41 protein-coding genes, 1 tRNA gene, 1 pseudogene and 1 other annotated feature are annotated in these 57,465 nt (G+C 43.1%); of the genes and pseudogenes, 27 read left to right on the forward strand and 16 right to left on the reverse strand.

Annotated elements, in window-relative coordinates:
• Nucleotides 1–113 precede the first annotated feature (113 nt).
• From H6G05_RS18950 to H6G05_RS19010, 13 genes and pseudogenes are all read left to right on the forward strand, one after another.
• Nucleotides 114–2,027, forward strand: coding sequence for a M16 family metallopeptidase (locus H6G05_RS18950; protein WP_322096399.1), 1,914 nt, complete (start codon nt 114–116; stop codon nt 2,025–2,027).
• A gap of 69 nt (nt 2,028–2,096) precedes the next feature.
• Nucleotides 2,097–2,948, forward strand: a complete 852-nt coding sequence (locus H6G05_RS18955) for a tRNA (5-methylaminomethyl-2-thiouridine)(34)-methyltransferase MnmD (protein ID WP_190580351.1) — start codon at nt 2,097–2,099, stop codon at nt 2,946–2,948.
• Nucleotides 2,949–3,142: 194 nt separating this feature from the next.
• A complete protein-coding gene (gene rplS, locus H6G05_RS18960; protein WP_094529846.1) occupies nt 3,143–3,505 on the forward strand; it encodes a 50S ribosomal protein L19 in 363 nt (120 codons plus the stop codon).
• 97 nt (nt 3,506–3,602) lie between these two features.
• A tRNA-Trp gene (locus H6G05_RS18965) sits at nt 3,603–3,675 on the forward strand.
• Between the two features lie 103 nt (nt 3,676–3,778).
• Nucleotides 3,779–4,030, forward strand: coding sequence for a preprotein translocase subunit SecE (gene secE / locus H6G05_RS18970; protein ID WP_190580353.1), 252 nt, complete (start codon nt 3,779–3,781; stop codon nt 4,028–4,030).
• The gene (gene nusG, locus H6G05_RS18975) at nt 4,030–4,674 is read left to right on the forward strand and encodes a transcription termination/antitermination protein NusG (RefSeq protein ID WP_094529774.1); all 645 of its coding nucleotides are present in this window, start codon (nt 4,030–4,032) and stop codon (nt 4,672–4,674) included. The genes secE and nusG overlap by 1 nt, the downstream gene beginning before the upstream one ends.
• A 44-nt stretch (nt 4,675–4,718) precedes the next feature.
• A complete protein-coding gene (rplK, locus tag H6G05_RS18980; RefSeq protein WP_094529776.1) occupies nt 4,719–5,144 on the forward strand; it encodes a 50S ribosomal protein L11 in 426 nt (141 codons plus the stop codon).
• 99 nt (nt 5,145–5,243) lie between these two features.
• Entirely contained in the window at nt 5,244–5,957 is a 714-nt protein-coding gene (gene rplA, locus H6G05_RS18985; protein WP_190580354.1) for a 50S ribosomal protein L1, read from the forward strand.
• Between the two features lie 112 nt (nt 5,958–6,069).
• Nucleotides 6,070–6,204: a sequence feature (ribosomal protein L10 leader region), on the forward strand.
• A gap of 76 nt (nt 6,205–6,280) precedes the next feature.
• The gene (rplJ, locus tag H6G05_RS18990; protein ID WP_190580356.1) at nt 6,281–6,808 is read left to right on the forward strand and encodes a 50S ribosomal protein L10; all 528 of its coding nucleotides are present in this window, start codon (nt 6,281–6,283) and stop codon (nt 6,806–6,808) included.
• Between the two features lie 90 nt (nt 6,809–6,898).
• Entirely contained in the window at nt 6,899–7,291 is a 393-nt protein-coding gene (rplL, locus tag H6G05_RS18995; RefSeq protein ID WP_190580358.1) for a 50S ribosomal protein L7/L12, read from the forward strand.
• Between the two features lie 133 nt (nt 7,292–7,424).
• Nucleotides 7,425–7,697 (forward strand): annotated as a pseudogene (gene hisE, locus H6G05_RS19000) (phosphoribosyl-ATP diphosphatase); the annotation flags it as partial.
• Between the two features lie 106 nt (nt 7,698–7,803).
• A complete protein-coding gene (locus tag H6G05_RS19005; RefSeq protein ID WP_190580362.1) occupies nt 7,804–9,735 on the forward strand; it encodes a transglycosylase domain-containing protein in 1,932 nt (643 codons plus the stop codon).
• A gap of 185 nt (nt 9,736–9,920) precedes the next feature.
• Nucleotides 9,921–10,115, forward strand: a complete 195-nt coding sequence (locus tag H6G05_RS19010) for a hypothetical protein (RefSeq protein WP_190580364.1) — start codon at nt 9,921–9,923, stop codon at nt 10,113–10,115.
• A 156-nt stretch (nt 10,116–10,271) separates the two neighbouring features.
• On the opposite strand, the gene H6G05_RS19015 is transcribed toward H6G05_RS19010, so the two are convergent.
• From H6G05_RS19015 to H6G05_RS19030, 4 genes are read right to left on the reverse strand one after another with little or no spacing between them, the layout of a single operon-like run.
• The gene (locus tag H6G05_RS19015; RefSeq protein ID WP_190580366.1) at nt 10,272–10,727 is read right to left on the reverse strand and encodes an ATP-binding protein; all 456 of its coding nucleotides are present in this window, start codon (nt 10,725–10,727) and stop codon (nt 10,272–10,274) included.
• 52 nt (nt 10,728–10,779) lie between these two features.
• Nucleotides 10,780–12,123 (reverse strand): gluconeogenesis factor YvcK family protein, encoded by a 1,344-nt coding sequence (locus H6G05_RS19020; protein ID WP_190580368.1) that lies wholly within the window; start codon nt 12,121–12,123, stop codon nt 10,780–10,782.
• Nucleotides 12,124–12,570: a secondary thiamine-phosphate synthase enzyme YjbQ gene (locus H6G05_RS19025; protein WP_242025647.1), complete on the reverse strand. Its 447-nt coding sequence runs from the start codon at nt 12,568–12,570 to the stop codon at nt 12,124–12,126.
• Nucleotides 12,567–13,343 carry an RsmE family RNA methyltransferase gene (locus H6G05_RS19030; protein ID WP_199310649.1) on the reverse strand — a complete coding sequence of 259 codons (777 nt, stop codon included), beginning with the start codon at nt 13,341–13,343 and terminating at the stop codon, nt 12,567–12,569. Before H6G05_RS19030 ends, H6G05_RS19025 begins: the two co-directional genes overlap by 4 nt.
• Nucleotides 13,344–13,543: 200 nt before the next feature.
• Here H6G05_RS19030 and H6G05_RS19035 point away from each other — a divergent pair, with 200 nt between their 5' ends.
• Nucleotides 13,544–15,034, forward strand: coding sequence for a phosphoglucomutase/phosphomannomutase family protein (locus H6G05_RS19035; RefSeq protein ID WP_190580370.1), 1,491 nt, complete (start codon nt 13,544–13,546; stop codon nt 15,032–15,034).
• 149 nt (nt 15,035–15,183) lie between these two features.
• Here H6G05_RS19035 and H6G05_RS19040 read toward each other — a convergent pair whose 3' ends face one another.
• Entirely contained in the window at nt 15,184–16,020 is an 837-nt protein-coding gene (locus tag H6G05_RS19040; protein ID WP_094529758.1) for a sigma-70 family RNA polymerase sigma factor, read from the reverse strand.
• A 461-nt stretch (nt 16,021–16,481) separates the two neighbouring features.
• On the opposite strand from H6G05_RS19040, the gene H6G05_RS19045 reads away from it, so the two are divergent.
• The 4 genes from H6G05_RS19045 to H6G05_RS19060 all read left to right on the forward strand — a co-directional run bounded on the left by H6G05_RS19045 (nt 16,482) and on the right by H6G05_RS19060 (nt 28,015).
• Entirely contained in the window at nt 16,482–19,943 is a 3,462-nt protein-coding gene (locus tag H6G05_RS19045; protein ID WP_190580372.1) for a PAS domain S-box protein, read from the forward strand.
• A 231-nt stretch (nt 19,944–20,174) separates the two neighbouring features.
• Nucleotides 20,175–23,210 (forward strand): response regulator, encoded by a 3,036-nt coding sequence (locus H6G05_RS19050; protein ID WP_190580374.1) that lies wholly within the window; start codon nt 20,175–20,177, stop codon nt 23,208–23,210.
• Nucleotides 23,211–23,903: 693 nt separating this feature from the next.
• Nucleotides 23,904–27,842, forward strand: coding sequence for a PAS domain S-box protein (locus tag H6G05_RS19055; RefSeq protein ID WP_190580375.1), 3,939 nt, complete (start codon nt 23,904–23,906; stop codon nt 27,840–27,842).
• Nucleotides 27,843–27,868: 26 nt separating this feature from the next.
• Entirely contained in the window at nt 27,869–28,015 is a 147-nt protein-coding gene (locus tag H6G05_RS19060; protein ID WP_190580377.1) for a hypothetical protein, read from the forward strand.
• Here the strand turns inward: H6G05_RS19060 and H6G05_RS19065 are convergent.
• Nucleotides 27,998–28,621 carry a cysteine hydrolase family protein gene (locus H6G05_RS19065; protein ID WP_190580379.1) on the reverse strand — a complete coding sequence of 208 codons (624 nt, stop codon included), beginning with the start codon at nt 28,619–28,621 and terminating at the stop codon, nt 27,998–28,000. The two genes, H6G05_RS19060 and H6G05_RS19065, sit on opposite strands and share 18 nt — an antisense overlap.
• Nucleotides 28,622–29,040: 419 nt before the next feature.
• Here H6G05_RS19065 and H6G05_RS19070 point away from each other — a divergent pair, with 419 nt between their 5' ends.
• Nucleotides 29,041–32,520 (forward strand): PAS domain S-box protein, encoded by a 3,480-nt coding sequence (locus tag H6G05_RS19070; protein WP_199310651.1) that lies wholly within the window; start codon nt 29,041–29,043, stop codon nt 32,518–32,520.
• Nucleotides 32,521–32,594: 74 nt separating this feature from the next.
• Here the strand turns inward: H6G05_RS19070 and H6G05_RS19075 are convergent, their stop codons facing one another.
• The 3 genes from H6G05_RS19075 to H6G05_RS19085 form a co-directional block, all read right to left on the reverse strand.
• Complete coding sequence (locus H6G05_RS19075; RefSeq protein ID WP_190580381.1) at nt 32,595–33,791, reverse strand: Coenzyme F420 hydrogenase/dehydrogenase, beta subunit C-terminal domain; 1,197 nt, start codon at nt 33,789–33,791, stop codon at nt 32,595–32,597.
• Between the two features lie 130 nt (nt 33,792–33,921).
• Nucleotides 33,922–35,004, reverse strand: a complete 1,083-nt coding sequence (locus H6G05_RS19080) for a hybrid sensor histidine kinase/response regulator (protein ID WP_190580383.1) — start codon at nt 35,002–35,004, stop codon at nt 33,922–33,924.
• 444 nt (nt 35,005–35,448) lie between these two features.
• Nucleotides 35,449–36,546 carry a hybrid sensor histidine kinase/response regulator gene (locus H6G05_RS19085; protein ID WP_190580385.1) on the reverse strand — a complete coding sequence of 366 codons (1,098 nt, stop codon included), beginning with the start codon at nt 36,544–36,546 and terminating at the stop codon, nt 35,449–35,451.
• Between the two features lie 400 nt (nt 36,547–36,946).
• On the opposite strand from H6G05_RS19085, the gene H6G05_RS19090 reads away from it, so the two are divergent.
• The gene (locus H6G05_RS19090) at nt 36,947–38,533 is read left to right on the forward strand and encodes a Ppx/GppA phosphatase family protein (protein WP_190580387.1); all 1,587 of its coding nucleotides are present in this window, start codon (nt 36,947–36,949) and stop codon (nt 38,531–38,533) included.
• A gap of 61 nt (nt 38,534–38,594) precedes the next feature.
• Entirely contained in the window at nt 38,595–40,580 is a 1,986-nt protein-coding gene (locus H6G05_RS19095; protein WP_190580389.1) for a cation:proton antiporter, read from the forward strand.
• Nucleotides 40,581–40,713: 133 nt separating this feature from the next.
• Here the strand turns inward: H6G05_RS19095 and H6G05_RS19100 are convergent, their stop codons facing one another.
• Genes H6G05_RS19100 through H6G05_RS19125 form a run of 6 tightly spaced genes read right to left on the reverse strand, consistent with a single transcriptional unit; the run spans nt 40,714 to nt 46,891 of the window.
• Nucleotides 40,714–41,157 carry a PIN-like domain-containing protein gene (locus tag H6G05_RS19100; protein ID WP_190580391.1) on the reverse strand — a complete coding sequence of 148 codons (444 nt, stop codon included), beginning with the start codon at nt 41,155–41,157 and terminating at the stop codon, nt 40,714–40,716.
• A complete protein-coding gene (locus H6G05_RS19105; protein WP_190580393.1) occupies nt 41,154–41,846 on the reverse strand; it encodes a DUF433 domain-containing protein in 693 nt (230 codons plus the stop codon). Before H6G05_RS19105 ends, H6G05_RS19100 begins: the two co-directional genes overlap by 4 nt.
• Before the next feature lie 7 nt (nt 41,847–41,853).
• Complete coding sequence (locus tag H6G05_RS19110; protein ID WP_190580395.1) at nt 41,854–42,168, reverse strand: HigA family addiction module antitoxin; 315 nt, start codon at nt 42,166–42,168, stop codon at nt 41,854–41,856.
• An 11-nt stretch (nt 42,169–42,179) separates the two neighbouring features.
• Nucleotides 42,180–42,512 (reverse strand): XisI protein, encoded by a 333-nt coding sequence (locus tag H6G05_RS19115; RefSeq protein WP_190580397.1) that lies wholly within the window; start codon nt 42,510–42,512, stop codon nt 42,180–42,182.
• Complete coding sequence (locus H6G05_RS19120) at nt 42,500–42,916, reverse strand: XisH family protein (protein ID WP_190580399.1); 417 nt, start codon at nt 42,914–42,916, stop codon at nt 42,500–42,502. The genes H6G05_RS19115 and H6G05_RS19120 overlap by 13 nt, the downstream gene beginning before the upstream one ends.
• Nucleotides 42,917–42,925: 9 nt before the next feature.
• A complete protein-coding gene (locus H6G05_RS19125) occupies nt 42,926–46,891 on the reverse strand; it encodes a HEAT repeat domain-containing protein (protein ID WP_190580401.1) in 3,966 nt (1,321 codons plus the stop codon).
• Nucleotides 46,892–47,043: 152 nt separating this feature from the next.
• Here H6G05_RS19125 and H6G05_RS19130 point away from each other — a divergent pair, with 152 nt between their 5' ends.
• The 4 genes from H6G05_RS19130 (at nt 47,044) to H6G05_RS19145 (ending at nt 51,504) form a co-directional block, all read left to right on the forward strand.
• Complete coding sequence (locus H6G05_RS19130) at nt 47,044–47,613, forward strand: hypothetical protein (protein WP_190580403.1); 570 nt, start codon at nt 47,044–47,046, stop codon at nt 47,611–47,613.
• A 311-nt stretch (nt 47,614–47,924) separates the two neighbouring features.
• Entirely contained in the window at nt 47,925–49,052 is a 1,128-nt protein-coding gene (locus tag H6G05_RS19135) for a geranylgeranyl reductase family protein (protein ID WP_190580405.1), read from the forward strand.
• 152 nt (nt 49,053–49,204) lie between these two features.
• Nucleotides 49,205–50,302, forward strand: coding sequence for a glycosyltransferase family 4 protein (locus tag H6G05_RS19140; RefSeq protein WP_190580408.1), 1,098 nt, complete (start codon nt 49,205–49,207; stop codon nt 50,300–50,302).
• A 257-nt stretch (nt 50,303–50,559) separates the two neighbouring features.
• Nucleotides 50,560–51,504, forward strand: a complete 945-nt coding sequence (locus tag H6G05_RS19145) for an aldo/keto reductase (protein ID WP_190580410.1) — start codon at nt 50,560–50,562, stop codon at nt 51,502–51,504.
• 189 nt (nt 51,505–51,693) lie between these two features.
• Here the strand turns inward: H6G05_RS19145 and H6G05_RS19150 are convergent, their stop codons facing one another.
• Nucleotides 51,694–52,293 (reverse strand): heme-binding protein, encoded by a 600-nt coding sequence (locus H6G05_RS19150; protein ID WP_190580412.1) that lies wholly within the window; start codon nt 52,291–52,293, stop codon nt 51,694–51,696.
• 222 nt (nt 52,294–52,515) lie between these two features.
• On the opposite strand from H6G05_RS19150, the gene H6G05_RS19155 reads away from it, so the two are divergent.
• Both H6G05_RS19155 and H6G05_RS19160 read left to right on the forward strand, forming a co-directional pair.
• Nucleotides 52,516–56,571, forward strand: coding sequence for a hydantoinase B/oxoprolinase family protein (locus H6G05_RS19155; RefSeq protein WP_190580414.1), 4,056 nt, complete (start codon nt 52,516–52,518; stop codon nt 56,569–56,571).
• A gap of 7 nt (nt 56,572–56,578) precedes the next feature.
• Nucleotides 56,579–57,424: an alpha/beta hydrolase gene (locus tag H6G05_RS19160; RefSeq protein ID WP_190580416.1), complete on the forward strand. Its 846-nt coding sequence runs from the start codon at nt 56,579–56,581 to the stop codon at nt 57,422–57,424.
• Nucleotides 57,425–57,465 lie beyond the last annotated feature (41 nt).

The following is a 57,465-nucleotide window of genomic DNA, read 5'->3' on the forward strand; positions in this document are numbered from 1 at the left end:
CATTTGTTGAACCAGGTAATTGATAAAAACGGCAAACCTATACCAGCATTTTTTATAGCCTATGCTTGGTATTTTCTCCCCAACAAATGTGAAACACTACCGAACCCGGTAGTGTGCCATTTTTGCAAGTGGTCTATCCGAACTTGCCTAAGGTTAATGAGCCTGATGTCGCGGCGATCGATGTGATGGACAGCATTTTGACATCGGGTAGAAGCTCTCGACTCTATCAAGCTTTGGTAGAGACAGGCTTGGCTAGTAGTGCCAGTGGTAGTGCTTCATCGATGATTGGCACAGGTTGGTATTTTATGAGTGCGACTCCGACCGCAGGTAAATCTCTCGAAGAACTCGATCGCCTGTTAATTGCCGAAGTTGAAAAATTGCAAACGCAGCCGATTACGTCCGAAGAACTAGAGCGGGCGAAAACCAGTATGCGAGCAAGCTACATTTTGGGTAATCGGGATGTTAATTCACAGGCTATTCAAATTGGGTATAACCAGACCGTAGCTAAGGATTATCGCTACAGCGATCGCTATTTGAGTGCAGTAGATAAGGTCACGAGTGCGGATGTCAAGCGTGTAGCCAAGCAATATTTACAACGCGATCGCCGAGTGGTTGGATATTTTGAGCCATCGGTGATTACGGCTGGGGCAGGGACTACGCCTAGCAATGCTCACTCTTCAAATGCATTTCAACCTAGTTCTCCCGTTGATCCTGCTGAAGTAGCTAAGTACTTACCAGAAAGCGCTTTAGTTGCTAAGCCTGCAATTCCCCCTGAGGTCAATCCTGATAAGTTCACCCTATCCAATGGGTTGAAAGTTCTGTTATTAAGCGATCGCAGTACGCCATCCGTAACTTTAGTGGGTGAAATCAATGCAGGAGCAGGTTTTGACTCAGTTGAGAAAGCTGGTCTAGCAGTCATCACGGCTCAAAATATCACCAATGGAACAGCGACTAAAGATGCCTTAACTCTTGCCTCACAGTTAGAAAATCGTGGAGCCAGTTTAGGATTTTCGGCTGGTCGCGAAAGTGTGGGTATCTCTGCCATATCACTGTCCAAGGATTTGCCAATTGTGATTGATCAATTAGCTGACTTGCTCCAAAATGCGACTTTTCCAGCTAAGGAATTTGAACTCAATCTTCAGCGCAATCTCCTCGCCTATAAGTCAGAAATGGATAATCCCAACTCTTTAGTGCGTCGGATTTTTCAATCAACGCTCTATCCTAAGGGACATCCATTTCAGGCGATGCGAACTGAAGAAACCCTCAAGTCTTTAACCCGTGAAGACTTAGCTAAGTTCTACAAGACCTACTATCGACCTGACAATACGATTCTCACGCTCATGGGTGACTTCGACCCTGCGGTGGTGAAAGCCTTACTCGAAGAAAAATTGGGTAAATGGCAAGCTACAGGTAAAGCGCCAAATTTCCAATACCCAAAAGTTTCAAATCTTGACCGTACTAATGAAAAGCAAGCAACTCTAGCAGGTAAAACTCAAGCGGTAACCATCATCGGTCATCCGAGTATTTCCCGCTTCGATCCTCAGTATTACCCTGCGCTCTTGCTGAATCAGGTTGTTGGTGGTGATACCTTAGCCAGTCGTCTTGGGACCGAAATTCGCGATCGCCTTGGTTTGACCTATGGCATTTACAGCTATTTCCAAGCGGGTAGACCACCACAGGGAGCATTTATGGTGCAGATGCAAACCAGTGGAAAGGATACAGAAAAGGCGATCGCAGCCACGGTGGCTTTGCTTAGATCTGTGCGCGACAAGGGTATAACTCAAGCTGAGTTTGATGTGGCAAAGAAAAGTTTGCTCAATGGCTTTAGTACTGAATTTGCTAATCCTGACAGCGTGGCAAGTTCTCTACTCAGTGATGAAATCTATGGCTTCCCAGTTGGCGATTTCTACAAGTTCCCCCAGCGCATCCAATCAGTAACTCTTGAACAAGTCAATCGTGCGGCTAAGGAATTATTACAACCCGATAATCTCTTGATTGTTTCGGTAGTTCCTAAAGCTGAAAAATAGTAATACCAATGGTCAAAAGGGGCAAGACCCTTTTGACCATTGGTATCAAATCCATGAATTACTTTCACAATGGACAAGCTTTCCCTTTTCCCAACTGAAGACGGATCAGTTACTTTTTGGTCAGACACTTTTCAAGAAACATTTCATAGCTCCCACGGCGCAAAACACGAAGCCGAAGCTAAATTTGTCATACCCGCCAAAATCGCAGAAAGAGCCAGAACCCAAACTCAACTCAACATCCTCGATGTTTGCTATGGCTTAGGTTACAACAGCGCGGCAGCGATCTCCTGTGTCTCCTCATTACCAGATCGCAGGGCTAATCTCCACATCATCGCTCTCGAAAACAACCTCGAAGTCCCCCAAAAAGCGATCGTCGCAGGATTAGTCGATATTTGGCAACCAGCGATCGCGCAAATCTTAAAAACTGCTGCTGAAGCTCAAACTGTAGTTACCGAAAATTTATCTTTACAACTACTCATTGGCGATGCCAGACAAACCATCAGCCAAGTCCCCACAAAATGGGCTGATGCAATTTTTCTTGATCCCTTCTCTCCGCCCCATTGCCCCCAACTCTGGACAGTCGAGTTTATCCAACTTTTAGCCAACTGCCTCAAACCAGATGGCTATCTGGTTACTTACTCCTCATCCGCCGCCGTTCGGGCTGCCATGCTGTTAGCAGGACTAAAAATAGGGGCGATCGCACCCATCGGACGCAAATCCCCCAGCACGATCGCCGCCTTTGCACCTACCCCACTACCACCAATATCTGACACCGAAGCTGCTTTTCTCCATACTCGCGCGGCTATTCCCTATCGCGATCGCACTTTATACAGCACAGCCGCCGAAATAATTTCTAGCCGTAAAGCAGAACAAAACAACAGCAACCTGCCTCCAAGTTCTAGCCTACGCAAAAAAATTTAGATATATCAAACCAAAACCCAAAAAGCGAGTGGCGGCGCTTCGCGCCGCCACTCGCTTTTTGGGTTTTATGTTCTAAGCAAAACTTGCTTTGCTATACAGAGCTTCAAGCTATATCTAAACTTTTTTGCAAAAATTATAGACATTAGATCATTCATGCTCTAACATAGATGATCGCGACTTTTTTGGCATTCCTCATGAACGCTTCTGAAATCATCCGCTCAATTGAAGCGGAATATATCAAAACGGATCTTCCCACAATTTATGTGGGTGATACTGTCAAGGTTGGAGTTAGGATTAAAGAGGGCGGCAAAGAACGTACTCAGCCATACGAAGGCGTAATCATTGCAAGACGTGGTTCTGGCATTAACTCTGTCATTACCGTTCGTCGTGTATTTCAAGGAATTGGAGTTGAGCGAGCCTTCTTGCTACATTCTCCCCAAATTGAAAGCATCAAAGTGATTCGTCGTGGTAAAGTACGTCGTGCTAAGCTCTACTACTTACGTGACCTCGTTGGTAAAGCAACTCGTCTTAAACAACGATTTGATCGCCCACTATAGAGACATCTATGGTTATACTAAGTATCAAACACTATTTTGTTATAGCAATTGATACAGATATAACTGGTTGCGTATCGAAATCGTGTTTTCATTACGTGCGTCCTTAGTTCAGTTGGTAGAACGCAGGTCTCCAAAACCTGATGTCGGGGGTTCGAGTCCCTCAGGGCGCGCTTCACCAATTTCACAAGATCGAAATTATTTAAGCTTGTTCAAGACTTTACTTAAACATATCGCATTTATCAAGATTGCAAAGGGATCGCAAGAGTTGCCGCTATGACGAAAAACGAACTAAAAGAGCAACCAAAAGAAGCACCGAAAGCTGGAGCAGATGTACAGTCTGAACCAACTGGAGTTGCCAAACTTTTTGTAGAATCCAAAGCCGAATTCGGTAAGATTGTTTGGCCCACCCGCCAACAACTGATTAGCGAATCTGCATCGGTTCTTTTGATGATCGTTGCAGTAGCAACCTTTGTTTATCTAATTGATGCTTTGTTTAGGGCGATCGCATTGCAGGTGTTTCAATAATGTTTACCGAGGACATCGACCACTCATCTAGTAGCCACGAAGATGAAGACGTACTGTTTAACTGGTACGCCGTCCAAATTGCTTCAGGCTGCGAAAAAAAGGTTAAGTCGAGCCTAGAGCAACGCATCAAAACTCTTGATGTCGAAGATAGGATCAAGCAAATTGAAATTCCGCAGACACCGACCGTCAAACTGAGAAAGGATGGCAGTCGAGCAACCTCTGAGGAAAAGATTTTCCCTGGATACGTTCTGATCCAAATCAAAACTGTCAGAAATGAGATCGGACAGCTAGAAGTTGATGATGATGCGTGGTTGGCTGTCAAAAGCACCCCCCATGTAATTAACTTCGTTGGTACAGAGCAAAAACGTCATTACGGTCGTGGTCGTGGACATGTTAAACCTCGTCCTTTAACCGAAAAAGAAGTCGAAAGAATCTTCCGTGTCACCGTCGAACAAGAGCCAGTTCTCAAAATCAATATGGCTCAAGGCGACAAAATCAAAGTGCTTAATGGACCCTTCAAAGACTTTGAAGGTGAAGTGGTGGAAGTTAGCCCAGAACGTAGCAAACTTAAAGCCCTTCTTTCCATCTTTGGTAGAGACACTCCTGTAGAACTAGAATTCAATCAGGTTCAAAAGCAAAACTAATTCACTCAAACGCAGGTTTGTAGATTTTTTAACGGCTAAAATCAATGGCTAAGAAAGTTACAGCAATTATCAAGTTAGCACTTAATGCTGGTAAAGCTAGTCCAACTCCACCAGTTGGTCCTGCTCTAGGTCAGCATGGTGTAAACATCATGATGTTTTGTAAGGAATATAATGCCCGTACTGCTGATCAAGCAGGCATGGTCATTCCTGTCGAAATATCTGTTTATGAAGACCGAAGCTTTACCTTCGTTCTCAAAACACCACCAGCATCAGTTTTAATTCAAAAAGCGGCTGGTATTTCCTCTGGTTCGGCAGAGCCTAACCGTAAAAAAGTTGGTTCGATCACCAAAGATCAACTTCGCCAAATCGCGGAAACCAAAATGCCTGATATCAATGCAAATGATATCGATGCAGCAATGAAGATCATTGAAGGCACGGCAAAGAATATGGGCGTTACGATTAGCGCTTAGTTCTTTAGCTTTGTAAACTTTTGAGATCAATAAGTTTCAATAAAAATTTTAGTTGGGGGAGGGAATTAAGTTTTCCGATCGCACCCCGTAGGAGTAATCATGGCAAAGAAAATCTCAAAGCGTCTTAAGGAAGCTCTCAGCAAGGTTGAGCCCCGTCCTTATGCACCAATTGATGCGTTAGAACTAGTTAAGGTAACAGCAACCGCTAAGTTTCCTGAATCTGTAGAAGCACACGTCAGACTAGGTATCGATCCGAAGTACGCCGATCAACAATTGCGGACAACGGTGACTTTACCTAAGGGAACAGGTCAAACAATTCGCGTGGCAGTTATTGCTCGTGGTGAAAAAGTTGCTGAAGCAACCGCCGCAGGTGCAGACATCGCTGGTTCTGAGGAACTAATTGATGAAATCAGCAAGGGAAGAATGGATTTTGATTTGCTGATTTCCACACCTGACATGATGCCCCAAGTGGCTAAGCTTGGTAAATTGCTTGGTCCAAGAGGATTGATGCCTTCGCCTAAAGGTGGTACGGTAACTACTGATTTAGGTGGTGCAATCAATGAGTTCAAAGCTGGTAAGCTAGAATTCCGTGCTGATCGTACTGGGATTGTGCATATTCAGTTTGGCAAGGCTGCCTTCCCTGCTGAAGACTTGCTAACTAACCTTAAAGCTTTGCAAGAAACGATTGATCGTAATCGTCCTTCTGGCGCAAAGGGTAGATACTGGAGATCACTCTATGTGTCCGCAACGATGGGACCAGCGATCGAAGTTGATGTTGCTGCATTACGCGACCTCAAACTTGCAGAAGCATAAACAAAGCCTTTTTAAAGTCATTATCCTTGAGATTACTTAGCCCCAAGCAGTAAGAATATCAAGGAAGTATTAAAAGCTCAGTCTAATTGTTGTAATAAGCCTAGAAAGAAATTTCGACAACTGAATATCTCCATAGACAGCAGGTGCTGATTGCTTAATTTCCTGCCGAGGTGTTTTAAAAAAGATTCTTGAGAGAATACTTTTTTAGCCTCGGTCTGCGAAAAGACGAGGCTTTTTTAATGACTTTTAAAGATACATACAGCCAATTTAATAGCGAGTTAAATCGTTGAAATTGGTTCCAAACACAAGGAGGTGAAAACCATATGGGTAAGACCCTAGACCAAAAGAAATTTTTAGTCGGAGAAATGACCAAAGAGTTTGAAGGAACTCAGATGGTCATGGTAATCGACTACTCAACTTTGTCAGTAGCTGAGATTACCAAGCTCCGCCGCTCACTCCGTCCTACGGGTACGGTGTGCAGAACCACCAAAAATACTTTGCTCAAGCAAGCAATCTCTGATGTACCCGAATGGAAGTCTCTCGAAGGCTTTTTAACTGGTCCTTCGGCATGTTTATTTGTCAAAGATGACATCGGTGGTGCTGTCAAGGCATACCAAGCTTTCCAAAAGGAATCTAAGAAAACCGAACTTCGTGGCGGTGTCTTAGAAGGTCGCGCTTTGACTGCAAAAGACTTGCAAGCGATCGCTGATCTACCTTCTAAAGAAGTACTTATCGCGCAAATTGCTGGCGCAATCAATGCGGTTACCGCCAAGATCGCGATTGGCATCAAAGAGGTTCCTCAATCTCTGGGCAGAGCTATCAAAGCTGTTTCCGAAAAGGAAGCTGCTTAGAACAATTGGTAATTACGAATTTTCAATTACGAATTACGAATTATCAGTTACGAATTATCAACCTAATCTAATTAATTAAAGAGAAAAACTATGTCTGCAAAAATCGACAGCATTATTGAAGAACTAAAGTCTTTGAGCCTTCTTGAAGCTTCTGAATTGGTCAAAGCGATCGAAGAAACCTTCGGCGTTTCGGCTGCTGCTCCTGTTGGTGGCATGATGATGGCTGCTCCTGGTGCTGCTGGCGCTGCTGCTGAAGAAGTTGAAGAAAAGACTGCTTTTGACTTGGTACTTGATGAAGTTCCTGCTGACAAGAAGATTGCTGTTCTGAAGATCGTACGCGAAATCACTGGACTAGGGCTAAAAGATGCTAAGGATTTAGTTGAGTCTGCTCCTAAGACAGTTAAGGAAGCTATGGCTAAGGCTGATGCTGAAGCTGCTAAGAAGCAAATCGAAGAAGCTGGTGGTAAGGTTTCCATCAAGTAGTTATTATTTAACGCAAAGCGTTAAATAATAAAACCCAAAGATTTAGAGGCGGCGCGAAGCGCCGCCTCTAAATCTTTGGGTTTTATTATTTATAGTTGGCTATATCTATAAAAATGGATTTTAGAACATGAACGATCCTTTATCAGAATTATTTGCGGTGATTATTGATCGCCGAGAGCATCCGCAAGAAAGTTCTTATACTTGTAAATTATTTGCAGGTGGCGACAACAAAATTTTAAAAAAAATTGGCGAAGAGTCTGCCGAAGTGGTGATGGCTTGTAAAGATGATGAACCCGATGCGATCGCCTCTGAAGTCGCGGATTTGTTTTATCACACGTTAGTGGCGATGGCCCACCACCATGTTGATCTGCAATTGGTATACGACAAACTTGCTCAACGACGCTAAAAGTTAAAAACTTAAGGTTGGGCTTTGCCCAACCTTAAGTTTTTAGTACGCAATACTTAATTAATGCAGTAAGATTACCTATGAATTGATCAAAGGGTAGATAGCTGTGGCATCGAATAGTGTAGAGCGTTCTCAGTCTCTGACAGGCAGTATTTTAAAAGGCACTCTTAAAGCTGTTGGTGGCACATTGCTAGGCATTATCATGATTGGTGGTGCAGCAGTGGCAGGCGGGCTAGTGGGATTGGCTCTCAGTTTTCGCGATTTGCCTGATGTGAGAGTCCTCAAAGGTTATGTCCCTGTTGAAACCACTTATATATATGACATCAACGGGGGACTAATTGCCCGTTTGCATGGTGATGTCAACCGTGAAGTTGTTACCCTTGATCGCATTTCGCCGCACCTCAAGCGATCGGTTTTGGCTATGGAAGATGCGTACTTCTATACTCACAAGGGTATTGATCCCAGCGGTATTGGACGCGCTATTTTAGCTAACTTTAATGCAGGTGGAACCGTTGAAGGTGGCTCAACCCTAACGCAGCAATTAGTTAAAAATTTATTTCTATCTAATGAACGTAGCCTGAATCGCAAAGTTGCTGAAGCAGTTTTAGCAATGCGGGTTGAGCAAGTATTTACCAAAGAGCAGATCCTTGAGATGTATCTTAACCAAGTATTTTGGGGGAAAAATACTAATGGTGCAGAAACAGCTTCTCAGAATTATTTTGGTAAATCTGCTGCTGACCTAACTTTAGGTGAAGCCGCCATATTAGCGGGTACGATTCAAGCGCCTTCGGTTTTCAATCCCGTGGATAACTATGCGGAAGCCAAAAAACGCCAAGGTTTGGTGCTTGATCGACTTCTAGAGCTAGGATGGGCTACTCCCGCTGAAGTCAAAGCCGCCAAAGCGCAAAAAATTACAATTCGCAAGCAAGGTATCTCCTATGAAGCCAGTCGCGTTCCTTATGTGTCCCAAGCGGTCACGGCTGAGCTAGAAGAAAAGTTTGGGCGTGATGTCGTTCTGCAAGGTGGATTGCGTGTGCAGACGACGATTGACTTAAAGTTACAACGCATTGCTGAAGAGGTGGCTGCTGAAGGACATCGAGATTTGATAGATCGCGGAGCTTATGCTGATCAATTGTCCTTGGTGGCTGTCGATCCTCGTACAGGATTTGTGAAGGCGCTAGTAGGTGGGGTTGGCGACTTTGACAAAAATCAGTTTAACCGCGCTGTATTGGCAAGAAGACAGTTGGGATCATCTTTCAAGCCTTTTGTTTATTATCTTGCTTTTGCTTCAGGTAACTATACCCCTGACTCAGTGATCGATGATAGCCCTATGACAATTCCTGACGGAGATGAGCCATATATTCCTCGGAATTATGACAATAAGTTCTCAGGATCAATGAGCATCCGTCAAGCGATCGCCGTTTCTCGAAATATTCCTGCGCTTAGGTTAGGAATAGAATTTGGCAATGAAAATGTAGTTGCCCTTTGTCGAAAATTGGGGATCAATAGTCCAATCCTGCCTGTTGTGTCTTTGCCTCTCGGTGCAGCCGATGTTACGCCAATGGAAGTGGCTGGAGCTTATGCCGTATTTGCTAGTGGTGGTTATAAATCAAAAACAACGTTAATCGCCCGTGTGACCGATCGCAATGGTAATTTGGTACTGGATAATACGCCGAAGCCTGAGTTAATTCTTGACCCAGTGGCGGTTTCTTACTTGACCGATGCCTTGCGTAGTGTTGTTACCAATGGCACAGCTACAGAAGCGCAAATGAGTGATGGGAGACCTGTCGCAGGCAAGACAGGTACGACTTCAGATTTTCGAGATGCTTGGTTTGTGGGCTATACTCCTCAGCTATCGGTTGCGATTTGGATTGGTAACGATGATTATTCACCGATGGCAAATGGAGTTACTGGTGGTGTGTTTGTAGTTCCGATTTGGCGCAAGTTTATGGAAAGGGCTTTAGCTGGTCAACCCATCGAGCAGTTTCCTGTTCCAAGCGAAATCCAAGAAAAAGAAGGTACTAAAAAGAAAAACTAGCAAAAAGTATTGCAAAGCAACAGTAATTCTCGTTATAAAAATCGGTTTTTTAAAAGCCCGCCGTTGGCGGGCTTTTAAAAACCGATTTTGTTATTTCCAGCGCCTTCGGCGCTGGAAATAACAAAATCGGTTTCATAATGAGAATTGCTGGCAAGGCAATACTTTTTGCTAAATCTTAGGAAATTATGTTGCAACAAATTTTATTTATTTTGCGCTTACTTGTTTACTCAGCGATCGCCTCGGCAGTAATTAAATATGTTGCGCCCACTTGGAGCTTACTGGCGAATAATTTAACAGTAGATGTGATGAATGAGATCGCGATATCTTTAATCACCTTACCCGTTGGTTTATTCGCCTTTGTTTTATGGCTTAAGCGCTAATGCTATAGCGTTTATCAGTCCAGTTTGTTTCCCTGCCTTTGGCAGGGAAACAAACCTTTGTATAGCTGTCGCCAATTGTATGAGGACATAAAGCCCAAGAATCAAGTGGCGGCGCTTCGCGCCGCCACTTGATTCTTGGGCTTTGGTTTGTACTACCTAAATAAGATTTGCAAAACTCTTAGTCATGACAAAGCAATTGCGACCGTCGGTCAAAGTATCGTATCTGATGTCGTCTGCAACTGTATTGGCAATCATCAGACCTCGCCCCCCTGTCGGAATATCATCGATACTTTCAAAATCTTGAGCCTTTTGGGCTTCTATAGCAGCCCTATCAATTTCAGCCTGTAGATCAAACGGTTCCCCAAAATCCCAAATTCGCATCTCTAAAAAATGTTCGAGTTTGTGGATTGTAATCTCAATATCGATTGGTGTTTCTTCAGGCAATCCCTCATGGGCATAGGACACTACATTGGTAAACACCTCAACCAACACGAGGTTACACTGCATCCAAGTTGGTTTTGGTAATAAATCTTGAAATTGCTGAAACCACTCTTGCAATTGAGCAAGAGCATAAATATCACTGTTAAACTGAATGTGGTAATGCTCTAACACTGATAACTTATCTGACTTTCTAAGAATCTAGTATTTTTAGGTTTAAGTTTAATTACTGGCGGTTGTACCAACGCATTAATACACCCGCAAGTCTTTCTGAGTCATGACATACAGTGCCATTGTCTTTTTCCCGCATGATGTTAGCCACTAAAATAGGGCATCCCATAGCATTAAGGCTATCACGATCTAGATATGTAAAATGTGAACCAGATGAAGCATAGTGTTGTAGCGATCGCTCTGAAGGTGGATGCTTTTGGGCTAAAACCACATCAAACAGTCGCACACCTGCTATCTCATCTAAAACTCGCACATAATCAGATACAGCATAACCGTCAGTTTCACCTACCTGACTCATGATATTACAAAGATAGATCGATGGCACATTGCGCTCAATTAATGCTTTTAGTATTTCAGGTACGAGTAGGTTAGGAATAATACTTGTATACAAGCTTCCAGGTCCTATCACAATTAGGTCTGCTTCATTAATATCCTCAATTGCTTGGGGCAAACCCTGAGGATTATTAGGCTTGCAGCCTATGTGTTTGATTTTTCCTTTGGCTTTAGGAATATTGGACTCCCCCTCAACATACCGTCCATCTTCAAATTCAGCCCATAGCACCATGTGATCAAGGGTTGCTGGCAATACGCGCCCCCGTACAGCTAATACCTGTGAGCTAGCAGCGATCGCTTTTTCGAGATCGCCTGTGACTTCACTCATGGCTGTGAGAAATAAATTGCCAAAGCTATGACCAGTTAAGCCTTCTCCAGTTTGAAAACGGTATTGAAAAAGTTCGGTGACTAGTTTCTCCTCATCGGCGAGGGCGGCGAGACAGTTACGAATATCCCCAGGAGGTAAGACTCCATACTCACGGCGCAAACGTCCAGAGGAGCCACCATCATCGGCTACGGTGACGATCGCCGTGATATTAGCGCTATATTGCTTCAGCCCACGCAATAAATTTGATAAGCCTGTACCACCACCCACAGTGACAATTTTGGGACCACGGTTGAGCTTGCGATGGGAGACTAGCAATTCTAATAGTTCTTTGTCTTGATTGGGCATCAAAACTTGGGTGATCGATCCAAGAGCGCGTTTTTGTCCTAGCCACAATAGCCCTAGCCCGAATAACAGGGCGAGAGGTCCACTCATGTTGCGGGGCAAGATCGCGACTAAGGTGTCGATCGCATTACCAATCAAGCGTGACAAATATAAGATCGGAGTTAGCCTTGCGGAGATGGCTATCCCTAACACGATTAACACAATACCGACGATGCTAACTAGTAGCCATCGCTTCACAAATAATCCTGGTAAAAACCACTGAAACCCTCTCAGCCACTTTCTTCTTTTTAGGGCTGGACGATATCGATTTGCTGGTGGCTTTTTTGAGGGCTTCATTTAGCATCCTGTAATATGTACCAGCACTTCGCGGGTATGACCCAAGTTGCGATGTTCCCAGACAAAGATTCCTTGCCAAGTGCCGAGGGCAAGTTTACCATTAGCGATCGGGATCGTTTCTGAGGTTTTGGTAAGGGTGCTGCGAATATGCGATGGCATATCATCAACTCCTTCAGAGATATGGCGATATTGGCTGGCATCTTCAGGAATCAGTTTTGTAAAAAATGTTTCTAAATCTGCCAATACATCAGGATCGGCGTTTTCTTGAATAATTAGGCTAGCGGATGTATGACGTAAAAACACGTTGCATAAACCCATCTTTATCCCTGATTGAGATAAGATTGCATCCACTTGGCGGGTGATATTGTGCAGCTTTTTGCCATTGGTACGCAAAGCGATCGTTTGCTGCACCATAGTTTGGACTGTATTTACTGTATTTGTGTTCATTGAGTATCTAGAAAAGTGCCAACTATGGATAATGCTACCACTGGTGCTGTGATGGCGGATAAAACCCGATCGCCTAACGATACAGGGATAAATCCTGCGGCGATTGCCATCTCTTCTTCTCTAGTAGTCCAACCACCCTCGCAACCTGTGGTAACGATGATCTCAGAATTTTCTTCCCCACTTGAGTTTTGCAGACTAGTTAGTAAATGTGGGGCATTAGGACTAGTTACACAAATGTATTTCCAAGTTGGTAATGCTGAGCTTGTCAGAGTATCTAGCCATGAAGTTAATGTTTGGGGGCTATGAATTTCAGGCACATAATTACGCATTGATAGTTCAGCGGATTCCTCGGCAATGCGTTGCCAGCGATCGCGTTTTTGGTTGCCAATTTCTGTACCTGATTTGATGATTGTGCGATCGCTAAATAACGGCACAATTTGACGCACTCCTAGCTCCGTAGTTTGACGAATTACCGACTCGATATTGCTACCTTTAGGCATAGCGATACCAAGAGTAATTTGGGCGGCTAACTCAGAATTATTTTCTAATTTGGCAATGACTTCGGCGACATCGGGATCACTGGATAGCTTGGCTAACCACCATCCACCTTGGCGATCGAGGGCAATAAATTCGGATTCAGTTTCTAATCGCAATACATTGCATAGGTAATGTCTTTGCTCGGTGGTAAGTGCGATCGGGCTATTTATTTGTAAAGCTGACAAGACTTGGTGCGCTTGTAAAGTTAATCTTTGCAGTCGGCGTTTTTTGATCACAGCTTAAACGAGTTATTGAAATTACAAGAACTTATAGCAATAAAGGGTTTGCTTAGGGCATAAAACCCCAAATAAAAGCGGCGGTGCTTCGCACCGCTGCTTTTATTTGGGGCAAAATGAAAACCTTCATAATGGCGAGTTTGCTTTACTAGAGGATAATTCACGATAAACTTTAACCTAAAAGAATTTTTAAAAGGCTTATGCACGGCAAATTCACATTGCATCCCCCCATACGCTTTGGAACTGACGGTTGGAGAGGCATCATTGCCGATGACTTTACCTTTGATCGCTTAGCCGCAGTTGCCCCGATCGCTGCTCATATTCTCCGTGAGACCTTTGGTGCGTCAGGTAGTAACACAATTATTGTGGGATACGATCGCCGCTTCATGTCTGATGCTTTTGCCAAACGTACTGCTGAATCCGTAGCCGCGATCGGTTTTGATGTCTTACTTGCCGATGACTTTGCCCCGACACCTGCGTTTAGCTGGGCTGCCTACGATCGCAAAGCTTTGGGAGCTTTGGTAATTACAGCTAGCCATAACCCTGCTAACTATTCGGGCTTAAAAATCAAAGGTGCATTCGGTGGCTCAGTATCCCCAGATGTGACCGTAAAAGTTGAGGAAATTTTAGAGCGTGGTGATTTTGTCTATGAAAGTCCTCATCTTGACAAAAGAGTAGGCAAAATCGAAACCTTTGACGCATGGGCAAGTTATTGTGAGGCTTTGCGGGGCAAGGTAAATATTGAAGCGATCAAGAATGCGATCGCAGTGGGAAAGTTGACCGTATTCGCAGACGTAATGCATGGAGCCGCCGCAGGTGGTTTAGCAAAAATTTTAGACTTGCCATCTGCAACCCAAGCCAATTTAATTGAAATCAACAGCGAGACTGATCCGCTCTTTGGTGGTGGAGCGCCTGAGCCTCTCCCTCGCTATATTGCTGAGCTATTCCGTCAAGTTAAAACCTATCACCACGATCATCCAGAAAAAACTTTAGTGGGATTTGTGTTTGATGGGGATGCCGATCGCATCGCTGCAACTGATAGCGAAGGCAATTTCTTAAGTTCGCAAATTCTCATTCCCATTCTATTGGAACATCTCGCCAAAAATCGTGGCTTTAAGGGTGAACTGATTAAAACCATTAGTGGTTCTGATTTAATGCCTAAAGTCGCGGCTCTCTTCGATTTGCCAGTTTATGAAACTCCTGTTGGATACAAGTACATTGCTGAAAGAATGCTTTCGGGAATTCCTTGCCTATTGGGAGGTGAAGAGTCGGGCGGTATCGGCTATGGCAATCATATTCCTGAACGTGATGCTTTATTGTCGGCTTTATATGTGCTAGAGGCGATCGCTGAATCTGGAAAAGATTTGAGCATTCTCTACAGTGATCTCCAAAAGCAGACTAATTTTGTTTCTCATTACGATCGCATTGATAAGAAGCTCTCAGGTATGGCGGCGCGTGAGAAATTAGTATCTACTCTTCAACAATTTTCATTGACTGAAATTGCTGGGCGCAAAGTAATAGATGCTAAGGCTCCCGATGGCTTTAAGTTCCGTTTAGCAGATGGAAGTTGGCTATTAATTCGTTTTAGTGGTACTGAACCTCTATTGCGTCTCTATTGTGAAGCTTCAACTCCTGAACTTGTGCATAAAACCCTCAACTGGATTTCTAACTGGGCTGAACAATTCAACTAAAAAGAAGGGGCGTTTTACGCCCCTTCTTTTTTGTATAGCTATAGCCACCTGTATCAGGACAAATCAAAACCCAAATAGTGTGAGGCGGCGCGAAGCGCCGCCTCACACTATTTGGGTTTTATGTCCTAACAAGAATGGCGACAGCTATATTAACAAGCTTCAGCTTCTAAGGCACAACGCAATGTTGATAGACCTTTTTTGAGTTGGCGCGAAATTGTGACTGCACTTACTCCTAACATTTTAGCAACTTCTCTTTGAGGAAGATCTTCAATAAAGACAAACTCAACGATTTCTCTAGTGCGTTGCTCTAAGAGAGACAGTGCTTGTTGCAAGCGGAACTTCTCATCCTGTTGTAGTTGCATATTACTTCTAGGATCTGCAACCAAATCACCGATAGAGGAAGAATCATCTTCTTCAGAACGGATCGGTGCATCAAGGCTTAGGGGAGCGCGATTTTGACAGGCGAGTTTTGCTTCTTGCCATTCGCTGAGGGTTATGCCAAGAGCATTAGCTACTTCCTTTGCCGAAGGTTCTCTTTGCAAGGTGTTACGCAATTTTTGCATTACTCGTACTGATTGCTGTTGCAAATCCATCCAACGGCGAGGGATGCGTACTGATGAGTTTTTGTCCCGTAGATAATGCTGGATTTCGCCGCGAATGTAGCGCACGGCAAAGGAGCTAAAGGCATAGCCGCGATTTAGTTCAAAGCGATCGACTGCACCGATTAGACCCAACGCGCCCACTTGTAGTAAATCATCATATAGTTCTGAATGCCGATCAGCCCAGAAATGCACTTCTTTTTTGACTAGACCAATATTTAAGCGCACGATGCGATCGCGTAGGTATGCCGATGGTGCTTTGCGATATTGCTTGAGTAATTCGAGGGTTGTAGTTTTGTCCGCCGCCGAAAACTCACGTACTTTATGGGTGGTGATGCTGGACTGAGTAGGAATATCAGATAAAAAAGTGAGTGTTGCGGTGGTCATAGTTTTTGCCCTGAACTAATCAAGCTGGTTCATTAAGTCATGAAGAACATTTACTTGTTTCAATGTACTTAGATTAGTGGCTTAAGGAGAGATCGTCACCTTGCAGGCTGTTAGGGATTTTTTGATTTTCCAAATACCTAACACCTAACAGGTTGTTAGGTGTTAGGTTTAGAAAGAGCTAGAATTATATTGAAGACTTTGATTTTATGCTCATTTAGTTTTATTTACTTGAGATGTTGTTATACCAATTCACGAAAGTGTGACAACACTTTTGTGAATTAAAAACCAAATCCAGTAAGGGTTTTAGAAACACAAAATGGCGTAGCCATTTTGTGTTTTGGTATTAGACATCTGGGGGCAGAAAGTTGGTCAAATTAGAGAATATTGATGGATTCATCAAAATTTAACGAATTGCTTAGGCTTCAAATTAACATTAGTTTCCAATTAGTGAGCTTCTAGCTATGGACAATTTACGACCTCAATCTATAACTGCGCCGCAGTTACTGGATTGTGCTGAAGTAACGACTGCGATCAATGTTTTAATTGTGGACGACTCGGAAAGCGATCGCGTTAGTTACTTGCGTTATTTGCAATCAGACTCAGAGCGCTCTTATCGGATTATCGAGGCAGAAACGTTAGAAGAAGGGCTGGAATTGTGGCGATCGCAGCACCCAGATGTTGTATTACTGGATATCAATCTGCCCGATGGCGACGGCTTGGAATTTTTAGAAGCTATTGGTAATGAGCAATTAATCAATAAATTGCCTGTGATCATGTTGACGGGATCGGGAGATGAGCGAATAGCTGTACGAGCGATGAAATTGGGCGCGGCGGACTATTTGGTAAAAGGGGATGTAACAGCGGTTTCGCTTTTAACCTGTATCGCTCAGGTGCAAGAAAATAGTTTACTCATCCAGCAACTTTTGCGATCGCAAAAGCAGCAAACGGTAATTGCCTCAATGGCGCTGCATATTCGGAGAGCGCACACATTTGAGGCTGTCTCCAATACGATTGTCCAAGAAATACGCAGCTTTTTAGTTGCCGATCGGGCGATCATTTACCGATTTAATCCCGATATGAGTGGAAAAATTGTTGCCGAGGCGGTTATTTCACCTTGGGAGTCATGCTTAAGTGCTCAAATTGAAGATACTTGCTTTCAGGAAAATCTTGGTGGGGAATATCAAAGGGGTAAAGTCTTTGCGGCGAATGATATTTATGAAGCTAACCTGACGGAATGCCATATTCAACTCCTTGAAAGATTTCAGGTAAGTGCCAATCTCGTCGCCCCCATCTTGCTTAATGGTATGAATACCCTGTGGGGCTTGCTGATTGTGCATCAATGTGATGCTCCCCGCCAATGGCAAGAAGAAGATATTCAGTTATTGCATCAGCTATCCATACATTTAGCGATCTCCTTATATCAAGCCGAACTCTATCAAAATCTGGAAAGCCTGAATTCCTCGCTGGAAGAGAAAGTACAGGAACGGACTAAAAAACTACAATTGCAATCCCAAGTTTTAGAAGAGATTCATGATGGTGTGGTGACAACCGATCTCAATGGCACAATTCTCAGTTGGAATCTTGGCGCAGAGAAACTCTATGGCTATACAGAGGCTGAGGTGTTAGGACGGAATGTAGCCTTTATGTATGAAGATGCTGAAGCTCTAGGAGCAGAGGTGATTGTGCCTCTGTTAGATAAGGGTAGCCATGCAACCGAAGTTGTTATCTTTTCTAAATCAGGAAAACGCATCTACATTAGCTTGCGACTTTCTGTGGTCAAAGATGAACAGGGCAACATTACCCATTTGATTGGTTGTGCTAATGACATTAGCGATCGCAAACGTGCCGAACAAGAACTTCAGCAACTCAATCAAGAGCTAGAAACCAAAGTCTTAGAACGCACCCAAGAACTAGCACAGGTTAACAGTCTCCAACTAGCTATCCTAGAAAGTGCTAATTACGCAATCATTTCCACCGACTTAGATGGCATCATTCAGACTTGTAATCATTCCGTTGAAAGGATGCTGGGTTATAGTGCCTCAGAACTGATTGGCATCACACCTGATATACTCCACGATCGCCAAGAGATAATTGACAAAGCCGCATCTCTCTCTGCTGAACTGGAGCAGGATATTCCTGCTGGGTTTGAAGTGTTTATTGCCAAATCCCGTCGAGGTATTGTTAGTGAACAAGAATGGACTTATATCCGCAAAGATGGTTCTCGCTTTCCTATATTGTTATCAGTCACGGCTCTTAAGAATGACAACCAACAAATTATAGGCTTCTTAGGTATTGCGAAAGATATTACTCAGCGAAAACAAGCAGAAGAAGCGCTAAGAGCAAGCGAACGGCGTTTTGTATCTTTGGCAGCAGCAGCTCCTGTAGGAATTTTCCGTATTGATCAAAACAATAACTGTACCTATGTCAATGAATTTTGGACTCAAATTACAGGACAAGAAGCCGATGTCGCTCTAGGCTATGGATGGCTGGAGACCATTCATCCCGATGATCAAGAGCAAATCCATCAGAAATGGACTCAAGTTCTCATTCAACAAGCACCTTATCAAGGTGAGGGAAGAGCCATCAGACCAGATGGAACAATTAGTTACTACTATTGCCAAGCCTTACCTGAAATTGATGAAGATGGTAATTTTATCGGCTACATTGGCACATTAACCGATATTAGCGATCGCAAACAAGCGGAAATCCAGCTAAAGCATATTAACGAGGAACTACTTCGCGCTACCAAGCTCAAGGATGAATTTCTTGCCAACATGAGCCACGAACTCCGCACCCCACTAAATTCGATCTTAGGGCTGTCTAACGTTCTGGGAGAGCAGGTTTTAGGCTCACTCAATGAAAAGCAATTAAAGGCGATCGGTACAGTCGAGTCAAGCGGCGAACATCTTCTCTCCCTAATTAATGACATTCTCGATCTATCAAAAATCTCATCAGGGATGATGGAACTAAATGTTGAATCAGTCTTAGTCAAAAATCTCTGTGATTCTAGTCTGGTCTTTGTCAAACAGCAAGCATTTCAAAAGCAAGTGCAAATTGCTAGCAACATTCCTAAAAATATAAACAAGATCAATGTCGAAGAGCGTCGCATCAGGCAGGTTTTAATCAATCTGCTCACCAATGCCGTCAAATTCACTCCCAGTGAAGGGCAAGTAAATCTTCTAGTTGCAGTTGGTAGAGGCGATACATGGCAAGGAGAGGCGACAATTCCCCAGCGCATCAAACTGATGAATTCACCGATGATCGTATTTCAAGTCGTAGATACTGGCATTGGTATTGCCGCCAACGATCTACAACGACTCTTTCAGCCCTTCGTGCAAGTTAGCAGCAGTCTCAATCGTCAGTACGAAGGCACTGGTTTAGGGCTAGCCCTAGTCAAGCAGATTGTCGAACTACATGGCGGTCAGGTCATGGCTGAGAGTGAAGTCGGCAAAGGTAGCTGTTTCTCAGTTGCCCTACCCTATGAAATGTCCCACTCTAGCGCTCCAGAATCCCCAACAGTTTCGACAACTTTACCGCCAGTGGTCATAGATCCTGATAATGCGCCGCTGATTTTACTCGCCGAAGATAACGAGGCAAATATCCAAACCTTCTCTTCTTATCTGACCGCAATCAACTACCGCATAGTGACTGCCAGAAATGGAGAAGAAGCCGTTGCTATGGCAAAAGCAGAAATCCCTGACATCATTCTCATGGATATTCAAATGCCAGACATGGATGGATTAGAAGCGATCGCTCTAATTCGTGCTGACGCATCAATTGCCGCAATTCCGATAATTGCCCTGACGGCTCTTGCGATGGAAGGCGATCGCGAAAGATGTCTAGCGGCGGGAGCCAATGAATATCTGTCTAAACCCATCAAGTTCCGTCAACTTAATTCCGCAATTCAGCGAATTTTGACATAGATTTAATCGCCCCCTAGCCCCCAATTCTGGGGGAACAAGAAAATAAAATTCTTTCAAAGTCCCCCCAGAATTGGGGGATTTAGGGGGCTAAACAACTAGATCTTTAAACGAAATCCTAAGTATTATTTGATTTTTAAATAGTTTCTTAAGCTTAAATTGAGATACAAAAATTTTTTGTGAGATAATTAAAGAAGATGCGTTAATAATTATGAAATAAATACAAGTCATCTTATGGCTGATCAACTCTTGCAATCAAATATAACCCTGTTGATAGTCGATGGCTCGGAAAGCGATCGCGTAATTTACTCACGTTATTTGCAATCAGACGTAGAGAAAAACTATCACATTATCGAAGCGGAAACGTTAGAAGCAGGGCTAGAAATATGCCGATCTCAGCCGCCTGATATTGTACTGCTCGATCTAAACTTGCCATATGGCGATGGCTTGGAATTTCTAGAAGCTATAAATATTGATCATGCAGGAAAGCGTTTTCCAGTGATTATGTTGACGGGGCAGGGAAATGAAGAAAAGGCGGTAAATGCCATGAAATTAGGGGCGGCTGACTACTTGGTGAAAGGGGATATCACGGCAAAACTGCTCACTATTACGGTTAATCATGTATTGCGAGAATCTGAGCTAAGTCGTCAACTTTCGCGATCGCAACAACAGCAAATATTAACCTCCGAAATCGCACTGCGGATTCGCGAATTTCTAAATTTAGAAGATATCTCAAGAGCCATTGTTAAAGAGGTGCGTCAATTTATTAAAGCCGATCGCGCTGCTATCTATAAATTCACCCCAGATATGAGTGGCAATATGGTTGCCGAAGATATCGTCGCCCCTTGGCAGTCTTGCTTAAATGTGCAAGTTAACGATTCTTGCTTTCTCGGAAATCTTGGTGATGCATATTGCGAGGGCAGAATTTTCGTTGCTAATGATATTTATGCGGCTAACTTGACAGCCTGTCATCTACAACTGCTCGAAAGATTTCAAGTCCGCGCCAATCTGGTAGTGCCGATCCTGTTGCCAAATGAGAACAAACGCATTTTATGGGGGCTGCTAATTTTGCATCAATGCTCGTCTCCAAGAATTTGGCTAGAGTCAGATGTTCAGCTAATTCAACAGCTAGCGGTGCAGCTATCGATTTCTATTAAACAAGCGATCGCCTATCAAAAAGTTGAAAATGAATTAGCAGATCGCAACCGCACCGAGCAAGAACTACTAAAACTCACTCAATCTCTAGAAGTAAAAGTCAGAGAACGCACCCAAGAACTATGGCAAGTTAATCAACTATTACAAACCGTCCTTGATGCTATCCCATTGTCTGTATTTTGGAAAGATCGCCAATCTATTCTTTTAGGATGCAATCAACTATTTGCCATAACTAGTGGAAAGAACTCGCCCTTGGAAGCAATTGGTAAAAGCGATTTTGATCTTGCCTGTACCGAAGACGAAGCTCTTGCTTATCTTGCTGACGATCGACAGGTGATGGAAACTGGCTTAGGGAAACTGAATATTGAAGAGCATATTACCTTGACATCTGGTGAGCAGCAATGGATACAGACTAATAAAGTTCCTCTACGAGATGCTTCGGGGAATGTGGTAGGAGTGGTGGGGACGTTTCAGGATATTAGCGATCGCAAACAAGCCGAATTGAAACTACAGATAATAAGCGATCGCCTAGCTTTGGCACTCAGTTCTGGAGCGATCGGCTATTGGGAATGGGATATTGAGCAGAACTCTCTTGCTTGGGATGCTCAGATGTATAAACTGTATGGAGGTGCAGAAGCAACTAATTCCCGTATGGCTTACGAGACTTGGGCAAACACAATCCATCCCGACGATCATAAAGCTACTGAAACTTTACTCCAAGAAGCAGTTTTAGGGCTTACCGATTATGACTGTGAGTTTCGAGTCATTCATCCCGATCACAGTATTCACTTCATCAAAGCCTATGGAAAGGTTGAAAAGAACGCGCAAGGTAAGGCTCAAAGTATGATTGGGGTTAACTTTGATATTAGCGATCGCAAACAATCAGAAAGTCAGTTAAAACTAGCTAATCAAGAACTTCTCCGTGCTACCAAGCTCAAGGACGAATTTCTCGCTACCATGAGCCACGAACTACGCACACCGCTAAATTCCATCTTGGGACTATCAGAATCTCTTAAAGGCGAGATTTTGGGTTCAATAAACGACAATCAATTAAAGGCGCTCTCTATAGTCGAGTCAAGTGGCGAACATCTGCTATCACTGATCAATGACATTCTCGACCTATCAAAAATCTCATCAGGCATGATGACCCTAGATATGGCATCAGTCCCAGTCCAAAATCTCTGTGATACCAGTCTGCTCTTCGTCAAACAGCAAGCATTTAACAAGAGAATCCAAATCCATAGCAATATTCCTGCTCATATAAACAACATCAATATCGATGAACGTCGCATCAAACAAGTATTGATTAATCTGCTCACAAATGCCGTCAAATTTACTCCCTGTGAAGGAAAAATCAATCTCTTTGTTGCGATCGGTAGCGGCGATACATGGCAGGGAGAAGCAACAATTCCCCAACGACTTCAAGACATGAATTCACCGATAATCCTATTTCAAGTAGTAGATACGGGCATTGGTATCTCTGCTAAGGATTTGCAAATGCTCTTTCAGCCCTTTGTACAGGTCGATAGCGCCCTTAATCGTCAGTACGAAGGCACTGGTTTAGGGCTAGCCCTAGTTAAGCAAATTGTGGAACTGCATGGCGGTCAGGTCATGGTTGAGAGCGAAGTTGGAAAAGGTAGTCGCTTTACCGTCGCCCTACCCTATGAAATGTCAGAATCTAATGCGATCGCCCCTGTCCTAACTTCGACCACTTCATCATCACTGGCAATAGCTCCAGACAATGCACCGCTTATTTTATTAGCAGAAGACAACGAAGCAAATATCCAAACCTTCAGTTGCTATCTGACAGCCATCAATTACCGCGTCATCATCGCTCGCAATGGTCTAGAAGCGATCGCCCAAGCCAAAGCCAACCTGCCCGATATCATCCTCATGGATATTCAAATGCCTATTATGGATGGGCTAGAAGCAACTAAGCAAATCCGTCTCGATCCTAACTTGGTTAACATTCCCATCATTGCGCTCACGGCTCTAGCAATGGAAGGCGATCGCGAAAGATGTCTAGCCGCAGGAGCCAATGAATATCTCGCTAAACCCATCAAGCTCCACCAACTTAATTCCGCAATTCAGCAAATTTTATCAAAACTTTTGTGACTTAAAACTGATGTTACGTGTAAGGAGGATTGCCCTCACCCCCCAGCCTCCTCTCCCAGAGCTACAGTGTACACACAAGTCTAGATTTTGTCTGCACACATCGAGAACGCCCTGCACTCAAGTGCGGGCTAAGAGCTAAAACCCGTTAAAACGGGTTGATTTTGTTCAGTCATTGTCAGTCATCTTTAGATGACTTTAGCTTTTAGCCAAGAACTTGAGTTCTTGGTGACTTGTGTGTACACGGTAGTCTCCCAGAGTGGAGAGGGGGAGCAAAATCCAGAAAATTCTTGTCCCCTAGCCCAAAGGGCGAGGGGCTAGGGGTGAGGGGCTTAGAAACTTCCACGTAACATCAGTTAAAAAACAAACCTAGCAAAATTTTGAGGCTTAAAAAATAGCTAAATAGCTAATTATAGCTGTCGCCAAGTGTATAAGAACATAAAACCCAAGAAGAGAATGGCGGCGCTTTGCGCCGCCATTCTCTTCTTGGGTTTTGCTTTTGTCCTAACACAATCGACGGCAGCTATATAATTAAAACCCAAACCCAGAATCCTCTCCCGCCCGCGCATCGGGCGGGAGAGGATTCTGGGTTTTAAGGTTACTTATGCCTAGTTACTTACTATTTTGTGAATTTGTAAAAAGTGTCGTAGCATAATTATATGATTGATAATAATGGAATAGGCATCGATGTAGTGAATGACTAATCAACTCTCGCAAACTGTTACCTTGTTGATTGTCGATGATTCGGAAAGCGATCGCGTCACTTATTTGCGTTATCTGCAATTAGACTCAGAAAATACTTACAACATTATCGAAACAGAAATGTTAGAAGAAGGGCTGGAAATGTGGCGATCGCAGCAGCCTGACATTGTTCTGATCGATCTGAATTTGCCCGATGGCGATGGCTTAGAATTTCTAGAAGCAATTAATGTAGATAACGCCAGAGATCGAGTTCCTGTGATTATGTTGACAGGACAGGGAAATGAAAAAATGGCTGTAAATGCCATGAAATTGGGGGCGGCTGACTATTTCGTTAAAGGGGACATTACAGCGAAATCGCTCACTACTACGGTTAAGCAAGTACTTCGCGAAACTTTGTTAAGTCAGCAATTACGGCGATCGCAACAACAGCAAATATTAATCTCCGAAATCGCACTGAGGATTCGCGAATCTCTGAACTTAGAAGATATCTCGAATGCAATTGTTAAAGAGGTGCGTCAATTTATAAATGCCGATCGCGCCACTATTTATAAATTCACCCCTGATATGAGTGGCACAATTGTTGCCGAAGATATTGTCTCCCCTTGGCTGCCCTGCTTAAATATGCAGGTCGAAGATACTTGCTTTCTTGAAAATCTTGGTGGCGCATATCGTGAGGGCATGTTTTTTGTTGCCAATGATATTTATGCTGCTAATTTGACAGATTGCCATATTAAACTGCTGGAAAGGTTTCAAGTACGCGCCAATCTGGTAGTACCGATCCTCTTACCAAGTGTAGAACAGCAAACTACTTTATGGGGTTTGCTAATTTTGCATCAATGCTCAGCTCCAAGGATTTGGCAAGAGTCAGATATCCAGCTACTTCAGCAGTTATCAGTGCAGTTGGCAATCGGCATTAAACAAGCGATCGCCTATCAACAAGTTCAAACCGAGTTGACAGAACGCAAACGAGTTGAGTTATCACTCTTAGAGCACCAAGCAGAGCTAGAAGAACGCAATAATTTGTTAGAGATAACAAGTGCGGACTTGGAATGTAGTGTGGAAGAATTGAGGGTCACTACGGAAGACTTGATCGCGCAGCATCGACAACTAGAATACGAACAGATCCGCTACCAAAACTTATTTAACTTTGCGCCTGATGGTTATCTGGTGACAGATATAACAGGTCGAATAGGAGAAGCAAATCAAGCAATCTTAGATCTGCTTGCCATTAGCCATGAGTCTATTTTAGGGAAACTCTTTTCTAGCTTTATTGACTCTGATCATGTGGAACTTTTCTATAACCAATTTACGGCTCTATTATCTCAAAACAAGTTAGAAGTAACTTGGGAACTTATCATTGCTCCTTGTCGGGGCAAACCTTTCCCTGCCGAAATTGTCGCAACTAAAAATATTAGTTCTGACTCGAATAATGTTCAACTGTTATGGATAGTTCGTGATATCAGCGATCGCAAACGCGCCGAGCAAACGCTACAACAACTTAATCAGTCCCTCGAAACAAAAGTCGCAGAACGAACCCAAGAACTAGGGCAAGTTAATCAACTATTACAAACTGTCCTTGACTCTTTCCCATTGGCTGTATTTTGGAAAGATCGCAAAGCAATTCTTTTAGGATGTAACCAACTATTTGCCACGATATATGGGGTGAATTCCCCCTCAGAGTTGATTGGTAAAAGTACTTTTGAGGTTTGCTGTAACCAAGATGAAGCTCTAAATTATATTGTTGACGATCAACTGGTTATGGAATCTGGCATAGCGAAACTAAATATTGAAGAACCGATTACTATGCCATCTGGCGAACAGCAATGGTTACAGACCAATAAAATCCCTTTGCGAAATGCAGATGGGAATGTAATCGGAGTGATGGGAACTTTTCAGGATATTAGCGATCGCAAACGAGCAGAAATTGCCTTGCAACGTAGTGAAGACCGTTTTCGGCGAATGTTTGATTCTAGCGTCGTTGGTATGCTCTTTGCTGATTTTCAAGGACATATTACCGATGCCAATGATCGTTTTTTAGAGATGCTTGGCTATACCAGAGAAGATTTCCAAACTGGGGCGATTGATTGGATGGCGATGACTCCTCCTGAATACCTAGAGAAAGACTATGCTTGTATGGAAGATTTGATCAAATATCGTCAAATTGATCCTTGGGAAAAGGAATATTATCGCAAAGATGGTAGTCGTATCCCTATCATCATTGGAGCAGCTTTATTGCATGGTACGGATAATGAAACCATCTGTGTGATTCTAGATATTAGCGATCGCAAAAATGCCGAAGCAGTCTTGAGAGCAAGTGATCAACGTTGGCAATTTGCCTTAGAAAGCGTTGGTGATGGCATTTGGGACTGGAATGCTCAAACCAATGAGGTCTTCTTCTCCCAGCAATGGAAAGCCTTGCTGGGATATGCGGATGATGAAATTGAGAATAGATTTGAGTCATGGGAAAATCTCGTCCACCCTGACGATATTGCTCAATCCTACGAGGATATCAATAAATGCCTCAATAGGGAAACTCTCTTTTACGAAAACGAGCATCGGCTACGATGTAAAGATGGTAGCTATAAATGGATCTTAGCCCGTGGCAGAGTGTTTGAGTGGGATGTCAATGGTCATGCATTGCGAATGATGGGTACACATACCGATCTAAGCGCTCGCAAACAAGCTGAAGCCCAACTAAAACATATTAACGAGGAACTTCTCCGCGCCACCAAACTCAAGGATGAATTTCTCGCTAATATGAGCCACGAACTCCGTACACCGCTAAATTCTATCTTAGGAATATCAGAATCTCTTCAAGAGGAGATTTTAGGCTCACTGAACGAAACACAATTAAAGGCGATCGCTACAGTCGAGTCAAGCGGCGAACATCTGCTATCCCTGATTAATGATGTTCTCGATCTATCAAAAATCTCAGCAGGGATGATCGAACTAGACATTGAATCAGTGTCAGTCATAAATCTCTGTAGTTCTAGTCTAGTCTTCATCAAGCAGCAAGCATTTAACAAGAGAATCCAAATCCATAGCTCTATTCCTCCACTTATAGATAACATCAACATCAATATTGATGAACGTCGTATCAAGCAAGTATTGATAAACCTGCTGACAAATGCTGTCAAATTTACTCCAAATGAAGGAAGGATCACTCTGCTCCTAGCCGTCGGTAGCGGTCATACATGGCAGGGAGAAGCGACAATTTCCCAACGACTTAGAGATATGAGTTCGCCGATGATTGTATTTCAAATTGTTGATACTGGCATTGGTATTACCCCCAACGATTTACAACGACTCTTCCAGCCATTTGTACAGATAGATAGCGCCCTCAACCGCCAGTACGAAGGCACGGGCTTAGGACTTGCCCTAGTCAAGCAAATTGTCGAACTGCATGGTGGTCAAGTCACGGCGGAGAGTGAAGTTGGCAAAGGTAGTTGCTTCACATTTGCGCTGCCCTATGTTCCGTCTCAGCCTATCGCTTCCAAATCTAAACCAATTTCCACAGATTTACAAGATTCGCTCCCACGGGACGTACAGCCTGAAAATGCGATCGCGCCACTTATTTTACTCGCCGAAGATAATGAAGCAAATATCCAAACCTTCATCTCTTATCTAAACGCCATTAATTACCGTGTCATCGTCGCCAAAAATGGAGAAGAAGCAGTTACCTTAGCGAAAGAAAATTCCCCAGATATCATTCTCATGGATGTGCAAATGCCAATTATGGATGGGCTGGAAGCAACCAAGCAAATTCGTCGCGATCCTAACTTAATTAATACTCCCATCATTGCCCTAACTGCTCTGGCGATGGAAGGCGATCGCGATCGATGTCTGGCAGCAGGAGCTAACGAATATCTCAGTAAACCGATCAAACTCAAGCAACTTGCAACTGTAATTCAACAACTTTTATCGTCGCTTTAACTTTGAATTTTGATTAGAGGAAGCATGTGGATACAGCCACAACCAAATCATCTAAATTATCTGAACTAAAGTCAGCAATTATTCGTGAGCCGTTGATCGTTAATGCTGGTGCAACTGTCGGAGAGCTTATTGGACAGGTTACACCCGATCATTTGTCATTTCATCAGGGTTAATCGGCTAAGTGCAAGCTGGCTCAAAAGCTCAGTGTGAGTGACGACATTAGCATACAGAGGAAAAATATTTTCGCAATAGAATGACTGCTCAAATGCAGTTCTTGCGGAGGTGCAATCGGAGAGAATTGTAACCTGATATCCTTGTTCATGCGCGGAACGTCCCGTGGAATCGATACAAACTGAGGTAACAGTTCCCGCCAAAACGATATTTTTGATCGCATGTTGTTGCAGGATTTCGTTTAGATTGGTATTAACAAAGGCGTTAAAACCACGTTTCCCTGGGACACGCAAAATCCGATGTTTAAATGGATTCAATTCTTCAATAGTTTTCGATCCTTCCGTTCCTTCTTGAAACGCCCCCACCTCTTTAATTGTTTTGAGAATACCAATTGGTTCAACTATTTCTTCATAACTAGACGTAAAGAAGATCGGTGTTTCTACAATCAATACTGAAGTGGGTTCCAAACAATCTAAGAGATGAATTGTATTAGATAATGCATTCGTAACTTTAGAAGACTCTTCAACTATGCCATGCAGAATTCCGTTAGGAGCAAAATAGTCATTTTGAAAACCGATCAGCAGTAAGGCTGTATTGTGCGTATCCATATATACTTCTAGACAAAAAATGTTGTATAGCAATGTAAGTTTTGCTTAGGACATAAAACCCAAAAGATGAGTGGCGGCGCGAAGCGCCGCCACTCATCTTTTGGGTTTTGATTTGTCCTAGCTATCTCTTGCATTGCTATATACAGACTTTAAGAAAGGTAGATTATCTTACCCAGTTTATGAAGTATATCAATCAGGATTTTATCTGAATTTGTCTAAATCACTATGTTTAGTTCTAAAATAAAAAACTGTATAGGTACTTCGGGGAATTCAACTTTGATAAACGGCTCAATGTATTTAATGATGGGTGTTTCAGAGATCAAAGTCCTCCGAGGCTAAAACCATTGAGCTTCAAGCATTTGCCCTAGAACACCTCCCCAAAACGCTTATTGAGCCAATATATTTATCTGCAAAAATTTGTGATTACATCAGCACTTACATTACTAGAGTTGCAATCAGCTATTATTCGTGAACCCTTAGTGGTGTCTGCCGATGCAACTGTCATGGAGGCGATCGCCTTAATGAGTAGTGGGCGATCGCAATGTGATGCGGAAAATCATAGCGACAATCATCTGCAACAATTTCAGCAAGAGGCAAGATCTAGCTGTGTCTTGGTATTAGAAGATGAAAAGTTGATCGGTGTAATAACTGAGCGCGATGTGGTACGCCTCAGCGCTCAACAGCAAAACCTCAATCGTCTATTAGTGCGTGAGGTGATGGCACATCCTGTGGTTACATTGCGCGAATCTGACCTTACAGATTTGTTTTTAGCAGTCAATCTACTCCAGCAATACCACATTCGCCATTTGCCACTTCTCGATGAGCAAGATCTCCTCGTGGGAATGGTAACTCACGAAAGTTTACGCCAAATTTCTCGCCCCATTGATCTGATGCGGCTGCGATTGGTGTCGGAGGTGATGACTCCTAATGTAGTGTGTGCTGCCTCTGATAGCTCGATGTTGGCGATCGCGCAAATGATGGCAGAGCAGAAAATTAGTTCGGTGATGATTGTTGAGACATGCATTACTGATACCTCCCTACAGATTCCTGTGGGCATAGTGACCGAGCGAGATGTTGTGCAGTTTCAAGCTCTAGGCTTAAACCTTGATACCTGTATCGCGTATACGGTGATGAGTACGCCGATTTTTGCGGTCAAGCCAGAGGATAACCTGTTGACGGTGCAGCAAATTATGGAGCAACGGTTGATTCGACGCTTGGCGGTGACAGGTGAATTTGGCGAGCTATTAGGAATCGTTACTCAGACCAGTTTGCTCCAAGCCTTAAATCCGACCGAAATCTATAATTTAGCCAAGATTTTAGAAGCAAAAGTAGAACAACTAGAATCAGAAAAAGTAACTCTGCTAAAACATCGCAATATTGAATTAGAACGTCAGGTTCATGAAAGAACCGTATTTTTAACGGAAGCAGAGAAAGCGCTACAAAAAATCAATCAATCATTAGAGTTAACAGTTCAAGAGAGAACTCAAGAGCTATGGCAAGTCAATAAACTGCAACGAGCAATTCTTGATGGTACGGATTACGCGATTATCTCCACTGACTTAAATGGCATTATTCAGACCTTTAATGCTGGTGCGGAAAAAATGTTGGGTTATAGCACAGAAGAAGTTATCGGTAAGATCACGCCCGAAATCTTCTTCGATCATCAAGAACTTATCAATAGGGCTTCTGATATTTCAACCGAAGGAGAAAAAAATACTTGGGGGTTTAGTTCATTCTTATCTATGGCGAATCAAGGGCTTCTTAGTGATGAATGGACGCATATTCGTAAAGATGGATCGCGCTTTTCTGTAGAGCTATCGGTGACACCCCTTAATGACGATAATGGGAAAACGATTGGCTTTTTAAGTGTCAGAAAAGATATTAGCGATCGCAAACAAGCTGAAAAAGCCTTAAAAGAAAGCGAACGTCTTTTCTCAATGTTGGTCTCTACTTCTCCTGTTGCCATTACTCGCTTCGATCTTAGCCCATTAGACTGTATCTACGTCAACGAACGTTGGAGCGAAATGACAGGAAGATCCGTCGCATCAGCAATGGGGAGAGGATGGCTCGACGCAGTGCATCCCGATGAGCGAGATATGATCAGAGGCTTGACAGAACATGAGTTCTTCTCGCCTTCATCTCGTCAATTTATGTTGACTGGGGAAGGCAGACATCTTCGCCCAGATGGCACTATTAACTGGTATTTTTCTCAACTTGTCAAAGAATTCAATGATAGCGGGGAAGTCACTGGCTACATCGGAACGTTAACTGATATTAGCGATCGCAAACAAGCCGAATTGGAACTACAGAAAGTAAGCGATCGCCTAGCCTTGGCACTTAATTCTGGAGCGATCGGCTGTTGGGAATGGGATATTCAACAGAACATTCTTGTTTGGGATGATCGGATGTATGAACTGTATGGATACTTAAAAGAAACTAACTCCCATATGCCTTATGAAGTCTGGGCAAACGCAGTACATCCCGATGATCTTCACACTACTGAGACTATACTCCAACAAGCCATATTAGGACAATTAGAATTCGATTATGAGTTTCGAGTCATTCATCCCGATCAAAGTATTCACTTCATTAAAGCCTATGGAAAGGTTAAACGAGATAGTCAAGGTAATGCTGAAAGTATGATTGGGGTTAACTTTGATGTTAGCGATCGCAAACAATCTGAAACAAAATTGCAGCTAGCTAACGAAGAACTGAAGCGTGCAACCAGACTCAAAGACGAATTTCTCGCCAATATGAGCCATGAACTGCGAACACCCCTCAATTCAATTTTGGGAATGAATGAGGGGCTACAGGAAGGAATATTTGGCCGTATTAATGAGCGCCAAATTCAAGTACTGCAAACCATTGAGATTAGCAGTACGCATCTTTTAACATTGATTAATGACATTCTCGATGTTGCCAAAATTGAGTCTGGACAAGTCACGCTAGAGCTAACAGCGACAGATATCAACAGCCTCTGCAATTCGAGCTTAGCATTTATCAAGCAGCAAGCATTAACCAAGCGAATTCAATTAATACCTAGAATTCCTAAGAATTTGCCAGAAATAATGCTAGATGAAAGGCGGATTCGACAAGTCTTAATCAATCTACTAAATAATGCCGTTAAATTCACTCTAGAAGGAGGGACTATCACGTTAGAAGTATCGCAAGTTCAACTTGAAAGTAGTACAACTAATCTAACGCCTCTAAATTACATAAAGATAGCCGTGATTGATACTGGAATAGGCATCTCGGCAGAGAACATCCAGAAACTGTTCCAACCCTTTATCCAAATCGATAGTGCTCTGAACCGTCAATATACTGGCACGGGATTGGGGTTGGCTTTAGTCAAAAGACTTGTAGAACTTCATGGAGGAACCATAGAACTGACAAGCGAGGTGGGAGTCGGTAGTTGCTTTGCGATTAATCTTCCCATTAATATCGGCGATCCAGCAATCGAAGAACAAACTGAGCATGACTTGTCAGGAGAGTCTCAGATCGGTCAAAGCCAAACTGAAGGACTAATTTCACCCTTAATTTTGCTTGCCGAAGATAACGAGGCTAATATTGCTACATTCTCCAGTTACCTCGAAGCTAAGGGCTACCGCATTTTATTGGCAACTGATGGACAACAGGCGATCAATTTTGCTAAAGCAGAGCAGCCCGATTTGATTTTGATGGATATCCAGATGCCAGTTATTGATGGATTAGAGGCAATTAAACAAATTCGTCTCGATCCCAATTTAGTTAATATTCCGATTATCGCCTTAACGGCTTTGGCAATGGAAGGCGATCGCGATCGATGTCTAGCCGCAGGAGCGAATGACTATCTCTCTAAACCCATCAAGCTCAAACAACTTAATCTCTTAATTCAGCAAGTTTTAGGCTCCGTGAAATAAGCGATTCCAAAATAGTGTAAGGCGGCGCGAAGCGCCGCCTTACACTATTTTGGTTTGTAGCTATAGCTATAAAATTACACTTTTGGTAATTGGTACTGAGCGATAATTCGTTTGGCAAATTCAGGGACGTGGGCTTCTAGTTTTTTGGGATAGTTGCGGCGCACGTAGAGGTAATTGCGGACAAAGTGGGAATCGATGGAAAAGCGCCCATATTCCAAACCTTTTGGCCCAATTTTATTCACTACAAAGCTAATGATCCAAGCTAGCCAAATTGGTAATGTTACCGCTTGATCGTATGCCGAAATACCCTGTTGAACAGCTGCACGGCGATCGCCTCCAGAGATCACAGGCTGAGTCTGCAATTGATCCTTGATTAACTCCAGCATCTCTTTGCCAGTCTCATTTCGTACTACGATCCATTGCCAGCCAAAGGTTGCACCCATATAGCCCACGACAATATCCGCGAGGGCATTGGTGTAGTCAAAGCAAGTCATGCAGGATGGCGCAAATACATCCTTGAGTTCCTTAGTATTTAAGCCAAAGAAAGGTACTAACTCCGTCGAACCGTCCGAATGCTTGAAATGTACATTAAAGTCCTGCATGAATTCGTAATGCACTACCGTTTCAGGCGATCGACTGGTGGTGTCCAGAAATTTCTGTAAGCCGTCTCTTGTGACATTATCTGTACAGGGTGTCCCCAATACATACAGCTTTTCTAAGCCCAGTTCTTTCTCGACAGTTCGCAGCGCTTGAATTTGGCAGCCGACACCGATCGCCAATAATCTTTTAATTCCCGACTGCTCAATCTGTTCTAATACTGAGAGATTGGGTGAAAGAGTCGGTTTATTAACCCGTGCGGCAAGAATTTCCTCACGATTTCGGGCAATTACAGGCTGTGGTTTAAAGCGATCGTCTTTGCTTGATTGCACACATACCACACCTTCGACTAGCCCTTTTTCGAGCATCTCGATCGCTAAAGTGGACACAATTCCTGTCCATTGCGCCCCCTCTATGGGTTCAGTTTTGCGGGCGGCGATCATTTCTTGATGCACACCGAAATAAAGTTCTTTTTCGTTATCGAGATCACGCGATCGACCGTGGGACTGAGTTTCGAGTTCATCGATATGCTGCGTGATAAATGCACAAGCATCTTTGACGTAATGAATGTAATAGGTATCACAGAGACCACACTCACTGCATAATTCTTTAGCAGGGCGACGCTGTGTATCCGCAAGAGCTTTGGCTTTGCGATGGGATGGGACAACCGACATTTTGCTATTTCTGACTATAAAGAGCTAGCTAGATCATAGCTTTTTTGGGTTGTTGAAGATATCTGAGAACGCAAAGCGTTCTTCTTAGCTTAGACAGAGGGGGCGCAAAGCGCCCCCCTCTGTCTAAGCTTTAAAAAGGAATTGAGATACAAAGATTTGTACCTACATTTTCTTGACTTTGTATGTCGATCTTTCCGCCATAAAACTCAACTAAAGTCTTGGCAAGAGACAAACCTAGCCCCATACCTTGCTGCTCATAAAATTGGCGCTCAAATTGGATAAATGCACCAATGTTGGCAATTTGCTGATCATTCATGCCCCGTCCATGATCTTGGATCGTAAATACCCATTCACTGTCAGTCATCTGACTGCTGATAACTATCTTGCTACCTTGTGGAGAATATTTGAAGGCATTATCGATTAACTCTTCACTGATTTTAGTTAAATCTTCTGACGAAACTGCAAGATTAATTGCGGCTAGATTTAGTTCTAGGTCATCTAGGCGATCGCATGATCTTGCCTTGAGATCGCCCAAATTGCTAATAATCATTTGGCTATCGCAGGGATAGGTCGAATTAAATCGGGTTTGACCTTGCGATCGCATTACCATTAATCGGCTATAAAGCAGATAGTTTTGGATCAGGCGATAGAGACGCTTCGCCGACTTATGAACGCCATCCGCATATTCATAAACTTCATAGGGAAGTAGCTCTTCACTTTGCATCATCATCAATTCTGACAGCCCCATAATCCCTGAGAGCGGAGTTTGCAACTCATGGGGCAGAGATAGGGTAATGCTAGTTCGCAATGCTTCCATTTTTTCCTCAATGCGTTGGTCGATTGCCTTTTGCTTACCTAGATGTACAGCGATCGCTTCTAGCAATTCATCCTTTGTACAGGGTTTCTCTAAATAGTCATCAGCGCCTAACGCCATACCTTTGCGAGTACTGCGTCGATCCATCATCGAGGTCAAAAAAAGAAAAGGGACTGTACTTAATGCTTTGTTTTGGCGCAATTGTTCGAGGACTTCATAACCGTTGAGGATTGGCATCATTACGTCACAAAGGATTAAGTCAGGATGCTTTTGGCTTGCCAGATTTACGCCTCTTTCACCATTTTCCGCAGTAATTACTTCAAATCCTTCTAATGAGAGAAGGTCTTCTAAAGATTCTCGAATTAAGTCTTCATCTTCGATGACTAATATACATGTCATGCTTTTGTGCGTTTTTATTCACATATTACCCATTTAGCGTTATAGCTGATCAACTAATTTCCGAGTAAACGAACCATAATAATTTTTATAAAAATTATTATGGTTTGGGATTGAGCGCAAAGGGTAGTAAGTTTGCTTAGGAATAAAAATTAATTAACTTGTGCAATTAAAACCAAAATTTGTTGTGGCGGGCGAAGCCCGCCACAACAAATTTTGGTTTTAATTAATTTTCATTCCTTAGGAAACTTAAACCTCAAAATTAAGGCGTTAATATACCTGACACACTAAAGTTTCAAGCCCTCACCCCTAGCCCCTCTCCCGCAGGAGAGGGGAACAAGAAATTTAATGTTTCTCCCCTTCTCCTGCGGGAGAAGGGGTTGGGGGATGAGGGGTGCGTTAAGTATATGAACCAAAAAACAAAACAGCGCCGCAAATCTTGCCACTCTATTTTGAATATCTGTCTAGCAAAATTGTAAAAATTGAGCCTTTAGGTTGATTATTGGTCACGGAGATCGCTCCTCGATGGGCTTCAATCATCATTTTGCAGAAAGAGAGTCCTAAGCCAATTTGAGAGACCCCCATCACAATGTTGCCAACTTCATACTTTTCAAAGATGATTTGTTTTTGTTCGGGGCTGATGCCAATGCCCCAGTCAATGACTTCAATCTTGATCAAATCTTGGCGATCAGGATTTTTGGGCAAACATTCGACTCTGAGAATAATAGAACTTTGATGGGGGGAAAACTTCAGGGCATTATCTACTAAATTGCCTAATACACGTCGAATTAAAGGGCTGTCGCCAGATATGTAAGCTGGCTCTGTGGGAAATTCACCCAAGATTTGAATTTGCTTATCATTGGAGATTGCTTCAAAATCCGCAATCACTAACTTTGCTACCTCGGTTATATCAAATTTACTGTGATTGAGAATGAGTTTATTCGCTTCGATCCTACCGATGGTCAAAATATCATCCACCAGCAAACGCATTTGCTCAATCGTTTGACCAATCTGGACTATTCTCTTTTTAGCGCGATCGGGTAGATCCAATACTTTGAGAGAGTCACACCCCAACAAAATGCCAATTAAAGGATTACGAAGGTCATGGACTATGGTTTGCATCATTTCTTCGCGTAGCATGATCGTCTCTTGGATGTGATCGTATTGCGACTTGATCCGCAACATCGATCGCACACGGGCGCGGAGTTCAGTGCTGTTAATTGGCTTACTAATAAAATCATCGGCTCCTGCATCAATGCAACGGGCGAGATCTTCTTTATCCGATAGGGCGGTAACGATAATAATCGGAATATGCTGCCAGTGGCGATCATTCTTAAGCCTCTGACAGACCTCGATGCCGTCCATATCTGGCATCATTACATCTAGCAAAACCAGATCAGGATTAATGCTCTCAAGAGAGGCGATCGCATCTGCTCCATTGTCCCGATGGTGCAGATCATATCCTTCTTTAAACAGCAAAATTTCAATTACATCAAAATTAGCTGGCTCATCATCTACAACTAAAATTACTTGTTTATTTCCCATAATGTTTTTATTTGGGTTGGGACAGCGCTAATAACTATCTACAGTACTTTGCGCTCAAACCCGAATCAAGAAATTTGTGAAAAGATTTGTTTTGTCGCACTTTCCAAAAATTTCTTGTGGTTCGTTTGATCAGAAATAGCTGTAAATTTGTGGACTAGGTTATACCAATTTACAAAAGTGTCGTCACACTTTTGTAAATTGAAAACTAAACCCAGCAAAGATTTTAAAAACACAAAATGTCGAAGCCACTTAGTGTTTTGGTATTAACTGACTATAGCTTCTATTCTGACAGGTTTTCATTTACCATGACTTAAGTACTTGTACAAAATAATTTCCCAAATTTAGTAAGGGTTTAACCATACTGTATTTGGGTTTGTAATTAATTTCGCGGAAACAGCTCATGACTTCAGATGTCAAAACCTTAGCGGCGATCGATGTTGGCACAAATTCCATTCATATGGTGATTGTGCAAATTCAGACTTCGATCCCTAGTTTTAGTGTGATTGAGTCAGAGAAGGCGACCGTGAGACTAGGGGAGCGCTGCGCTCAAACAGGAAACTTGACCGAAGATGCGATGAAGCGATCGCTAGAAGCTCTTAAGCGATGTCAAGAGATTTGTCGTACTTTTAAGGTTGAAGAAATCGTGGCTGTGGCGACGAGTGCGACAAGAGAGGCTCCTAATGGTCATGATTTTATCCGCCGCATTTATGAAGAAATAGGCTTGCATGTTGAAGTTATCTCAGGACAGGAGGAAGCTAGACGCATCTATTTAGGTGTTATTTCGGCGATGGAACTTAAGGATGAGCCACATCTTTTGATTGATATTGGGGGTGGTTCTACGGAGATGATCCTAGGAGATGGTCGCGATCCGATGCATCTTAGTAGCACTAAGATTGGCGCAGTTAGGTTAACGGATTTGTTTGTTAAAACTGATCCCATTTCTCAAACGGAATACGATCGCCTATTGGGTTATATTCTTGGCTCGATTGAGCGTCCTACTGATGATTTGAGATTTTTGCTTAAGGACAAACTTGACGGCAAAACGCTAAAGGCGATCGGTACATCTGGCACAATTGAGACGCTGATCTCTTTACATGCCAAGGAAAAGCTAGGGTTAGTTCCTAATCCTCTGCAAGGTTATGAGCTTCCCTTTACTGATTTAGAAAATATCGTCTGGCGGTTACGTCGAGCGAATTTAGAAGAACGCACAGTCATGGTTCGGCAAAAGAGAGCCGAGATTATCTTGGCGGGAGCCATAGTTCTCTTGGAAACCATGCGTCTCTTGGGAGTTCCCAAAATTATGCTCTGTCAACGAGCCTTACGTGAAGGCTTGGTGGTGGATTGGATGATTCGTCATGGATATATCGAGGATGGTTGGCGCTATCAAAGTACAGTTCGCGATCGCAGTATTCTCAAACTTGCTGATAAATATGGCATTGATACGAAATACGCCAAACATGTGGCGGAACATGCGCTGAGCTTATTCGATCAAACAAAGGGAATTTTCCATGAGTGGGGTGATGATGAGCGACATCTGCTCTGGGCAGCGGCGATGCTGCATAACGCAGGGCATCACGTCAGTCACGATGCTCACCACAAGCATTCCTATTATTTGATTCGTAATGGTGAGTTATTGGGATATACCGAGTCTGAGATTGAGGCGATCGCCAATCTCGCTCGTTATCACCGTAAGAGTGAACCCAAGAAAAAACATGACAATTTCCAGCGTTTAGATAATGAGCATTTAAAGCTATTTGTACGTCAAGCGAGTACGTTTTTGCGTTTAGCAACAGCCCTCGATCGTCGGCAAATTGGCGCGATCGCCGCGATTCGGGTAGTTTGTAATCCGCGTACTCGTGCTTGCTCGTTACAACTCACGCCTAGGCAGTCCCATGATCCCTGTACCCTAGAGCTTTGGAGTCTTGATTATAAGAAACAGCCGTTTGAGACTCAGTTTAACGTTACGCTATCAGTGTCCTTAGAGTAGAAAGGTTTGGCACTTGTGCTAAATCTCTCTAGTGCCGAATCTCTCTATTGAGATTTATATTATGGAAGGCTCCCTTTCTTTAATCATTATTATTGCGATCGCCGCAGGGATTTTTGCCCGTGTCATAGCGAATTTTTTTCGTGTGCCGAGCATTGTATTTCTGCTGATTTTTGGTGTGGCGCTGGGAGGAAATGGCTTAAATTTAGTACAGCCACGCTTATTGGGGGATGGCTTAGAGGCGATCGTTTCGATTTCTGTAGCTCTGATTTTGTTTGATGGGGGACTGAATCTCCAACTAAAGGAACTGGGCAAGGTTTCGGCAAGTTTACGCAATTTAATTACAATTGGAACTTTGATTACCCTAATTGGTGGTGGCATTGCTGCCTATTGGTTGAGTGAGTTTCCTTGGACGATCGCTTTTTTATATGCGGCTTTGGTGGTTGTGACAGGACCGACAGTAATCAATCCAATTATTGAAGAAGTGGGACTCGATCGCCGCCTTGCCACGATTCTCGAAGGGGAAGGAGTGTTAATTGATGCGATCGGGTCAGTGCTAGCTGTGGTCGTCCTTGATGTCGCCTTAAACCCAACTTCTAGTGCCTTTGCTGTGGTTAGCGATCTCGGCTTGCGGCTAGGGGTTGGTGGTGTGCTAGGGGCGATCGCAGGGTGGTTACTGGGTAAATTTTTGCAACGTGCGGCTTTTCTTGCCGAAGATACTAAAAGTGCGGTGGTCGTGGCGGCGGTTTTAGGACTATTCGGCATTGCTCAAGAAATCCAAAGTGAATCGGGACTAACAGCCGTTGTCTTGATGGGGCTTGTCTTACGGGCTTCCGAAATTCCCAATAGTCGTGACTTGCTTAAATTTAAGAGTCAACTTGTAGCTCTTATAGTTTCCGTTTTATTTATTTTACTGTCGGCAAATCTTTCCATTCCTAGTATCTTTGCCCTTGGTTGGGGTGGGGTGCAGACAGTTCTCTTTCTAATGTTTATTGTCCGTCCGATCAATGTGATTGTCAGTACATGGAATAGCAGCTTCACATGGCGACAAAAGGCTTTCTTGTCATGGTGTGCGCCGAGAGGGATTGTGGCGGCTTCGGTAGCTTCGCTCTTTTCGATTTTATTAACCGAACGCGGAGTCAATGGTGGTGAATCGATTAAGGCGTTAGTTTTCCTGACGATCGCGATGACGGTGTTTTTGCAAGGATTATCCGCCAAATTGGTGGCGAAACTTCTAGGACTCAATCAGCCTGATATTTCTGGATTGGTGGTTGTCGGCAGTAATCCCATTGGAATTTTGGTGGCGAGACTATTTCAAGCGAATGGACAGCGGGTGGCGATCATTGACACTAGTGCGGAACTTTGCAAACAAGCTGCTGAGTATGATATTCCCGCTTTTGTGAGCAATGGTTTAGATGCGAAGTCTCTAGCTGAAGCAGGGCTTGACTCAGTAGGAACCTTTGTGGCTCTGACGATTAATACCGATGTGAATATCGTGATTGCTCAACTTGCGGTCAAAGAGTTTAAACCACCCAGAGTTTTTGCTGTTTATGTCAAAGAGGCTGAGAGCGATCGCAATGGTGAGCCAGAAGTCCAGCAAGCTTTTAGCGCCCGTGTTCCGATTAAAACTTGGAATCAATACGTTTTACAAAGAGAAGTAAGAGTGGGTGAATTTTTGCTCACCGAAGAAGAACTACAAGAGCAGTTAAATCGTTTTAATACGATGTTTAATGCAGGAATATTGCTGCCATTGCTGTTTGAGCGCAAAGGTCAATTACAAATCGTATCCGCAGATATGACATGGGAAAAAGGCGATCGCATTTTATATTTGTTATATACTCCTAAAGCTTTACCCCCTGCTCAATCCGAAGTTCTACCACCCAAAACGTTAGACATCACACCAATGGTTCTTTCGGATCTAGACATAGCCCAAAAGACTAGTGATTCTAATGGAGCTGGTTCACGCAGCAATAAAAATAATGATAGTTCTACTAGTCCCGATTATTTCTTGAAGATGGCAAAGGATATTTTAAATAGGCGATCGCCTTAAATGTAAAGCAATTGATTAGCAATTTTATTGGTTGTTAAAGTACTCCAAAACCCAAGAATCGAGTGGCGGCGCGAAGCGCCGCCACTCGATTCTTGGGTTTTATGTCCTAATGCAGGTGACTATAGCTATATCCTTACAATTCATTAGATCGTTGTAGCATCTTCAAAAGTTTTGTGTGGTTTTGCCAAATTGTCACTCTGCTATTTTGATAAACTTTTGCGATGAAAGGAGCTTGATTCCCTTTGATAAATCTCTTGATGCTGTCTATAGCCTGAATAAAAGTTTGTGCCATTTCTTCACCACTTGCATCTCCAATCGCTAAAACAAAAACTCTGGCGTTAGAACTAGCGATCGCTATTTGCTCGGAGGGTGTACGTCCCAGATTAGCGTCTTTTGTCAGGACAATCCATCCTCGACGACTGACTTCGGGTAGCCATTCGACATCTGGAGAATTGGGGGCAAAATGATCGATATGCGCTTCGGCATTTGCGCCTGCGTTGCGTAGGATTTTGACTAAATTTTTGCCTAAGGCTCTATCTATAAAAAAGATAGGCTGATCAGTGTTTTTCTTATTCACGCGCTTTGAGGAGGGAGTTCGTAGCGGATTGCTTCTTCGATTTGGAGTCTTGTGCAGCCGTAGTCTTCAGCAAGTAAATCTATAGAATCTCCTGCTCGATAGCGTTCGGCAACGATGGATGTGGGAATGCCTGTATCAGCGATCGCTAACCGCCCAAAGGATACGGTGGGATCAAAAACAAGAAGTTTTGGGCTATCGGATTGATTTGGGCGCAGGTTGGGGAATAGGCGAATGGCAACTTGGCGATCGTATTCGATGCGTTTGAGAAGTTGGTTGAGGGTTTGGCGCATGGCTAACTGTCCATTTTCGGAGGCGTTAATCAGTTTTCCTACGGATTCGACAAAGAGGTTTACGCCATCGGTCTGGAAGTCGATGCTTGCGAGGGGATGTGGGGTGGCAAATTCACGTTCGATGTAGTCAAGGGCAGTGCGAACTTTGTCTAGACGGATATTATGATCTTGGCGAATCACTCGTAATACATGGGCTTCTACGAGGTTGATAAATGATAGTTGTGAAAACTCGGTGCTGGGACGCTGGATCAGCGGTGCGGAAAATTGTTGTCCGTCTTTAGTGTTGTAGGTACGCCCATGTAGCCAAGCTTGTAATGTACCCGATGGAATTCGCAGGTAACGAGCGGCATCGGCTACTGTATAGGCTGGAAGGTTTTGAAGTTTGGCTGCATTGGTCATTTTTGATTTAGCCGATCGCTAAGGTTGTTAATGGTTGAATAGTTTGTAATTCATCATTTTCCGTTTGTTGAGTGTGATATAGATCCCAACATTGTTGAAGATTCATCCAGAAGTCTGGTGATGTGGAAAAGAATTTAGCTAGGCGCAGGGCGGTGCTTGAGGTTATGCCTCGGCGGCGATTGATGATTTCATTTACTCTTTGATAGGGGACGTGAATGGAATTGGCTAGGTCTTGCTGTGTTAATCCCAACGGAATGAGAAATTCTTCTAGTAACATTTCCCCTGCGTGGGTTGGTGGGCGATGGGTTAGTATGCGTGTCATATTTAATACTTCTATGCCACTCCATAGCCTGTATAGGGTCTTTTATAGGGAGGTTGTAAACCTAGCACTATATCTTCTTTGGGAATACCGAACTCTAGTAACTCTTGTCCTACGTCAATATCAGTTGTATTTTGCTGTAGCCAGATTTTTCCGTCTTTGATATCAAAATGCAGAACAGTATGATAGACCCGCTTCAAGCCTTTCCAGCCAATACGCATCAGTTGATAGCGATCGCGATCGGTGTCAAAAATCAACTCACTCTGTACATCGTCTTGAGTTTTAAAATGACTATGCTTTTCCAGAAGATTTTGAATGTATAGACGGTAATTTTCTAGTTTATCCATTTGATTATCTCCTCAGCGATGGGTTCATAAACAATCAGCTTTAACTTATAGCGATCAATCGATACTTGGGCAAAGCGGCTTTGAAAGAATGTTTCATAGGCATCTAGGGGAATTGCTAAATAAAGTTGGCGATCGGGTTCATTAACTTCTAGCATAATTCTATAGTTTAGAAATTGCCCCAGTGCTGTGTGAAAGTCGCTAATAGCGGATGTGCTGATGAAGCTTTTAATTTCAACTGCAATTTTTTGTTGATCTCGTTCGGCGGCGATCAAGCGCTCGGCAGCTAGGTCAATTTTAACTTTAACTTCTTCCCATTCAAGTTCTAGTGGGTCGTCAGTTATTTGCCAATGGTCTTTTTCTAACCCTCGTCTAACTGCATCGTGAAAAAGATCTTTTGCTGACATTTTACTTTTTTACTCCTCATCGGCGCTAAATCCATCAAAAAAGGCGATTGTAACTTTCAAGATGACACTATTCTCGGCGTAGTGTTTAGTAGCTTCACTGAGAGCAGCTTTACCACCATTTAGCCAACGTTCTGGGTTGAGAATTTGTGTCCAGAGAATTTTCCATTTGTCAGGATGGTTTGTTTTAATCTCTTCAAATGTAGCTTTAACGATATCTTTTGCTTCTGCTTCAGTTGCAGAGGGATAGGTTTTAGCTAATTGATCGAGTAAGTCTTGAATTTCTTTAGCTGCATCAGCTAGATTTTGTTTTTGCTCAGGGGCAAAATTATTTTCGTTGTAAACTCCGATATTATCGATCAATTTACCGATTTTAGCTCCGCGAAGATCGTATTTAGGTGAGTCTTGTTTAGGTTCGTCTGGCATATTTTTAATAGCTTTAGTGAGTTCCTTTAAAGTGTTCTCTAAAGGATTAGCATGATTTTCTGTTTCCTGCAAAGGTGTATCGTAGATCTTGTAGTTGTAGTATTTGCATCGGGCTTGGATGGCGGTGATGACTGAGAGGGCTTGTTGGCTGGCTTCTGTGGGGATAAGGGTGAGGAGATGGGGGAGTTGTTGGGTGAGGATGGGTAAGTTGCGATCAGCTTTAATAAAATCTTTGAGAGATTCTGCGGCACTCCAGCTTACATTGGAATCTAGATCCTCAAGGGTAATAATAAGAGGCTTAATAGCTTTATCATTACAAATATTTCCTAATGCATCTGATGCTTTGTAGCGAATATCGGAATTTTCTTCCGTGAGAGCATCAATAAGACAGATGACAACTTTGTCATTCTCTATCTTTTCTAATGCCCATTTTGCATTGCAACTTATATCATTATCTTCGTCTTTAAATGCAGAAAAAAGAGACTCAATAGCTTTATCATTACCGATTTCGACTAAAGCTTTTGCTGAGTTACCTCTAATAAATAAGTTCTTGTTTTTGAGAGCAGAACTGAGTGCTTTAACAGCTTGATCATTACCAATCTTGACTAATGCTTTTGCTGCGTTACTATGAGTATAGAAGTCCTTATTTGTGAGAGCGGAACTGAGTGCTTCAACAGCATCTTCATTGGCAATCTTGACTAATATCCCTACTACTTCTCTACGCGCACACGAATCTTTATCTTTGAGAATATGACTAAGAGCATTAATAACTCTATCACTACTAATTTTGACTAGTGCCTTGTCGGCTTCCAAACGTACACTAAAATTATCCGTTGTAAGAGCGTGAATGAGCGCTTCAACTGCCTTGTCGCTGCAAATCTTCCCTAACTCTGATGCTGCTCTCCTCCGAACACATTCATCTATATCGGTTGTAAGATAATGAATGAGTTCTTCAACTGCTTTATCACTACTTATCTTACCCAATTCTTCTACCGCTTTCCAACGCATATAGGAATCGACATTTTCTAAATTAGGAAAAATAGCTTCAGTTGCGCTTTCATTTTTAATCATAATTAATGCAGTTTCAGAATCCCAGCGCACATTACAATCTTGATCTTTGAGGGCTGTAGTAATAGCGACAACTGCCTGATCACTACCAATATTTTGTAATGCTTTTACGGCATTTCTTCGCACATAAATATCTTCATCTTCGAGAGCATGAACCAGAGTCTCAAATGCTTTATTACCACTAATATTTTCTAATGCTTTTATAACTTCTCTACGCACATCAACATTTTCATCCTCGAAAGTGCAAATAAGAGTTTCAACTATTCTGTCAATGTTGCTATCAGCTTTACTTAATATTTTTACTGCTTTTTTTCGTACATCAGGATTTGTATCTTTGAGGGCATAAATAAGAGGATCGATTACTTGGTTACTATCAATTTTGCCTAATGACTGTACAGCATTTCTACGCACGCCAAAATCTTCATCATTTAGGGAATGGATAAGAGGCTCAATTACCTTGTCACTACTAATATTACCTAATGATCCTGTAGCATTCCAACGCACAACAAAATCTTGATGTTTGGCAGCGTGGCTGAGAGCTTCAATTGCTATGTTAATGTCAATATTAACTAGTGCTTCAGATGCATTCTTATGCACATAATAATCTATATCGCTGAGAGCATTACAGAGAGGCTTAATTGCCTTGTCACTAATAGTCTTACCTAGTGCATCTGCTACATTTCTACGCACATAAACATCTTCATCCTTGAGAGCATTACAGAGAGGCTCAATTGTCTTGTCACTAGCAATCTTACCTAGTGCATCTGCTACATTTCTACGCACATAAACATCTTCATCCTTAAGAGCATCACTGAGAATCTCAATTGACTTATCGCTGCGAATCTCACCTAGCGCACTTGCTGCTTCGCAACGCATATAAGAATTTGTGTCTTTGAGAGCATGAACAAGAGAATCTACCACTTTATCGCTACCAATATTAACAAATGCTTCCACTGCTTCCCAGCACATATAAGGTTCTATATATCCGAGATTAAGAATGACAAGATTGATTGCAACATCAGATCTCGTTTCTCCTAAAAGCTTTATCGCATATAACTTAGGAATTTTCCGTTCTTCTATTTCCCGAATCAACAACCCAACAGTTTTCTCCTGAAACCCATACTTCACCGCACCAGCCAACCTCGCCCCCAACCGCAAATCCACATCCAACGCCAGCCGTACCAGACTCACCGCTTGATCCTCTCTATCCTCGCAATCCAACATCAACGCTAGAGATTCTGTCCAATCTAAATAGTTAAGATAACTTTTCTGAATCTCCTCATTAGTTAAGCTGTCTAATTGCTTTCGCAAGTATTCAGCCGCATAATATTCTTGAATTAGTTGATGACGAAACTCAATTATCTGATCAGTTTTTATTTGAATAAGATGATACTTCAATAAATTTTCTAGCCATTGCTTAGCATAATCACAGGGATTATCAAGCTTCTTATTATCTAAAAGTTTTGCAAGAATATTCTCAGCTTCAAACTTAGGGATCTCTAACCGTAATCCATGAGGATCATTTTGGGGCATCATTGCAAATGCTATCTGCGGGAGTAAATCAGGCAACCAACGTTTGTATTTATCATCAACTGGAATATCCCCTTGGATTTTATGATCATACGAGTCTGCAAATGCTCTAAATGGAGAGCCTAAACTTGCTGGAAGTCCATCCTCTCGCTGACGAGCAATATCACATAGCATTGACAACAGCAAAGGCGTTTCGCCAAGTCTCCTCAACCGATCGCCTAATCGATTTAACATTTGCTCACTTTGCTGAGGCAAACACTTTTCGATAAACTGACGCATCTCGCGATTGCTTAATGGCAGCATCTCCATTTGCTTAGCAATCCCCAAGTTACGACTCACCCCTAGCACCCTAGTCGTGAAAATCATCGGTGTTTTTCGATACTTCTTGCGAAAAGCTTCTACATCATGACTGGGATTCCGATCTTGAAAATAGGAAGGTAACTCGTTTATACCATCTATCAAAAGCAGTAAACGACCAGCAAACAAAAGATCTATTATCGTTTCTTCATTTAGCCGTCTTTGAATACCAGTTTCCAAAACGTCTTGGATTAAAGCAATTATAGAGGGGAAACTTTGCCAAGAGCGTAGTTTTACTAGCACAGGAATTAAAGCTTCTGAATTGCTTTGAGCTTCCTGAGCCTTGTTCAATAGCAACTGTTGTAAAGCTGTTGATTTTCCCGAACCTGCTTTCCCCATCAACAACACATGATCCTGTGCATACTTGTATATTTCAAGTACAGGTATTGGTGGCTCAGCGTTTTGATCTTTGTCCGCCTCTTGCTTAGATCCCTTTTTGTTTTCTGGTTGTGGCTGTACAACCTGCATCTTTAGCTCAAAAAAATCAGGTTGAGATTGCTCACAGTCGTCATCCATCAGCGTATACAAACGCAATGATTCATGACAGGTTGCTACCACTGACTCTAAATAACCATCAAAACAAATCTCCGTACCCATGCCGTAAATTAACCCCGTAGGACATAGCGGCGACAATATCTTCGCGTGAGGAATTGCAACAATATTAGCTTAAATTTTCAAGTTAAAATATTCCGACTGAAATAGCGATCGCCTCCCAAACACAACCACAAACCACCAAAAGCAAAATACTCATGAGTGAATCAATTAAAGCAACCCGCGCCACCGTTGCGATCGGCGCATTAACTGTCGATGCTTTTATGTTACCCGATGGTAGTTATCGAATGTCTCAGACTCAAGCAGCAGATCTAGTAGGATTAAGCGAACGAAACGCCCGCGAATTTTTGGACTCTAAGACCTTTGAACGCTTAGCAGGAGAGGGCTATACGCCCGCGATATTTGATATTGATAGCGAACAATCACGCGGTCAAAGTCGCTTTAGAGGCTTACCGTTAGAGGTCGTGGTTATCTACTGGGTTTATCAGTGCTATCGAGGTAACAAACAAGCCTTTTCGCTATTAATTGCCCTTGCTACTGAATCTCTAGAGCGTAGATTTGACAATGCTTTTGGTGTGGTTCGGACAGAACAAGAGCGCAACGATACAACTACGATAAAAATCAAAGCTCTTGAACAAGCACTTTCTAGTTTGGGTGAAGGTTTTGCGATTGATGATGAGATCCGCCGTGAATTAAATGAACTGAAAACATGGCTGAGAGATCATGCCATTGATCCCTATGAGTTGCCGAATAGCGATCGCAAATAACTATCAAAACAAATCTCAGCACCCATGCCGTAAATCAACCCCATAGGACATAGCGGCGAAATATTTGCTATATCATAACTTTTTTAGATTAAAAATCAAACAAGCTTCCTAAACAGCACAGGTTTAAGATCCCCGACTTTTTCTAAGCAAGCAAAGTCAACTTGCAAATTTACAAAAAAAGTCGGGGATCTGTGACTTTACAGTTTTCTTTTGCTTACTTGCTTAAGCCAAAAGGCGATCGCGCGTTACTTTACTTTTTAGGGGTAAAATCTAAAGGATTTTCTTGTACATTTACCTAAAAAATTTTGCTTATGTACGACTGCATTGTTGTGGGAGCAGGTCCATCTGGTGGTTCAGCATCCTATCATTTGGCAAAACGAGGACGATCAGTTTTGCTACTCGAAAAAGAGAGCCTGCCTCGCTACAAACCCTGTGGTGGTGGCGTTTCGCCGATGGTACAAGAGTGGTTTGACTTTGACTTTTCGCCAGCAGTATCTCTGACAGTCCAACAAATTCGCTACACATGGCAAATGGGCGATCCTGAACTTGTCGCCCTTGAAACCAAAGAACCCGTCTGGATGGTGCGTCGCGATGTTTTTGATCATTACCTTGTGCAGCAAGCCCAAAAACTAGGCGTAGAACTTCGCGATAATACTGGCGTTACAGGTATTGAATGGAAAAGCGATCGCTGGTTAGTCAAAACCGAAAATGATGTATTTGAAGCCAAATATGTGATCGCCGCTGATGGGGCAAAAGGCTCCATGGCAAAATGGCTAGGATTTAAAGAGCGCAAGCGTCGCATGGGAGCAGCTCTCGAAGTCGAAGCCCCGCACCCAGCACCCGATGTCAGTGCTGCTCACTTTGATTTTGGCTCTGTTCAAAATGGATATATTTGGAACTTCCCAAAGGCTGACGGTTATTCCATCGGAGCAGGGACTTTTATCGGTGGCGAAAAGCAAAATCTCAAGGAGATTGCCGCGAAATATGCTCAGGAATTTGGAATTAACGTCACTTCCATGAAGCAATTTGGGCATCCCATTTGCCTATGGGATGGTCACCAACCACTGCATACGCAAAATGCCCTACTCACAGGCGAATCGGCTTGTATTGTTGATCCCTTCACGGCGGAGGGCATCCGTCCTTCGCTCTTAACTGGTATGTTTGCTGGTCAAGCGATCGATGAAGCGATCGGTGGTAATGCTGATGCGCTCAAGCAATATACTCTCAAAGTCCAAGAAGAATGGGGAGAAGACATGGTATGGGCGCAACGCATTGCCAATATTTTCTATCGCATTCCTAGTTTTGGCTACAAGATGGGAGTGAAGCGTCCTAGTGCTAGTCAACGCATGGGGAAAATTCTCTGTGGTGAGATGCGTTATCGTGATGTGGCAGGAGCCGCCATTAAGCGCCTAACTAAGGGCTTAATGGGCATGAAGTAAAAGAAGAGGTGGCTCTGCCACCTCTTCTTTTATAGGACTTACGCAAAAATGCCCTGAGATCCTGATTCCATCATAGGGGCAATTCATGAATTGCCCCTACATCTAGTTCTTTTGCGTAAGTCTTATTTAATAGAAAATTTCCCAATAAAAATATGACTAAAAAAAATTATCGATTGCTATTTCTATCTACTCCTGTGGGAGCATTGGGATCAGGAATCGGTGGGGGCGTGGAATTGACCTTGCAAAATGCGGCGAAAGCTTTAATGGCTAAAGGGCATGAAGTGGAAATCGTCGCGCCTGAAGGTTCCGTTACCAATGTCACTAAACTGACTCAAATAGCAGGAACCATCCAAACTTCAGCCCAAACTCAAGTGGGCGCTGATATGGTTGTCCTTCCTCAAAACTCGGTTCTCGAAAATATGTGGAGCTATGCGAGGGAATCACAGGATCAGTTTGATTTGTTATTTAACTTTGCCTATGATTGGCTACCTCTGTACCTCACACCATTTTTTCGCCGCCCGATCGCTCATTGGATCAGCATGTCGTCACTTTCGCCTGTAATGGATGCGATGGTATCGAAAACTTCCGCGCTTTGCCCTGATGCGATCGCCGTTAATACTCGCGCCTGTGCGGATACTTTTAGTCATGGCGATCGCCTGATGATTATGGGTAAGGGGATTGATGTAACGCAATATAATTTTGTCACTAAGCCAGATAAACCAAGCCTTGCATGGGTCGGACGTATTTCTCCCGAAAAGGGTTTAGAGGATGCTGTCGAAGCCGCAGAGGAAAGTGGATTCCCTTTGCATATTTTCGGATTAATTCAAGATCAGAGCTATTGGCTGGATATTCAGGCTTCTTTTCCTAAAGCTGAACTTCATTATGAAGGATTTTTATCTACTGATGGTTTGCAACAAAAACTAGGACAATGTAGTGCTTTATTAATGACTCCCCGTTGGGTTGAAGCCTTTGGGAATGCTGCGATTGAGGCGTTTGCCTGTGGTGTGCCTGTAATATCCTATCGTTCTGGAGGACTTACTGAGATCGTTCGGCATGGCAAAACAGGATTTCTTGTGGAAATGGGAAGTGTGTCTGGTTTGATTGAAGCAATTTCTAAATTAGACCAAATCGATCGCGTTACCTGTCGCCAACAACTTGAAGCGGAATATTCTTTAGAAGTATGGGGCGATCGCCTAGAAAAATGGTTTGACAAACTGATTTCAAGCTATGGCAAGACGCAAATCATCTAAAAAAACAAAGAGGATGGCGACGCGAAGCGTCGCCATCCTCTTTGGGATGATTGTTATAATTACTGATGTTACGTGGAACTCAGATAATGAACCTCTTGCTGCTAGCATAACAGGGCAACCACGGGGGGATTGCCCCTACCTGTAAATTTTAGATCTTGTAGGGGCTGCGCCCCCGTGCCAGCCCTAGACTTACGCCATCGCAAGAATTCCTTCCACGTAACATCAGTAATTATTTAGAAAAGTTTAATCAAAGACATATGCAAACTATCAAGCTCGGCTCCAATGGTCCAACTGTAACCGCGCTAGGTGTGGGAACATGGGCATGGGGTGATACCCTGTTTTGGGCTTACGGCAAGGATTTTGGAGCAAAAGATGTAGCGGAAGCATTTCAAGCTTCTGTTGATGCAGGCATCACGTTTTTTGATACTGCTGAAGTCTATGGATTTGGTGAGTCAGAACGCTTAATTGGTCAGTTTTGTAAGCAAACTTCGCAACCAATACAGATCGCCACCAAATATTTTCCATTACCTTGGCGTTGGCAAAGATCAGCGATCGCTGAGGCTCTAACCGCTAGTCTTGAGCGTTTACAAACAGAGCAAATTAGTCTCTATCAAATTCACTGGCCTTTAGAATTTCTACTCAAGACCAAGGACTTTATGGAAGTTCTTGCGGAGGAAGTGAAAAAAGGACGCATTCAATCGGTGGGAGTCAGCAATTATTCTGCGGCTCAAATGGCGCTAGCTCATCAATATCTTGCCGAAAAGGGCATTCCGCTAGCGGTGAATCAAGTTCCTTACTCTTTATTAACTAGACAAATTGAGCAGAATGGAACTCTCGAAAAGGCGAGACAATTGGGAGTGACGATTCTTGCCTATAGTCCCCTTGCTCAAGGTTTATTGACTGGGAAATATACACCAGAATCAGTGAAATCTCTTCAAGGTGCTCGACGCATTGATCCTCGCTTTAGTCCTAATGGCTTGCAAAAGCTAGAGCCTTTATTCTCAACGCTAAAGGATCTATCTGAAAAATATGATAAAACACTGGCTCAGGTTTCTTTAAATTGGCTTGTTGCTCAAGGAAATATCATCCCAATCCCTGGGGCGAAAAATGCCAATCAAGCCAAACAAAATGCTGGTGCTTTAGGTTGGTCATTAACACCTGAAGAAGTAGAACTACTCCGCCTCAAAGCGCCAAAAATATAATCCTTAATTATTTAAAGGACTTACGCAGTAGCCCTGCACTCAAGTGCGGGCTAAAAGTTCAAACCCGTTGAAACGGGTTGCTGGAAATATTCTGTAGTCCACTTCAGTGGACTTGAGCTTTTAGCCAAGAACTTGAGTTCTTGGTTCTCAAGAAGTGCCGCGCTTTGCGTGGTACTTCTTGAGGATTCATTATCGCTTGCGAATGGGAATTTGGACTTCGCGACGCTTTAACGGAGATGGCGTATAGGGAGAGTCGTAGAGAAATTCTCGTGGTTCACCAATAATTTCATACTCTGGATGATTAACTAGCCACTGTTTTAACCTTGCAATATGTTCGGGATAACTACCATAGCCATAGGCTCCCTGTATTCCTAAGCTGACAACGAGCATCGGTGGATGGTCTTCTACTTGAATATCAGGAGATATTTGCTGTGGCTTGATCTCGTTATTGTTATACAAAAAGGAAACCTTAGCTTTGCCTTGTTGCATGGGCTGATCGATAGTAGCGATCGGGTATCGAGCCTCGACAGGAGCAGTCATGGAAATATTGTTACTGCTGATGTGGCGAAATAACGGATTAAAGGAATAACTGGTAGCATCGTTAAGGTTGCCTTCATAGGTGTATGTACCTGAGCGATAGGCAGGATATTGCTTAACTTCAATGGTGTCGTGGGGAGTAGGCGAGGGAAATCCGACTGGTAGAGGAGCAGACATAGCTTTTTTTACGGCAAAGAATGCAATAGGAAGGGCGATCGCACCAACAATGATGAGCAATGTAGAAAGTTTCATATTTCTATTGTAAGAGGTATTTCTAACTATGTATAAGCATATGGGCTTGGAGACCAAGCCCCTACCTTTATAAAAATGTAGGGATTTGGTCTCCAAATCCTCTTTAACTTACGCAAAAAACAAAAGATAAGTGTCAGTGCGAAGCACTGACACTTATCTTTTGTTTTTTGCGATAAAGCAAAGTGCTATAAATACTGATAAGTCTTGAATATGTAGATAACAATGATTGAGAGTTCAGCGAAAGTGAGCCAAGACAATAATAAGTGGCAGTTCTGGATTGATCGCGGTGGCACATTTACTGATATTGTCGCGCAAAATCCTGATGGTGAAATCCTGATTCATAAACTGCTATCCGAGAATCCCGATCGCTATAGCGATGCACCGATACAGGGGATTCGCGATATTCTCGGTATCCCTCAAACTGAGCCTATTCCCATAGAGCAAATTGCCGCAATTAAAATGGGAACGACGGTGGCAACTAATGCCCTATTAGAACGCAAAGGCGATCGCACAGTTTTGTTAATTACTAAAGGGTTTAAGGATGCATTACGCATTGGTTATCAGCATCGCCCCAATATTTTCGCGAGACATATCGTTTTGCCTGAAATGCTCTATGAGCAAGTAATCGAAATAGAAGAACGCTATAGCGCCCATGGAGAAGTTCTCATTTCTTTAAATGAGGATTTGGCGATTAGAGAATTACAAAAAGCCTATGATTTAGGGATTAGGGCTTGTGCGATCGCTTTAATGCATAGCTATCGCTATCCTCAGCATGAGCAAAAATTAGCCGAATTAGCTCAGCAAATCGGGTTTACGCAGATTTCTATATCCCATAAAATTAGCTCCCTCATCAAATTTGTGAGTCGTGGTGATACTACGGTTGTCGATGCCTATCTATCACCAATTCTCAAGCGTTATGTGGATCGGGTGAGTTCCCAACTTAATCAGGCTCTTACCCCTAGCGCCTCTCTAGCAGGAGATGGGGATAAGACTGCAAAATCTCAGACCCTCACCCCTAGCCCCTCTCCCGCAGGAGAGGGGGATCAGTCTGCAAAATTAATGTTTATGCAGTCCAATGGCGGACTGACGGAAGCCACATCTTTTCAAGGCAAAAACAGTATTCTATCGGGTCCCGCAGGGGGCATCGTCGGTGCAGTACAGACCTGTTTGCAGGCGGGTTTTGCGAAAATTATTAGCTTCGATATGGGAGGAACTTCCACAGATGTAGCCCATTATGCAGGGAGTTATGAGCGATCGCTATCTACAGAAGTCGCTGGCATCAGGCTAAGTACGCCCATGATGTCCATTCATACGGTGGCGGCTGGTGGTGGCTCCTTACTATTTTTTGATGGAGCTAGATATCGCGTTGGTCCCGAATCCGCAGGAGCTTTTCCCGGCCCCGCCTGTTATCGCAATGGTGGTAATTTAGCAGTGACCGATTGCAATGTCATGCTCGGCAAATTACAGCCTGAGTTCTTTCCCAAAGTATTTGGCAAAAATGGGGATTTACCACTCGATCGCACAGTTGTAATTGAGAAGTTTACAGAATTAGCGCAAACCATCAGCCAAGCAACAGGACAAGCTGTTACTCCTGAAGTCGTTGCCCAAGGTTTTTTGGAAATTGCGGTAGAAAAAATGGCAATGGCGATTAAAAAAATATCAGTACAGCGTGGTTACGATGTTACTGAATATGTCCTCTGTTGCTTTGGTGGTGCAGGTGGGCAGCACGCCTGCGCGATCGCTGATGTCTTAGATATGACCCAAGTATTCATTCATCCCTACGCAGGTGTTTTATCCGCCTATGGCATTGGATTAGCAGATATTCGCACCATCCGCGATCGCACAGTGGAGTCAGAGCTAAATCTAGAATTGCTTACCGAACTAGAAACTATTGCCAAAAAACTAAGCGAAGATGGCAAGTCTGAGATTTTGCAAGGTAATGTGGATGGTGATTTAAATATCGAAACTAGTTTGCGATTGCGTTACGCTGGTACAGATTCATCGCTAACGGTGGCAATTACTGAGCCTCTCAGATTCTATTCACAAGTTACAGTAGACTACTTGCGAACCAATTTTGAGACATTGCATAAAGAGCGCTATGGTTTCATTTTTGCGGATAAAGTGTTGATGGTGGAAGCGATCGCTGTAGAAGTCATTATTTCAAGGAAAAAGGAAAAAGGAAAAAGGAAAAAAGCTAATAGCCAACAGCTAACAGCTAATAGCCAACAGCTAACAGCCAACAGCCAAAAAGTACAAGTCTACATGGCAGGCGCATGGCGAGAAACGCCCATCTTGCGGCGGGAAGATCTGCGGGTGGGCGATCGCATTCAAGGCGCAGCGTTGATTATTGATGTGACGGGAACTAATGCGATCGAGCCTAATTGGGAAGCAGAATTGAATGAGGATGATTGTTTGATCTTGAGAAGATCCCCCCCAGCCCCCCTTGTAGAGGGGGGAGAAGATGCTCTTCAAGTCCCCCTTTATAAGGGGGATTTAGGGGGATCTCTATCTAAAGCCGAAGATAGATCCCCCCCAGCCCCCCTTGTAAAGGGGGGAGAAGATTCTCTTCAAGTCCCCCTTTATAAGGGGGATTTAGGGGGATCTCTATCTAAAGCTGAAGATAGATCCCCCCCAGCCCCCCTTGTAAAGGGGGGAGAAGATTCTCTTCAAGTCCCCCTTTATAAGGGGGATTTAGGGGGATCTCTTCCTGATCCGATTAAATTGGAAATCTTTAATAATCTCTTTCAATCGATCGCTGAACAAATGGGATTTACGCTGCAAAATACTAGTGCTAGCGTCAATATTCGCGAGAGACTAGATTTCTCCTGTGCCATTTTTGACTGTGATGGTGAACTGGTTGCCAATGCACCGCATATTCCTGTACACCTTGGCTCGATGGGTGAAAGTGTAAAAGCTCTGATAGGCGATCGCCAAGGTAATATCCATTTTGGGGATGTCTTCGCCACGAATAATCCTTATAACGGTGGCACGCATTTACCTGATATCACTGTAATTACGCCTGTATTTATAGAAACTGAGCAGCCAATTTTCTATGTTGCCTCACGGGGACACCATGCCGATATTGGCGGCATCACCCCAGGTTCCATGCCTTCTCATAGTACGAGTATCGAAGAAGAAGGAATTCTCTTTAACAATTTTCAGCTTGTTAAAAGTGGCAATTTTTGTGAAGCAGAAACCCTTGCCTTGTTAACTTCTAGTCAATATCCAGCGCGTAACTCCGCCCAAAACATTGCAGACTTGCAAGCCCAAATTGCAGCGAATGAATGTGGCGCAAAAGAACTTCAGCGTATGGTTGCTAGTTATGGTGCATTAACTGTGCAGAACTATATGCGCCATGTGCGAGACAATGCCGAGTTAGCGATTCGGAAAGCGATCGCTAATTTGGTCAAGGAAACAGGAAAAGGGAAACAGGAAAAAGATGAACGTAAGTTTATTTATCCCATTGATAATGGGAGTCAGATTGTAGTATCGGTGAGTTTAGATGCGAATGAAAGAACAGCAAGGATTGATTTCACAGGAACTTCGGCGCAATTAGGAAATAACTTTAATGCACCTTTAGCGGTATGCAAAGCCGTAGTTCTCTATGTATTTCGCACTCTTGTTGATGATGAGATTCCCCTTAATGCGGGTTGCCTTGTCCCGTTAGAAATTATTGTCCCTGAAGGCTCGATGCTCAACCCTGTTTATCCTGCGGCAGTGGTGGCGGGAAATGTGGAGACATCTCAAGCGATCGCCAATGCTTTGTATGGCGCATTGGGCGTAATGGCAGCCTCACAGGGAACGATGAATAACTTCACCTTTGGTAGCGATCGCTATCAGTATTATGAAACGATTTGTGGTGGATCGGGTGCAGGGATGGATTTTGATGGTACGGATGCCATTCAAACCCACATGACTAATTCGCGACTCACCGATCCTGAGATTCTAGAATGGCGATTTCCTGTACTTTTGGAAGAGTTTTCGATTCGAGAGCATACTGGCGGCAATGGTAAATATAAAGGCGGCAATGGTGTCATTAGGCGGATTAAGTTCCTTGAACCGATGACGGCAGCAATTTTGTCTAGCAGTCGAGTTATTCCTCCATTCGGTTTAAATGGTGGTGAGTCAGGAACAACTGGGCGAAATTATGTGATTAGAATTGATGGAGAAATTACCGATTTACCTAGCACAGCCACAGTACAAATGGAAATGGGTGATACTTTTGTGATTGAAACTCCTAGTGGTGGTGGTTATGGCAAAATTCAAAATAGGGCTTAGCCAATATATGCAACGGTTCTTAAAGCAGAGAAATCGGTTATTCTTGGCAATTACTTTGGCAGTGGCGATCGCTTTCGGTTCTGCTATAACCAAACAATCCCCTGCGATGAGCGCCGAAAAGATCTCATTTTGGTATCCACCCTTTGGACAGTTTATTATTCCGATTTCTGATCTTGAAACCTTTGCGAAAACTGGGAAACTTACCAAACGTCTTGCTTTTTATCTGGATCATCTATCACCAAGTCAACAGGCTGAACTTAGACAAGCGCTTAACACCCGTTACGATATTAGCCATATTATGATTAGTCAGTTCACCTATTCGCCGATTGGGCTGGTGTTAATGAAGCGAATGGGTAGGATTTTGCAAGGTGATGGCTATCAAAATGGATTGTTAGCATTACGATCTTCGCTCATTCTCTCGGCTGCAAGCCCTGAAGGACTAACTCCCATTAATGTTTTGCGACGTTTTCCCTTACCAACGATTGAGTTAGATTTAAACTTAGGATTAGAAGCCTATAGAGAACTATCACTACTTTGGTGTCGAAAAGCAGTAGCGATCACTGCTCTACAAAAGCAATCAGAGAATGAAATAGCAACTACTAAAACCCCTATACCGACTGATAAAATTGTTGCCAAAGGCAAATTTTCTTGGCAAACACGCGAATTTACTTTTCAGAACCCTGAGCGGGAAATGGCAATCAATGCTACTTTATATGCTCCTCAAGGAACTGAGAAACCTGCGCCTGTAATTGTTATTTCCCATGGACTTGCTTCCAATCGCGATACATTTATCGTAATTGCTCAACGTAGGAAAATTGACAAAAAGGCAAAAGCTGATAAATTAAAGAAATGAAGGAACTACCCAACCTAAAAGACCTAACAGACGAGGCAAAA

This window comes from Phormidium tenue FACHB-1050, assembly GCF_014696925.1.
Taxonomy (GTDB): Bacteria; Cyanobacteriota; Cyanobacteriia; order Pseudanabaenales; family Pseudanabaenaceae; genus Pseudanabaena.

Excerpts from the sequence above, each read along its gene's own strand:
- H6G05_RS19110 (WP_190580395.1), bottom strand. The coding sequence starts at position 42,168 with ATGACACGCATACTAACCCATCGCCCACCAACCCACGCAGGGGAAATG.
- H6G05_RS19035 (WP_190580370.1), top strand. The coding sequence starts at position 13,544 with ATGCACGGCAAATTCACATTGCATCCCCCCATACGCTTTGGAACTGAC.
- H6G05_RS19125 (WP_190580401.1), bottom strand. The coding sequence starts at position 46,891 with ATGGGTACGGAGATTTGTTTTGATGGTTATTTAGAGTCAGTGGTAGCA.
- rplJ (WP_190580356.1), top strand. The coding sequence starts at position 6,281 with ATGGGTAAGACCCTAGACCAAAAGAAATTTTTAGTCGGAGAAATGACC.
- H6G05_RS19040 (WP_094529758.1), bottom strand. The coding sequence starts at position 16,020 with ATGACCACCGCAACACTCACTTTTTTATCTGATATTCCTACTCAGTCC.
- H6G05_RS19135 (WP_190580405.1), top strand. The coding sequence starts at position 47,925 with ATGTACGACTGCATTGTTGTGGGAGCAGGTCCATCTGGTGGTTCAGCA.
- H6G05_RS19010 (WP_190580364.1), top strand. The coding sequence starts at position 9,921 with ATGTTGCAACAAATTTTATTTATTTTGCGCTTACTTGTTTACTCAGCG.
- rplS (WP_094529846.1), top strand. The coding sequence starts at position 3,143 with ATGAACGCTTCTGAAATCATCCGCTCAATTGAAGCGGAATATATCAAA.
- H6G05_RS19140 (WP_190580408.1), top strand. The coding sequence starts at position 49,205 with ATGACTAAAAAAAATTATCGATTGCTATTTCTATCTACTCCTGTGGGA.
- rplK (WP_094529776.1), top strand. The coding sequence starts at position 4,719 with ATGGCTAAGAAAGTTACAGCAATTATCAAGTTAGCACTTAATGCTGGT.
- H6G05_RS19155 (WP_190580414.1), top strand. The coding sequence starts at position 52,516 with ATGATTGAGAGTTCAGCGAAAGTGAGCCAAGACAATAATAAGTGGCAG.
- H6G05_RS19160 (WP_190580416.1), top strand. The coding sequence starts at position 56,579 with ATGCAACGGTTCTTAAAGCAGAGAAATCGGTTATTCTTGGCAATTACT.
- secE (WP_190580353.1), top strand. The coding sequence starts at position 3,779 with ATGACGAAAAACGAACTAAAAGAGCAACCAAAAGAAGCACCGAAAGCT.
- H6G05_RS19150 (WP_190580412.1), bottom strand. The coding sequence starts at position 52,293 with ATGAAACTTTCTACATTGCTCATCATTGTTGGTGCGATCGCCCTTCCT.
- rplA (WP_190580354.1), top strand. The coding sequence starts at position 5,244 with ATGGCAAAGAAAATCTCAAAGCGTCTTAAGGAAGCTCTCAGCAAGGTT.
- nusG (WP_094529774.1), top strand. The coding sequence starts at position 4,030 with ATGTTTACCGAGGACATCGACCACTCATCTAGTAGCCACGAAGATGAA.
- H6G05_RS19105 (WP_190580393.1), bottom strand. The coding sequence starts at position 41,846 with ATGACCAATGCAGCCAAACTTCAAAACCTTCCAGCCTATACAGTAGCC.
- H6G05_RS19090 (WP_190580387.1), top strand. The coding sequence starts at position 36,947 with ATGACTTCAGATGTCAAAACCTTAGCGGCGATCGATGTTGGCACAAAT.
- H6G05_RS18955 (WP_190580351.1), top strand. The coding sequence starts at position 2,097 with ATGGACAAGCTTTCCCTTTTCCCAACTGAAGACGGATCAGTTACTTTT.
- H6G05_RS19130 (WP_190580403.1), top strand. The coding sequence starts at position 47,044 with ATGAGTGAATCAATTAAAGCAACCCGCGCCACCGTTGCGATCGGCGCA.
- H6G05_RS19025 (WP_242025647.1), bottom strand. The coding sequence starts at position 12,570 with ATGAACACAAATACAGTAAATACAGTCCAAACTATGGTGCAGCAAACG.
- H6G05_RS19065 (WP_190580379.1), bottom strand. The coding sequence starts at position 28,621 with ATGGATACGCACAATACAGCCTTACTGCTGATCGGTTTTCAAAATGAC.
- H6G05_RS19120 (WP_190580399.1), bottom strand. The coding sequence starts at position 42,916 with ATGTCAGCAAAAGATCTTTTTCACGATGCAGTTAGACGAGGGTTAGAA.
- H6G05_RS19095 (WP_190580389.1), top strand. The coding sequence starts at position 38,595 with ATGGAAGGCTCCCTTTCTTTAATCATTATTATTGCGATCGCCGCAGGG.
- rplL (WP_190580358.1), top strand. The coding sequence starts at position 6,899 with ATGTCTGCAAAAATCGACAGCATTATTGAAGAACTAAAGTCTTTGAGC.
- H6G05_RS19045 (WP_190580372.1), top strand. The coding sequence starts at position 16,482 with ATGGACAATTTACGACCTCAATCTATAACTGCGCCGCAGTTACTGGAT.
- H6G05_RS19145 (WP_190580410.1), top strand. The coding sequence starts at position 50,560 with ATGCAAACTATCAAGCTCGGCTCCAATGGTCCAACTGTAACCGCGCTA.
- H6G05_RS19080 (WP_190580383.1), bottom strand. The coding sequence starts at position 35,004 with ATGACATGTATATTAGTCATCGAAGATGAAGACTTAATTCGAGAATCT.
- H6G05_RS19115 (WP_190580397.1), bottom strand. The coding sequence starts at position 42,512 with ATGGATAAACTAGAAAATTACCGTCTATACATTCAAAATCTTCTGGAA.
- H6G05_RS19075 (WP_190580381.1), bottom strand. The coding sequence starts at position 33,791 with ATGTCGGTTGTCCCATCCCATCGCAAAGCCAAAGCTCTTGCGGATACA.
- H6G05_RS19085 (WP_190580385.1), bottom strand. The coding sequence starts at position 36,546 with ATGGGAAATAAACAAGTAATTTTAGTTGTAGATGATGAGCCAGCTAAT.
- H6G05_RS19055 (WP_190580375.1), top strand. The coding sequence starts at position 23,904 with ATGACTAATCAACTCTCGCAAACTGTTACCTTGTTGATTGTCGATGAT.
- H6G05_RS19020 (WP_190580368.1), bottom strand. The coding sequence starts at position 12,123 with ATGAAGCCCTCAAAAAAGCCACCAGCAAATCGATATCGTCCAGCCCTA.
- H6G05_RS19050 (WP_190580374.1), top strand. The coding sequence starts at position 20,175 with ATGGCTGATCAACTCTTGCAATCAAATATAACCCTGTTGATAGTCGAT.